Genomic DNA, 56252 nt, shown 5'->3' with positions numbered 1-56252 from the left:
TACGGCGGACGACGTCGAGATGTCGGAGGGCCACCAGGCCGACGTCCGCCCGCCCGGTACGGGCACGGGCGCCGCCGTCGTGTCGGTCACCAACACCTCCGCGTCCGCCTGCAAGGTGTACGGCTACCCGACGGTCGCGGCGGCGGGCAACGGCTCGCCCGGGAAGAACAAGCCGCTGGCCACCACGCACGCCGGCCCGGCCGCGGCGAACGTGCTCCTGGCCCCCGGCGCCCGCGCCTGGACGAAGCTCACGTTCGTGCAGGTCCAGGGCGAGGCCGACGGCTACTGCGAGTCCGGCGCGACGCCCGCCGTGTACCCGACGCTGGTCATCGGCGTCCTGGGTGCCGGGAAGCACCAGATCGCCATGGACGACGGGGTGTTCGCGTTCTGCGACGACAAGGTGACCGTCACCGCCTGGTCCTCCGTGAAGCCGTCCTGACTCCCTCCTGAGGGCCGACCGGGGGTATTCCGCCCCCGGCTCGGGCGGCGCCGCGCGACATCACGGAACGCGACCTAAGCTCACTCATCGTCACCGGCCCGGAGGTGTGGCGGGCCGCATCGAGTGATCGGAAGGACGTCCAGATGCTCAAGAAGCTGCTGATCGGTTCCGTGGGCGCGGTGCTCGCCGCCGGGGCGCAGGCCCCCGTCGCCGGGGCCGCCCCGGCGGCCGATCCGGTGCCCGCCGCCCGGGTCACGGTCGACCTGGTCCAGGTCAACGGCTCGGGCTGCCGCCCCGGTTCGGCCACGGCCGCGGTCGCGGCCGACAACAGCGCCTTCACGGTCACGTACAGCGAGTACCTGGCGCAGGTCGGCAAGGGCGCCAAGCCGACCGAGTTCCGCAAGAACTGCCAGCTCGGGCTGCGGGTGAACGTGCCGCAGGGCTTCACGTACGCGATCGCCCGCGCGGACTACCGGGGCTTCGCGAGCCTGGAGGCGGGGGCCGTGGGGAAGCAGCTGGCGAGCTACTACTTCCAGGGCATGTCCGGCACGGCCGTCCGCACCCACACCTTCAAGGGGCCGCAGGAGGGCAACTGGCAGGCCAGCGACACCACGGAGATCCAGGCCCTGGAGTTCGCGCCCTGTGGGGCGCAGCGGAACTTCAACATCAACACCGAACTCCGCGTGGACGGCGGGACGTCCGACACCGCGAACACCACCAGCTTCATGGCGATGGACTCCACGGACGGCAGCCTGGAGACCGTCTACCACTTCGCGTGGAAGCAGTGCCCGACGCGGCGGTGACGCTCCGCGGGTCCCGGGTCAGGGCAGCCGGAATGCGGTGACGTCGAGGTCGAAGACGAGGACCTCGCCCCCGGCCACGGCCACCAGGGAGCCGTCGGGACCGAAGGCCAGGCAGGCGACCGGGCCGGGAGCCGGAACCGCCTCGCGGACGGCTCCCGACGGCAGGTCCCGGAGCTCGATCAGGTTCGGCTCGGCCGTCGTCGCGACGGCGGCGAGCCCGCCCGACTGCGGCCCGAGCACGCCACGGCCAGCGCCCGGCCCGGCAGTGCGAACCGGTCCCCGCGCCGTAGCCCGTCGCTCAGGCCGAGCACCACCATGCTCTGGTCGTCGAAACCCACGAGGATCGAGGGGTCGCGGTCCGGCCAGGCCTGGGCCATGCCCACGACCCGCTGCCCGGAGGGCAGGGGGTGCACGGCGTGTCGGCGGCCCGTGCACAGATCCCACAGGGTCAGCGGTACGGGCACGGGTGGCCGGGCGGGCGGAGCGGAGTGGTGGTCAGCGCTCGGAGAGTTCGGACGGGGCTTCCTGGACGATCCAGCCGTTGCCGTCCGGGTCGGCGAAGGTGAGGAAGGAGTTCCAGGTCTCGCCCTTGCCGTCCGCCCAGCCGTCGGTGCCGACGTGGCGTACGGGGGACACGTCGACGCCGCGCGCGGCCAGCTGCTCGCGGGCGGCCTCGATGTCGGTGACGCACAGCTGGAGGCCGTGCAGGGTGCCGGGAGCCATGGCGCGGGTGCCGGGGGCCGGCGGGATGCCCTGCTCCAGTACGACGGAGCAGCGGGAGCCGGGCGGGGTCAGCTGGACGACCCGGGCACCGGGCGTCACCTCGGCGTCGAGGTCGACGGCGAAGCCGAGCCGGTCGGCGTAGAACTCCTTGGCCCGGTCCACGTCGGTGACGGGGACCGGGACCACCTCGAGCGGCCAGTTCACGAAAGCTGCTCCGATCGGTGTCCGGGGACGGCTGCTGCCGGGTGCGGGGCCCTGTACCGGCGGGGACCGCCCCGGCCCATTAGAGCGGATCCCGTGCACGGAGAGCGGCGTGTCCGGCGCGGAACGACCCGTAAAAACCGCGTCCGTTTGCACCACTTGACCGTCCGGGGCCGCGCGCGGAGTGACCACCGGATGGTCCGGAAGGGGGGGCGGAAGTGTTCGCGGTGATCTACCGGTGGCGGCTCGTGCCGGGCGAGGAGCAGCAGTGCACGGGCGGCCGGCACCGGGTGGCCGAGGCCGTCCACGCCCGGTGCGGGAGCTACGGCTCCCGCCTGTACACCGCCCACGACGGCACCTGGGTGGCCTACGCCCGCCGGCCGGCCGCCGGCACCGGGAGAAGTGCGGCACGCCCGACCCCGAGGGGCTGGCGATGATGCGCGACGCGGTGGCGGAGGGCTTCCCGGAGACCCGGCCGGCGATCGTCGACGACCTCCTGGCGGAGCCGGGCACCGCCTGGCCTCCGCCCGCGTCCCCGGCCGCACCTCCGCTCGGCGCGGCACAACACCGCAGGGAACGGACCGGGTTGACGGCCCGTTCCCCGTGCGGGTGATCATTTCCGCTCCGGGATCAAGGGGCCCGCCGGGGCTGCCGAGGATGACGGCATGCGTACCTCCACCACCCCGCTGCGCCGGGCCCTCGTCCCGGTCCTGGCAGCCCTCGCCCTGTCCGCCACCCTCGCAGCGTCCTCGGCCGCCGCCGTGGAGCGGTGCGGCTCGGTCATCACGGCGCCGCTCGCCGCGCCCGTGTCGGCCGACGACCCCTGTCCCAGCACCGACCCGGTCGTCTGCCGCATCCGCGTCCTGCCGTGGGGCGAGAAGGTCGAGGCCCAGCGGACCCGGATGCGGTACCACGGCCTCCTGGAGGACATGCACCGCACCGCCGCCGCGATGCGGGAGGCCGGGGCCACCGACGAGGAGGTCGCCAGGGAGCTGGTGGACATGCGCAACCAGGCCAAGGAGATCACCCGTGCGGGCATGAGCCCGGAGGAGGTGCGGATCCTGGAGGAGCGCAACACGGCCAAGTACGGCAACCCGCTCGGCCCGACGGCGGACCAGCTCTTCGCCAAGTACGGCAGCTGGCAGCAGGTCGCCGACGCCTCGATGCGGACCAGCTACGCCGTCGACCGCGAGCTCAGCCTGGAGTACCACCCCTGCCCGGTGTGACGGCCCACCCCCGGTCCGGTGTGACGGCCCGGGCGGCGGTGCGGGGCGTACGCGTCACCCTCGCCGTCACCCGCGCCCGTCCTCCCGGGGCCGGGCCGGCGCCAGGCTGCGGTAGTGGGTGGTCAGCCGGCCGGTGTCGTCGAGGACGTGGAAGGCGAGGGCCGGCGGGAGGTCGAGGTGCACGTGGTGGCCCGGGTGCTCCTGGTGCTCCCAGGGGAGCCTGAGCGCGGAGACCACGCCGGGGGCCACCAGCAGGGGGCGGCCGGCGAAGGTGGTGGCCGCCGCGGTGTGGGCGTGGCCGCAGAGGAAGGCCGTCAGGTTCGGGTGCCGGCGGGCCAGTTCGGCGAGCCGCTCCTCGCCGTACTGGCGGATGCCGTCGACGTAGGGGGTGTGCAGCGGAACCGGCGGGTGGTGGAAACCCACCAGCACCGGCCGCTCCGCGGGCGCTGCCGCGAGGACGTCTTCGAGCCACTCCAGCGTCGCGTCCTCCAGGTACCCCTCGTCCTTGCCCGGCACCGAGGAGTCGCAGAGCGCGAGGGTGAACCCCGCGGTGTGCAGCACCTGGTTGACCGGGTCCGCGGTGCCGGGCGCGTCGAGCAGGCCCTGCCGGAAGGCGGCCCGGTCGTCGTGGTTGCCCGGGCAGACGAGCAACGGGTGCCGGCAGGCGAGGAGTTCCCTGGCCTTCGCGTACTCCTCGGGCAGCGCGTGGTCGGCGATGTCCCCGGTGACCACGACGGCGTCGAGGTCGTGGGGCAGGCCGTTCAGATGGTCCAGCACCGCCCGGGTCCGCGCGGCACTGCGCTCGTCGGAGATGTGGATGTCGCTCAGGTGGGCGATGACGGCGGCCACGGCCGGTCCCCTGCTTCCTGTCGTGCCGCGCCCGTTGGCGGCGCGGGTCTTCCGGTCACCGAAACTAGGCGGGCCGCGGACCGCACGTAAGATCCGGTTCCATGCCGGAAGAGGGGTCCAGTTCCGCCGCCGACCTGCACGGGGAGCGGTCCGGCCCGCTGCGCGCGGTGGATGCGGGCGCCGACCTGCACCTCGACCTCGGCGGGCCGGGGCCCGGGCGGCGCGCCGGCCTGGAGTCCGCCCTGCGCCAGGCGGTCCGTACGGGACGCCTGGCCGCCGGCGCCCGGCTGCCGTCCACCCGGGCGCTCGCGGCCGGGCTCGGTCTCTCGCGCGGCACGGTGACCGCGGCTGCCTACGCGCAGCTCACCGAGGAGGGCTACCTCTCGACACGGCCCGGTTCCGGCACCACCGTGACGGACCTGCCGGCTGCGGGTGCCCCGCCGTCGGCCCTCGCCGCCTCCGCGGTACTCCCCCGGCACGACCTGCGGCCGGGCCTCCCCGACGTACGGGCCTTCCCCGCGCGCGCCTGGCTGGCCTCGACCCGGAGGGTGCTGGCCACCGCCGGACCCGACGTACTGGGCGCCGGCGACCCCCGGGGGCGGCCGGAGCTCCGGGCCGCGCTCGCCGGCCATCTGGGCCGGACCCGCGGGGTGCTGGCCGCGCCCGACCAGGTCGTGATCACCTCGGGCTTCTACCAGTCCGTGCGGCTGCTCGGCGAGGTGCTCGCGGCGCGCGGCGCCACCACCGTGGCCATGGAGGACCCCGGACACGACCTCTACCGCGAGGCGGTGCGGCGGTCGGGGCTCGCCACCGTGCCGCTCGCCGTGGACGGGCACGGGGCCCGGGTGGGGGACCTCGGGCCGGGGACGGGCGCGGCCGTCGTCACCCCCGCCCACCAGTACCCGACGGGTGTTCCGCTGCACCCGGAGCGCCGCGGGCGGCTGTGCTCCTGGGCGCGGGCCACGGGCGGGCTGGTGGTGGAGGACGACTACGACGGCGAGTTCCGCTACGACCGCCGGCCGGTCGGCGCGCTCCAGGGCCTCGCGCCGGACCGGGTCGTGTACTGCGGTACGGCGTCCAAGTCGCTGGGCCCCGCCCTGCGGCTGGCCTGGATGGTGCTGCCCCCCGACCTGGTGGGCCCGGTGGTGGCGGCCAAGCGGGAGGCCGACCTGTACACCGAGACGCTGGGGCAGCTCGTGCTGGCCGATCTGATCGCCTCCCACGGGTACGACCGCCACGTGCGTGCCGCCCGGCTGCGGTACCGGCGGCGCCGGGAGCTGCTGACGGGCCGGCTGGCGGAACTCCCGGCCGTCACGCCGCACGGGGTGCCGGCCGGCCTGCACACGCTGGTCACCTGGCACGGCCGGGGTCCCGGCGAGCCGGAGGTGCTGGGCGCGTGCGCGGAGCGGGGCATCGCGCTGCGGGGTTCTGCCGAGCTGTACCACCGGGCGGGCGGCGCGCCGCCGGGCCTGCTCGTCGGCTTCGCCGCGGCCTCCGGCCACGGCTTCCCGGTCGCGCTGGACGCGCTGGCCGGCGTACTGGCGGACGTGCTGGGCTGAGCGGGTCGGGTGCCTGACCGTGCCGGGTGCGGGGACGCGTCGGGTCCGGGGCCGCGTGGGGTGCGGGGAGGCGTCGGGTCCGGGGGCGCGCGACGGCGGTCGCCGCGTGCCGGGCGCGGGCGGGGTACGCGGCGTGCCGGGCGCGGGCGGGGTACGCGGCGCGGCGAGCGCGGGCTGGGTACGCGGCGCGGCGCAGGCGCCCGGCCCAGGTGCCCCGCGCGGGCGGAGTACGCGGCGCGCCCGGGCTCGGTGACGTGCCGGGCGCGGCCGGGCGCCCGGGTTACACAGGGAGCGACGACCGGAAGCGCAGGGGGGCCGCAACGCCGAGGTGATGTGCATGGTGGACGCCGCAGGTCCTGGTGGGGCCGGAGCAGACGGCGCGGGTCCGGGTGGCTCCGCGGGAGACGGCCCGGGTGCGGATGCGACACGGGGAGGCGACGCCGGCCCGGGTGAGGCCCTGGGAACCGACTCGGGTCCGGGCGGGTTCCCAGGAGCCCACTCGGGTCCGGACGGGTCCGGCGGAACCCACTCGGATCCGGCCGGGTCCGGAAAGGCCTGCTCCGGTCCCGCCGGGTCCCAGGGAACCGACCCGCGCCCGGACGAGCCCGGCGGAGCCCCCTCGGGTCCGACCGGGTCCGGGGAAGTCCCCTCCGGTCCTGCCGGGTCCCGCGGAGGCGGCCCGGGCGCCGGCGGCGGGGACGGCGGAGGTGCCGGCCGGACCGGGCCGGACCGGCGCGGGCCCGCGCGCCGGCGGGTGCTGGGCATCGCGGCCGCCGCGCTCGCGGCCCCGCCGGGCTGGCTCGGCACGGCCACGGCCATGGCCACCGCCGCGCCCGCGGCAACGCGCCGGCAGGCGCCGCCCGTCTGCCCGCTCGACGTGTGCGCCGAGAACGCCCGGCCCGGCGCCACGGACTGGCGGATCACCAGGGCCGGGCCGGCCTCGGCCGTCGAGGGGTTCGCGGACCGGGTCAGCGTCCGCGCCGGCGAGACCCTGGGCCTCCACGTGTCGACCACGTCGGCCGCGTACACCGTCTCCGCTTACCGCATGGGCTGGTACGGAGGGACGCGCGCCCGGCTCGTGTGGCGCTCGGGGCCGATCCCGGGCGAGCGGCAGTCCGGGCCGGTGCGCGACCCGGCCACCCGGATGGTGCGGACGGCCTGGCGGCGGACGGTGGAGCTGGACACCTCCGGCTGGCCCGAGGGCTGCTACCTGCTGCGCCTGGCCACCACGGACGGCAAGGGGCGGCGCTTCGTGCCGGTCACCGTGCGGGGCGCGTCGGCCGCCGGGCGGATGGTGGTGGTCAACTCGGTGGCCACCTGGCAGGCGTACAACCCGTGGGGCGGTGCCGACCTCTACAAGGGGCCCGACCTCAGGAACCGCACGCGGTCCCTCGCGGTCAGCTTCGACCGCCCGTACCGCAGCGGCTCGGGGTCGGGCCAGTTCCTGCGGTACGAGGCCCCGCTGATCGCCCTCGCCGAACGGCTGGGCCTGCCGCTGGCGTACGCCACGGGGGTGGACGTGGCCCGCGAACCGGGGCTGCTGGACGGGGCCCTGGCCGTGCTGTCCCTCGGGCACGACGAGTACTGGAGCCCCGAACAGCGGCTGCACGTGACGCGGGCCCGGGACGCGGGGACGAACCTGGCGGTCTTCGGCGCGAACTGCTGCTACCGGCGGGTGCGCTACGACTGCTCACCGGTCGGCCCCGACCGGGTGGTCGTCTGCTACAAGGGCGACTACGCCGCCGACCCCGGCTTCCGGCGCGGCGAGCCGCCGACCAACGACTTCCGGAGCAGGCCGCTGCCCGAGCCGGAGAGTTCGCTGCTGGGCGTGCTCTACGACGGCTTCCCCGTGGACGCGCCGTACGTGGTGTCGGAGGCCGGGCACTGGCTGCTCGCGGGAACGGGAGCGCGGCCCGGCGACTCGTTCGCGCACCTGGTGGGCGTCGAGTTCGACCGGGTGCCCACGAGCCCGGCCACCCTGCGGCCCGTGGAGGTGCTGGCGCACTCGCCGGTGGTCTGCAAGGGCCGCCCCTGGTACGCGGACACCGCCTACGCCACCCTGCCGGGCGGTGCCGGGGTGTTCGCGACGGGCACGATGCGGTGGGTGGAGGCGCTGGACGCGCAGGGGCCGGGCGGCGGGAAGTCGAACCACGGGCTCGGGAGCGACGCCGGCCGGTTCACCCGCACCGTCACCGAGAACGTGCTGCGGGCCTTCGCGGCGGGCCCGGCGGGCCGTGTCCGGCCCGCCCGCGACAACCTGACGGCGCATTACGCGGACGCGAAGCCGCACCGGGACCAGGCACCGCCGCCGCGCGCGGAGGCGTCCTGCCCACCGGCACCGGCCGCCGCCTCCCCGTCCCCTGCCGCCCATTACGGGGAGGTGCGTACGGCAGCCGGGGGCCCGTCCGGCGTGTAACCGGGCACGCCCCTCGCGAGTCGTTACGGTCTGGTTTGCACCAGATTCGGACGATCCCGGGAGTGTGCGTTGCGCCGACTCACGATTGCCCTGACCCTGCTCGCCACCCTCGCCTCCGGCACCCTTCTGGGCACCGGGCCGGCCGTCTCCGCGGAGGGCGCTCCCTCCCCCGCGTCCGACCGGGGCACGAACATCCTGGTGGTCGGGATCGACAGCCGCGCGGGCCTGTCCGCTGCCGAGAAGCGCCGGCTGCACGTGGGCGGCGAGGGCTGCAACTGCACCGACGTGATGCTGCTCGTCCACCTGGCCGCGGACGGGAACCGGGCCAGCGTGGTCTCGATCCCCCGGGACTCGTACGTCGAGTACGCGGGCGGGCCGGGAGCGGGCCGCTGGGGCAAGATCAACGGCGCGTACAAGCTCGGCGGCGGCGCCATGGCGGTCAGCACCGTGGAGAAGGTCACGGGCCTGCACGTCGACCACTACCTGGAGACCGGCTTCACCGGCTTCGAGCGGGCGGTCGACGACCTGGGCGGTGCGACCGTCTGCACCGACCGGCCGCTCCAGGACGAGAACTCCGGGCTCGACATCACCGCGGGCGTGCACCACACCAGCGGCAACACCACCCTGCGCTACGTCCGCGCCCGCCACATCCTCCGGTCCGGAGACCTCGGCCGGATGCGCCGTCAGCAGCGCACGGTCGGCGACCTGCTCGGCCGGCTGACGGCCAAGGGCGCGCTCTCGAATCCCGGGAACGTGGCGAAGACCGCCCGCACCCTGCTGAAGTCCGTGCGCACGGACGCCGGAACGGACCTGCTCGACCTGGTCCGCATCGGCTGGGCCCTGGGCCGGCTGCGGGCGGACCAGACGGAGTTCGCCACCGTGCCGATCACGGACTTCGACCACCGGGTGCCCGGGGTCGGCTCCACCCTGGTGTGGCACGCGTCCCGGTCCGCCGCGCTGTGGGCCGCGCTGGCCGCGGACCGGCCGGTCACCGGCGACACCCGCATCCAGCCCGCGCCCGAGACCCCGGCCCTGACGAACCCGGCCGGCATCAAGGTCCGGGTGGACGACGCGAAGGTGGCCGCCGCGCTGCGCGGGAACGGATTCGTCGTCACGGACACCTCCGCCGCGGCCCCCGCGGTACGCCCCGACGGACCGCCGGTGATCCGCTTCGCCCCGGGCGAGGAGGACGACGCCACCACCCTGGCGGCGGCACTCCCCGGCGCCGCCCTCCAGCCGACACCGGACCACGGCCCGGTCTTCGACGTCGCGATCGGCCGCCACCAGCCCCAGGTCAAACACGTGACGTACGACCGCAACGTGGCCGAGGGCGCGCCGGTCAGGGGCAACACCCTCCGCTGCCCGCCGGCCTCCTGAGGCTCCGGCCCCGCCCAGGCAGGGCCGGTACTCAACCCGACGGCACGGCTCAGGCGTCCAGGATCAGGTCCGTGGTCGGGACCGACTGGCAGGTGAGGGTGGTGGAAGCGGGCAGGTCGGGTGGGGTGGCGGTCAGGTGGGTCACCTCGCCTTCCAGGACCGTGCAGGCGCAGCTTTCGCACTGGCCGACCCGGCAGCCACTGGGCAGGCGGGCGCCTTCGCGTTCGGCGAGTTCCAGGAGGGTGCCGGCGGACTCGGTCCAGGTCAGGATCCTTCTGCTGCGGGCCAGGCGGACGGTGTGCCGGGCACCGTCCGGTACCGCGGTCACGCGCGGTGCGGCCCGGAACCGCTCGGCGAAGATCTCGAAGGGCGGGACGCCCCGGGCCGTCAGGCCCTCCGTCAGTGCGTCCAGCATCGGGGCGGGTCCGCACAGGTGGAAGCGGGCCCGGCGGGCGAGCAGTTCGTCCGGCACGTCGGCGGCGGTGATGCGGCCCCGGCGGTCGTAGTCCCGGCCGGGCAGGTCTCCGGGGGCCGGGTCCGAGTAGTGGATGACGGTCCGCAGGACCGGCAGGCGGCGGGCGAGTGCGGCGATGCGCTCGCGGAACGGGTGGTCGGCGCCGTGCCGGACCCCATGGTGCAGGACCACCTCGGGGACGGTGCCGCCGGTCGCCGCCAGGGTCTCCAGGTAGCCCAGGAACGGGGTGACGCCGATGCCGCCGGCCAGCAGCACCACGGGGGTGTCGGTGTCGGGCGGGATGCGGAACACCCCTGCGGGCGAGGTCACTTCGAGCCGGTCGCCCGGCCGGAGGTGGTCGTGGATCCAGCACGAGAGCCGGCCGTCCGGCTGCCGGCGCACGGCCAGCGCGTACGCGGTGCGGGCCGGATCGGTGGCCGGGGAGGTCAGCGAGTAGCTGCGGGCCTCGGCCGGGTCCGCGCCCTCGCGGCGGACGGTGAGGTGCTGGCCGGGCAGGTGGTCGGGGAGGGGGCCGCCGTCCGCGGGGGCCAGGCGGAGGGTGCGTACGCCGTCGCCTTCCGTCCCCGTCCCGGCGACGGTGAAGGTGCGGGTGCCGTGCCAGGTGCCGTCGGCCGGTTCCGGGGCGACCTGGCAGGGCACCGCGCGCAGCGGCGCGGAGCCGCTGAGCGGGTCGGTGGTGGTGTGGTCGACCAGCCGGTTGTAGTTGCTGCCGTCCGGGGTGAGGGGGTCGGCCCCGGGCAGGGCGAGGTCGGGGGCGTCCTGCCACCAGCCGTACTCGCCGAGCACGACGCCGGGGTGCAGGGAGTCGTCGAAGCGGGCTCGCAGCCGCACCGAGGCGAGCGGGGTGGACACCCGTACCCACTGGCCCTCGGTGATGCCCCGGGCCGCGGCCGTGGCCGGGGCGAGGTCCAGGCACGGGTCGGCCGCGCGGCGGCGGAGCGCGGAGATCCCGCGGTGCTGACTGTGCACGTAGTAGCCGTGCTTGGCGCAGGTCAGGACCAGCGGAAAGGTTTCGTCCACGGGTGCCGGGTCCCGGTGTTCGGGGACCGGCGGGTAGCCGTGGTCCAGCAGGCGCTGGCAGTACAGCTCCACGCGCCGGGTGGGGGTGGCGAAGCCGGTGACCGTGCCGTCGGGGGCGCGGGCGGCGTACCGGCGCTCGGCACGCTCCCTCGGGATGCGGATCCCGCCGGGGGCGGCGCGGAGTCCGTCGGTGGTCAGGCCCAGCGGCTCCAGCTGCCAGTTCCAGGCGGCTTCCACGTCGCCGTCGAAGAACGCGCCGCCCAGGCCCGTGCGCCAGGCGAGTTCGAAGACGACTTCGGTGTCCGACCGGGTGCCGGGCAGCGGTTCGACGATCCGGGGGCGGAGCTGGACCTGCTCCTGGGCGCGGTGGCCGGTCTCGAAGCCGAAGCGCAGGGCCTCGTGCTCGTACGCGCTGTTCACGGGGAGGACGATGTCGGCGGTGGCGCTGGTGGGGTTGTGGAACAGGTCGAGGTGGACCTGGAACTCCAGGGAGCGCAGGGCTCGGGCGGTGCGGTCCGAACCCGGCTGCGCCACCACGAGGTTGGAGCCGAAGCCGACCAGCGCCCGTACCCGGTACGGGTGGTGCTCCTCGATGGCCCGGCACAGGTCGCCGGCGTTGACGTACCCGGACGCGGGCGGGCCGAGGGGGTGCCGGTCGAGGCCGAGGGCCTTGTCGCGGACGCCGGGCGGGAAGTCGGCGGGGGTCGAGGCGGGGCGGTACGGCGGCGGGGGCGCGGGGCGGTTCCCGCCGGGGGCGTCGAAGGAGCCGGTGAGGGCGTACAGAGTGGCCAGGGCGCGTTCGGTCTGGGTGGCGTTGGCGCTCTGGCCGACACCGGTCCAGCCGTAGTACGTGACCGCGCGGGCGGCGCCGATCCGCTCGGCCAGGGCGCGGACCTCGCTTTCCGGGATCCAGGTGGTGGCGGCGACGCGGTCCGCGGGCCAGGCGGCGCAGGCCTCGGCGTACCGCTCGAAGGCGGGGGCGCAGTCGGCGGTGGTGCCGTCCGCGAGGCGGACGCGGCGGGTGCCGCGGAGGGCGAGGCGCTCGGGGTGCGGGGTGGCGCGGGCGGTGTCACAGGGGACGGCGGTGCCGGCCGCCTCGTCCCAGACGGCGAAACCGGCGCCGCTTTCCGGGGCTTCGTCGGGGAGTTCGCCCGGGAACCCGTCCGGGGTTCCGCCCGGGAGTTCGGCGGCGGTCAGGAACCGGCCGTCGTCGAGGCGGACGAGGAGGGGGCCGTTCGTCCAGGCGCGGACGAACTCCTCGTCGTACGTGCCGTTCTCGATCAGCAGGTGGGCCAGGCCGAGGGCGAGCGCGGCATCGGTGCCGGGACGCACGCGCAGCCAGTGGTCGGCGCGCAGGGCGCTGGTGGAGCGGCGCGGGTCGACCACGGCGAGGCCGGCGCCCCGGGCCTGGGCGGCCGAGAGCGCGGCGGACTGGGCGAGCCAGGTCTTGGCCGGGTTGAAGCCCCAGAGCAGGACCAGGTCGGCGTTGTCGTAGTCGGGTGGCGGGAGGGGCCCGCCGAAGGTGAAGGCGTGTGCGGAGTCCTTGTGCCAGTTGCAGATCTCCGCGCTGTAGACGGTGTTCGGGCTGCCGAAGCGGCGTACGAAGCGCTCGATCCACTCGGTGGCGTCCGAGACCATGGTGCCGCTGGGCGTGGCGACGCCGAAGGCGACGGCCTCCGGGCCGTCCTCGGCGGCGATCCGGGTGAGGCGGGCCGCGATCTCGTCCAGGGCCTCGTCCCAGCCGATCGGCTGCCAGCCGGGGTCGGGGTCGGTCTTGGGGCGGGTACGGCGCAGGGGCGTGGTGAGGCGCCGGCTGCCGTGGGCGATCTCGGCGGCCGCGCGGCCCTTGGGGCACATGGCGGCCCCGGTGGGGTGGTCGGGGTCGGGGCGGACCGAGGTGATCCGGCCGCCCTCGACGGTGAAGACGGCCCCGCACCGCGACTTGCAGAGGGTGCAGAACCCCCGCTTCTCCTCGACCACCGCCCGGCCTCCGATCCGCTCCGGGCCCGGCCGGTCGTGCCGGGACCCCGTGCCTCCCATTGCACCGCCGCGGACGGGCCGCGGGACGAGGCAGAGGTCCTGCGGAGCCGGGCCGGAAGGCCCGGGTGGGGGCGGGCCACCGTCCAGGCCGGCGTCCCCCCGGGCACACCTGCGGGAGAGCGGGGCGCAGGGGCCGGGGACGAGGTCCCCGCCCTCGCGGGGCGGGGCGGGGGAGGACTGAGGGGCGCTGGTGGCCCGTTCTGCGGCCTGCGGACCCGCCCGGCGCTCCGGGCGGCTCCGGCGGCCTGTGCGGGCGCCTCCCGAGCCTGAGGGGCCCTGAGGCTCAGGGGGCGTGTGCTGCCGTGCGGGGCGCCTTCGGGCCCACGGGGTGTCCGGGGGTGCCGGGTGCCACCAGAGCGGCCCTGACGGCCTGCGCCGAGCGGACTCCCGGAGCCCCGCCGCCCGCGGAGCGTTTGCCGCCTGCGGGGGTTTCCCGGAGCCCCTGCAGCGTCTGCCGCCCGGCCCCCCTTGTCCTGCCGCCTCGCGCAGCCCCCTCGCCTCGCGCAGCCCCCTCGCCCGGCTTCCGGCCGCTTCCTTGCAGGTCCGCCGCGCCCGCGAGGAGGGGCCGAAAGATGCTTAAACATTCAATCGTGGCGTTTTGGGCAGGGGCGGACGTACATTCATGTGATCCCGCAAGCCCCTCTGGAGGCGGCGATGCCCGCTCCCCCTCTGCCACACCCCCGCACACCGGTGTGCTGGACCGACCACCTGACACCGGACCCCGCGCACCGGACGACCTGGTCCGCCTGCACCCGCCGGCCGGAACTGGTCGCGTGCGGCACCGCGTGGGACGCGGTCGTCGCGCCGCTGGCCCGCGGACTGGCCGGCCTCGATCACCTGCGCCTGCCCCTGTCGGGCGGCTTCCCGGTGCTCGCGGACTACGTACGGCTCGAGCTGATCGTCCAGGTGCCCGCCGGCACCGGGCACCGCTGTGCCGCCCCGGGCAGCCGCGTGCTGCACAAGGGGACGTGGCTCCTGGTCCCGGTCGGGACGCACAGCGCCGCCTCGGCGACCTGGCTGAGCCGCCCCGACCCGGCCAGCCCGCGCTACGTCGACGCCGACCGCCTGCACCAAGCGCTGCTGGCGGTCGACGCCGTCCCGCAGGACTGAGGATCAGCTCTCGGGGCACTCCCTCCACGCCAGGTGGTAGATGGTGCTGATGTTGCCGTCGGTCGAGTCCATGGTCATGTAACTCGTCGCGCCGGGAGCGGAGTTGCCCCTGGCGACCCGCAGCTCGGTGTTGATGTTGAAGTTGCGCTGCACGCCGCAGGGCGCCCAGACCAGCTGGGCCCAGTCGGTCTCGTCCGTGGCCTGCCAGTTGTCGTCGAACGGGCCGCCGAAGTCGTGCGACCGCGACGCCGTCTGCGGGGAGCCCTGGAAGTAGTACGAGGCCTTCTCGGTGCCGGTCGCGCCCGGCGCGAGGGCGGCGTACCCGCGGTAGTCGGCGCTGGCGATCGCGTAAGTGAAGCCGTGCGGCACGTGCACGACCAGGCTCAGCTGACAGTTGCGGCGCGCCGCGGTCGGCGGCGCACCGCCGCCGACCTGGGCGATGTACTGGCTGTACGTCACGGTGAACGCGGTGTTGTCCTCGGACACCGCCAGGGCGGTGGTGTCCTTGGGGCAGCCGGATCCGTTGACCGTCGCGACGTCGATCACGATCCGGTCCGGCGGCGGGTCCACGATGGTGGAGGGGCTGGGCTGCGCGGGCAGGGCGGCGGTGAGCAGGGCGCCGATCGCGCCGCTCACCAGGAATCCACCGGCCATGTCTTTTCTCCCATCCGTTGCTGCGGTTCCGGGCGGCACGCGGGCAGCTGCGGGCGTGCCGCGGGGGTGGGGGGTGCGACCGGCCGCGGAGACGGCCGGACGTCGCGGTCCTGTGCGCGGGACCGGAAGCGGAACTCGAAGCGGAACTGGAAACGGAACTGGAACGGGCATGGCTGTGTGCGCCATGGGGGACACCGGCCCGTGAGGGCCGGTGCCGGAATCGTAGGGAGGCCGGGCACGGCGGAACAGGGCGCGGTCCGGCCAAAGCGCGGGCGGTCAAAGGCCGTTCGGCGGCCGGAAGACGGCCTGGGGGGCCGGCAGGTCCTCGCCGGGCAGGGGCTCCTCGCCGTACACGACGGAGAAGCGGGGCGCGGTCCGCGCGTACTCCGCGAGCAGTTCGCGGAGCGTGGCGGCCGCGTGCGGGTCGCGGCGCTCCAGCTCCGGTCAGTGGCGGAAGCGGAGTTCGGCGGGCATGGTGACCAGGCCGGTCACCGCGTCCCGGAAGGCGTCCCAGTTCATCCCGTAGAAGTCCGGGAAGCCGAGTTCGCGCTTGAGCGCCGCGTGCAGGGCGCGGGCGTCCCCCACGGCGGCGAGGTCGACCACGACGGTGCGGTCCGGGTCGGGTTCCGGGTCCTCGGGGGCGCCCCAGAAGGACGGGAGCCACCAGCACAGCACCGTCCGGTCCTCGGGCCAGGGCCGCGGGTCGGGGGTGCCGTACTCCTCGAACGCGTCCTTGGCCGGGTCGACGGGCCGCCAGGCGGGGTCCGGCGGCTCCTCCGCGGTGGCCGGCCGGGCGTACGTGCGGCCGCGCTGGTCGCACGCTCCGTAGGTGCGGTAGTTCTGCTGCGCCTCGGCCAGCGACACGCGGCCGGCTCCCCCGTACAGGAACGGCCAGCGGAACCGGACCCCGTCGTCCTCCCAGTTGCAGACGGGGCAGATGCCGTACGTGCCGGGCCAGCCGTCCTCGGCGTCGAAGACGAGGTGACCGCAGCAGGGGCAGGGGCGACGCGTGTCCATCGGCCCAGTCTCGCCGACCGCCGGGCCGTCGGCGGGGCTACCCCTCGTGCTGCGGCAGATGGGTCTTGGCGTCGTCGTAGGTGCCCGTCCCGGGGGCCGCGGCGGGGGCGTAGAAGAGGTTCAGGACACCGGTGGCGAACGTCTCGGCGGAGACGAGCTCCAGCGGGACCGCCGGGCCGTCGTCCCCGAACAGCCGCATGCCCGAGCGTACGGCGATCGGGTGCACCAGCAGGTGCAGCCGGTCCAGCAGCCCGGCGGCCAGCAGCTGGCGGACGACCGAGACCGAGCCGCTGATCCACACGGGGCCGCCCGGCTCCGCCTTCAGGGCCGCGACCGCCCCGGCGAGGTCGCCGTCGAGCTGTTCCGAGTTCCGCCAGTCGAAGGTCAGCCGGCTGCGCGAGACGACGATCTTGCGGGCGTCGCCGAGGACCTTGGCGAAGGGCGCGTCCTCACCGCCGGCCGCCTCCCGCCCCGGCCACGCGCCGGCGAAGCTGTCGTACGTACGGCGGCCCAGGAGCAGCGTGTCGGCCCGGCCGAGGGTGGCGTCGACGGCCCGGCCCATCTCGTCGTTGAAGTACGGGAAGTGCCACTGGTCCGGCGCCTCGACCACGCCGTCGAGCGAGATGAACAGCTGCGCGGTGACGGTCCTCATGCGGGCGCTCCCCTGGGCGTCGGGTGACTGGCTCCTTCCAGTAGACGACGGGAAGGGGACCGGCACGACTTCCCACGCGGGCCCCGGAGCGGGCGCGTCCGCGCGGTCCGGCGGGCCGGCCGGCCGCCCCTCGCTAGGTGTTGGCCTCCGCGGACGAGATGTCGGCGAGTGCCGAGGACGGGTCCTTGTCGAGGGCGAGGTCGCCGATGGAGACGATGCCGACGAGCTTCCCGTCGTCCTCCGTCACCGGCAGGCGCCGCAGGGCGTGTTCGCGCATCAGGGCGACCGCGCGGTCGATGCCGTCGTCCGGCCCCACCGTGACGGGCTGCGCGCTGCAGACGTTCTGTACGGACGTCTGCGCGGGGTCCCTGTCCTCCGCCATGGCGCGGACGACGAGGTCGCGGTCGGTCAGGATGCCGCGGAGCATGCCGTCGTCGACGACGAGGACGTCTCCGATGTCGGCATCGCGCATCTTCCGGGCGGCCTCGCTGAGCGAGACCTGGGGTGCCACGGTCACCGGGCGCTCGGTCATCACCTCGTGGATGAGCTGGGACATGCTGTCGCCTCCGGTGCTGGAGATCGGGTGGTCTGCCGCGCGGCTACCCGGACCCGCACGGCCCACACCCGTCCGACGGGGCCCGCACCCGCCCGCCCGACGCGGCCGGTACGCAGTGGTTTCCGGACATCCTCCGACGGGTGGCCGGCCCGCACGGCGGCCCGCCCGCACCGGGCGGGGCGCGGCCCGGGAGCGTTTTCGGTCAACCGGGAGCCCCTGGCACCGAAGAGGTATAGACCACTGCTAGAGTGGTAGCACTCCCCACACGTCCGATCACCCCCGGTCACCGGAAGGTCCGCCGTGTCCACCACGCATCTCTCCGGCCCTCGGGCCGACTCCACGCCCGCGTACCAGCGCATCGCAGCGGCCCTGCGCGCCGAGCTCGCCGGCTCCATCGCGCCCGGCGCCCGGCTGCCGGCCGAGCGGGCGCTGTCCGTGCGCTTCGGTGCCAACCGCCAGACCGTGCGCGCCGCGCTGCAGCTGCTGCGCGCGGAGGGCCTGGTCAGCACCGACCGCCGCGGAACGTACAACGCCGCGGCCGCCGCCCCGCCCGTACGCCGCCCCAGCGCGCCGGACTTCCCCGGCGGCCTCGCGCCCAGGCCGGGCACCACCACCCGGTCCCTGCTGCGCATCACCGGACTCCCGGCCGCACCGGCCGCCGCGATGGGCCTGGCCGCCGGCCGGCAGGTGCTCGTCCACCAGCACCAGCTGGTCGACGGGGACGGCGTCCTGCTCCAGCAGGCCCGCACCTGGTTCTCGCCCACCGCCGTGGAGGCGGTCCCCGAGCTGCGGCGGCACCTGCGCGAGGCGCCCACCGACCACGCCGAGCTGCGCCACCTGCACGCGTGGTTCGAGCGCGAGGGGCTGGCCGCCCGGGTGACCGACACGATCAGCATCCCGGCGCCCCACCGCTCGGGCCACCAGCCCGCCCCGGCGGTCCGGCGGACGGTGCACGACCAGGACGGCCGCCCGCTGGCGATCACGGACCTCAGCTATCCCGCGAGCCGCCAGCTCGTCTGGCACCACACCCGGGCGACCACCACCAGTGCCCCCTCCATCCACCTGGCCTGACACCCGCCCCCGCGCCGCATCGCGCCGCCCACGGCTCAGCCCGGCGACGGCGTCTCCGCCAGCGCCCGCCGCAGGGTGGCCGTGCGGCGCAGCATGACCGCCGGTACGAGCCAGCATCCCCCGAACCACAGCAGCAGGGCCGCGTCGGCGAGGAGGGCGGCCCCGGGACTGAGGACCAGCCGGAGCACCAGCAGCAGCGCGAACGCGACCATGGCCAGGAACAGCACGAGGCCCGCCACGGTGAGCCGCGCCGCCCACACCACCGCCTCCGGCTTCACGCCGAGGCCGGTGACCAGCCGGTGCACGCAGACCGGGGCGGTCAGCGCTCCGGTGGCCGCGGCGCCGAAGAGGACGCAGGCCACGTACAGGCTGTGGTCGGTGGCCGCCAGGCGGGCGAAGGCGGGGGTGAACGCGGCGGCGAGGAGGAAGGCCAGCAGCAGCTGGACGCCGGTGAGCGCCACCCGTACCTCGTGGAGCAGCTCGCACCAGAGCCGGTCGGCGCGTTCGTCGGGGCTCTCGCGCCGGTCGCCGGGGCCCGGCGACCGCACGCCGCGGCGGAGCGGGGGAACGTCTCCCCGGCCGGTCCCCGGGGCAGCCGTCCAGCGGATGCGCATGGCGGTCACCTCCGGGTCCGGCGGCTCGTGCTTCGAGCCCGTGCACCCGCTGCTACCCGGAGCGGGTGCGACTACCCCCTGCGCGACTGGCTCCCTTGCGGCCGTCCCGGGGGGCCGCACCGGGCTCCCGGCCGGATCCCGGCCCCCGCCGGAATAATCGGTTGCCCGGGCGGCGGGCGGTCCCGGACGATCGACGGCTGTGAGCAAGACCCTTTTGTCCTCGGTGGTGCCCGATCTGAGCCCCTGGCGTTCCAGCCGCGACTTCCGGCTGCTCTTCTACCAGGGCACGGTGAACTTCTTCGGCTCGTTCATGGCGATGATCGCGCTGCCGCTCCAGATCAAGCACCTGACCGACTCGCCCCTGGCGGTCGGCGCGATGGGCGCCGTCGAGCTGGTCCCGCTCGTGGTGTGCGGTCTGTACGGCGGGGCGCTCGCCGACGCCGTCGACCGGCGCCGGCTGATCCTCCTCACCGAGGCGGGTCTCGGCCTGCTGGCCGTGGTGCTGCTGGTCAACGCGCTGCTGCCGGACCCGCTGCTGTGGCCGCTGTACATGGTGGCGGCCGGCGTGTCCGCACTGGCCGGGCTCCAGCGGCCCGCCCTGGACTCCCTGATGGCGCGGATCGTGCCGCACGACCAGATGACCGCCGCCGCTGCGCTCAACGCGGTGCGGTACCAGATCGGCGCCATCGCGGGACCGGCACTGGCCGGCCTCGTCGTCGCGTACGCCGGCTACGCCCCCGCGTACGCCGTCACGGTGGCCGGCTTCGTCCTGTCGGTGCTGCTCTGCGCGCGGCTGGCCCCGGCGCCGCCCGCCCGGGACGCGGAGCGCCCCTCGCTGCGCGGCATCGCGGAGGGGGCGCGGTACGCGTGGAGCCGACCTGTGCTGCTCGGGACGTACGCCGTCGACCTGGCCGCGATGTTCTTCGCCTTCCCGAACACGATCTTCCCCTTCCTGGCCGACGAGCTGGACGCCACGTGGGCGCTGGGCCTGATGTACGCGGCGGGCGCCGTCGGTTCGCTGCTCCTGGGCCTGACCAGCGGCTGGACCTCCCGGATCCGGCGGCACGGGCTGCTGGTGGTGTGCGGTGCGGCGGCCTGGGGCCTGGCGGTCGCCGCCGCGGGCCGGGTCTCCGGCATCTGGCTGGTGCTGGTGTGCCTGGCGGTCGCGGGCGCCGGCGACATGCTCAGCGGGCTGGGCCGGGCCACGATCTGGAACCAGACCATCCCGGACGGGCTGCGCGGCCGGCTGGCCGGCATCGAGGTGCTCTCGTACAGCGTCGGCCCACAACTGGGGCAGGTGCGGGCGGGCACGATGGCGGGCTGGACCGGCACGCGCGCCGCGTTCTGGACCGGCGGGCTGGCCTGCGTGGCGTCGGTGGCCGCGCTGGCCGCGCTGCTGCCGAAGCTGATCACGTACGACGCACGGACGGACGCCGACGCGCTGCGGCGCCGCGCGGCGAAGGAGCCGGCCGGCACCTCCTCCGGGCCCGCCTGACCGTCCACCGGGAAGCGGCCGTCCGCGCGGCGGCCCCCTCCCGGTGGGTGGCAGTCCTGGGCCGTTCGCGTGAGCACCGCGCCCTGCGCACGGCAGGGGGCGCACGGCGCGACGATGATCGGCACGTGTCGACCGGAACCGGACCCTCCCCCCATGCGCCCGGCGGCGCCGATCCCGTGCCGTGCCTGCCGGAACCCGCCGCGGAACCCGACCCCACCCCGGCGGAACCCCCTCCCGCCCCCGGATCACCCGTGCTCACCATCGGCGTGGAGGAGGAGTACGTACTCCTGGACTCGGCCGGGATGCCCGTGCCCCGGGCCGACCCGGTGATGGCCGAGGCCGGCCTGGAGCCGAGCGTGGAGGGCGCGGAACTCCAGCACGAGCTGCTCCAGTGCCAGATCGAGGTCGCCACGCCCGTGTGCACCCAGCTCGCCGAGGCCGCCGGGCACCTGCTGAGGCTGCGCCGGGCGCTGGGGCAGGCGGCCGAGGACCACGACTGCCGGCTGGCATCCTGCGGCACGCCGCCGCGCAACCCGCGCTCCCCCGACGTCACGGACGCGCCCCGCTACCGCGACCTGTCCGTCCGCGCGCCGCAGCTCGTGGCGGAGCAGCTGGTCTGCGGCACGCACGTGCACGTGGCGGTGCCAAGCCGGGACGTCGGCGTCGCGGTGCTCAACCGGATCAGGCCGTGGCTGCCGGTGCTGGTGGCGATGGCCGCGAACTCACCGCTGTGGAACGGCCGGGAGACCGGCTTCGCGAGCTGGCGCACGGTGGTCTTCGGGCGCTGGCCGGTCAGCGGTCCGCCGCCGCTGTTCGCCGACGCGGCCGACTACGACCGGCGCGCCCGCGACCTGCTGGCGGCGGGGGTGGCGCGCGACACCGGGCAGCTGTACTGGCAGGCCCGGCTCTCGGACCGGTACCCCACCATCGAGGTGCGCTGCGCCGACGCGCAGCTGTGCGTCCACGACACGGTGATGCTGGCCGGCCTGGTACGCGGGCTGGTCGGCCGGGCCATCGCGGACCACGACGCGGGGCGGCCGGTGCCGCACTGGCCGCCGGAGCTGATCCAGGCGGCCAACTGGCACGCCGCCCGGTACGGGCTGACCCACACGCTGCTCTCCCCGCACGGTTCGTCGCGTCCGGCGCGGGCGGTGGTCCGGGAGCTCCTGGACCACACCGCCCCGGCGCTGGAGCGCTCCGGCGACCTGAGGGAGGTGGGCTGCCTGGTCGAACGCCTGCTGGAGCGTGGCACCGCGGCCGAGCGCCAGCTCCGCGCCCACCGCGAGGGCGGCCTCGCCGGGCTGCTGGAACTCCTCACCGCGGACGCCGACCCCGCGCCCTGACCCCGCGTACGCCGCGTCACCCTCCTGGAGGTCCGGGGTGGAGCCGGATCCGGGCGGCCAGCGGGAGGTGGTCGCTCGGGGTGGCGTCGAGGGGGCGCAGGCCGGTCACCGTGGCGCGGCGGGTGAGGACCTGGTCGATGCGCGCCACGGGGAAGGCCGCCGGCCAGCTGAAGGCGAAGGCGGGTGCGGGCGGGTCCAGCCGGGAGGTGACGGGGGCCAGGCCGCGGTCGTCCAGGGTGCCGTTGAGGTCGCCGAGCAGGACGACCCGGTCGAGGGGCTCGGCGGCGAGGGCCGCGCCGAGCAGGGCGGCGCTCTCGTCGCGCCGGGCGGAGCCGAAGCCGCCGGACGGGCTCAGGCGGAGGGAGGGGAGGTGGGCGACGTAGACGGCGACGTCCCCGTGCGGGGTCCTGGCGGTGGCGCGCAGGCAGCGGTCCCAGCCCTCGCCGATGCCCCGGGGCCGGATGGGGACCGGGCGCACGTCCGTGAGGGGGAAGCGGGACCAGAGCCCGACGGTGCCGGTGGCCGCGTGGTGGGGCAGGGCGGGGCCGAGGGCGGCGGCGAAGCCGGGCGAGGTCGCCGGGGTCAGTTCCTGGAGGGCCACGAGCGAGGGTTCCGCGTCGAGGATGCGCCGGGCCGTGGCCGCGGGGTCGGGGTTCTCGTCGCTCGCGTTGTGCTGGACGGCGGTGAGGTCGTACGGGGCGTCCGCGCGCGGGACCAGCTGGGCGCCGTACAGCGCCGCCCAGGCGGCCGCCGGCACGAGCGCGGCGCAGAGCGCGTCGGGGGCCCGGCGCCACAGGGCGAGGGCGGCCAGGACCGGCACGCCGAGGCCGAGCCAGGGCAGGAAGGTGTCGAGCAGGCTGCCGGCGCGCGGGCCGGTGTTGGGCACGAAGCCGGGCAGCGTGAGGAGGAGGGTCAGCAGCAGGGCCGGGGCGAGGCACAGGAGGGGCCCGGCGGGGCGGGGGGCCGGCGCGAGCGGTGCGGGGACCGGTTCCGCGGTGGTCGGTCCGGCAACCGGTTCCGTGCCGATCGGTTCCGCAACCGGCTCCGCGGGGGCGGGCGCCGCACCGCCGGGGTCCGCACCGGGATCCGGGGTGGCGCCGGCGTCGCCCCGGCCGGGGCCCGGCGTCCTGCCGGCACGTGGATCCGCGTCGGAGGGCCGGGCGGCGTTCCGCGCGACCAGCGCGTGGACCAGGGCGAAGGTGACGCTGATCAGCAGCGCCCAGGAGGCCCACTTCGAGAGCGGGACCGGTTCCCAGGCGCCCAGTTGTGACGGGTAGCTCCAGGCCCCGAAGTACGTGGCGATGTTCTCCGCCACCCACAGGAAGAAGCCGATCAGGGTGAAGGCCAGCGCGAGGGGCATGCGGCACCGGCGCTCCCCCACCCGGTAGTGCACGGCGGTCCCGGCCGTCGCGGCGAGCAGCAGCAGGGCCAGCACCCAGCGCAGGTCCGGCAGCCAGTGGTGGGTGAGGAAGTTGGCGTACAGCGCGGCGGCCACCAGGGCCGTCGCACGCACCCGGTAGCCCGTGACCCGCAGGCCGAACAGCCGCCAGGCCCGGCACACGTAGCTGCCGACGGCCGCGTACATGAAGCCCCCGTAAAGCGGCACCCCGGCGACCTTGGTCAGGGCCGGCTCGGGGTAGCTCCACGAACCCACCCGCACCTTCACCAGTTCGAAGGCCAGCCCGAGGAGGTGGCAGACGGCGATGACCGCCGCCTCCCGGCGCGTCTCCCACCGCAGGACCAGGAAGGCGGCGGTGAGCAGGATCCCGTATCCGAGCAGCAGGTCGTAGCGCGCCACGGGAAGGTCCGGGAGCACGGTGGACAGGGCCATGCCGCAGAACAGCGCGGCGGCGAAGAGGCAGGCGCGGACCTGCGTCCAGCCGAACAGCGCCAGCCGCCCGAGGAACCGCGCCGTGCTCGCCGTGATCGGGTGCATGCCCTACGGGACGGGGCCGGACACGTGTGTGGTTGCCGGCCTGGGCGGGTAGGTACACGGAAAGTTTTCCGACAGACCGTCGGCAAACAGTTGACTTAGGTTTACCTAAGTCAGAGGATCGGAGGGTCGGCGCGCCGCCCTGAACGGGCAGCGGCCGCGTCGCTTCCGCATGCCCGTTCTTCTCCCTGGAGGACCTCTTGGACCCCGCCGGCACCCCCGCCGCCCCCGCCGACCCGTCCGCCGCCCCGGCCCCGGCCGGGCCGGCGCCGTTCTCCGAGCTCATCCGGACCGCCTCGCACGCCCAGCACACCGAGGCCGAGAACTCCGGGTTCATGAGCGACATGCTCGGCGGGCGCCTCGGGGTGGACGCGTACGCGCGGTACACCGAGCAGCTGTGGTTCGTCTACCGCGCTCTGGAGGACTCCGCGCGGGAGCTGGCGGCGGACCCGGTGGCCGGCCCGTTCATCCGCCCCGAGCTGTTCCGGGTCACGGAGCTGGAGCGGGACCTGGCCCATCTGCGCGGTGCGGACTGGCGGTCCACCGCCAGCGCCCTGCCGGCGACCCGGGCGTACGCGGCCCGCGTCGAGGAGTGTGCGCGGGACTGGCCCGCGGGGTACGTCGCGCACCACTACACCCGGTACCTCGGCGACCTGTCGGGCGGTCAGATCATCCGCGGCACGGCCGAGAAGACCTGGGGCTTCGCCCGCAAGGGCGACGGCGTGCGGTTCTACGTCTTCGAGCAGGTCGGGAACCCGGCGGCCTTCAAGCGCGAGTACCGCGCGCTGCTGGACGCGATAGCGGTGGACGACCTGGAGAAGCGGCGGATCGTGGACGAGTGCAACAGCGCCTTCACCTTCAACACGGCCGTCTTCCGGGAGCTGGGTGAGGAGTTCAGGCCCGCGGCCTGAGCCCCGGCCCGTACGCTCGCAGCGAAGGCCCCCGTCCGGAGTCCCGTCCGGACGGGGGCCTTCGGCCTGGGTGGGCCGCCCGGCGGTTACGCCCCGACGGCCGCCGTACGGCGCTTCCGGCCGGCCAGCACCAGGGCCGCGCCGGCGCCGACGACCAGGGCGGAGGCGCCGGCCAGGGTGGTGGCGGGCGCGGAGGCCCCGGTGGTGGCGAGGTTGCCGCCGGTCCCGCCGGTGGTCCCGGCGCCGCCGGTGCCACCGGTCCCGGTGCCGCCGCCCGTGGTACCGGCCGGGCCGCCGCCGGAGGTGCCGCCGGTCGTGCCCGCGGCCGTTCCCGTGCCGGCCGGGACCGCGCCCGGGGTGAGGGCGACGGAGAGACCGACCGGGTCCAGGGCGGTGCCGGCCGGGTAGAAGTCGCCGAACGCCTTGGCGCCGGCCGCCGTGACGGTGGCCTTCACGCCGGTCAGGGTGAGGGTGCCGTTCCTGGCCTTGAGGTCGGCGGTCGGGGCCTTGAGGTCCGCCAGCGGCACGTCGTCCGTCCGCTTGCCGAGGCTGTCGACGTCGGCGGTCAGCACCCCCTTGCCCCGGTCCAGCTTCACCTTGAGGTCGCCGAGGGTGAGGTCGAGGCCGTACGTGCCGCCCTGCCGGTGGCCCTTGAAGGTGACGGCGCCGCGGAACGCCGCGGTGAGGGTGTCGGCGGTGGTGTCGTACCGGCCGCCGCCCTTGACGAAGGTGAACCCCCCGTTGCCCGCGGCCTGGGTGGCGCCGCCGGAGACGGTGATGGTGCCGGCCGCCGCGGGCCCGGTCACGTACGCGCGGAAGGACTGCTTCACGCCCCAGTCGAGCCTGCCGCCGGCGATCTTGCCCTTGGCGGGCACCCCGGTGGGCGAGGACGGGGGCGTGGGCGCCGGGGTGCCGGGCGCCGCGGAGCCCGTGGGGCGCGGCGCCCTGGTGGTGGCGGGCGCCGAGGGGGTGGGCTTGGCGGTCGGGGTGGGCTTCGTGGTGGGGGTGGGCCTGGTGGTGGGGGTGGGCTTGGCCGTGGGCGTCGGGGAGGGCCGCGGGGCGGTCTCCTTCGGGGCGACGGTGAGCGGCGAGCCGGGCGCGCCCTCGTACCCCGGGCTGCCGAGCGCGTCGGCAGCCTCCTTGGTGAGGGTCGTGGGCATGTCCCTCATGGCGCGGTTGACGGTGACGACGGCGAGGGGGACGTCGTCCTGGGCGGCGCCGTTCTTGGTGACGTCCGCGGTGAGGCGGCCGTTCGTGCCGTCGAAGGCGAAGCGGACGTCGGAGAGCACGATGTCGAAGCGGTGAAGGGTGGAGGCGGCGCGCACGCTGCCCTTGAGGGCCACGGCCAGGGCATGGGTGGCGGGGTCGTAGCTGCCGGTGCCGCCGGTGAAGGTGAACGCGCCGTTCCGTGCCGCCTGGCGGGCGCCGCCGGCGGTGGTGAAGGAACCGGCGGCGAGGCCCGTGACGTAGCTGCGCCAGGAGTCCTTGACGCCCCAGGTCAGTTCGTAGTCCTCGAGCGGCACCCCGGACGCGGCGGCGGCCGGCGTCGCCGCGCCGGTGGCGCCGAGCACGACGGCGGCGGCGAGGGCGGCGGCGAGGCCGCCCGCCGCGGCGGACGCGCGCCGGGGCCTGCGGGCGGGGACGGGGACACGGGCAACGGTGGTACGGGACATGTGTGGTCGGCTTCCTCGTGGTGTCGGGGTGGAAAGGGATGGGGAGGGCGGGCCGGGCCGGAGACCGGGCCGGCCGCCGGGGAGGGTCAGTTCGGGTCGGCCTGGGCCGATGCCCGGGCCGGTGCCGGGGCCGGGTCGGGTGCGGGAGCCGCCTCGGGTGCCGGAGCCGCCTCGGGCGCCGGAGCCACCTCGGGCGCCGGAGCCACCTCGGGCGCCGGAGCCGCCTCGGGTGCCGGAGCCGGGTCGGGCGCCGGGGCCGGAACCGCTGCCGGGCCCGCGCCGGGTGCCGGTGCCTCGTCGGCCGGCCCGCCCGCCTCGGGTGCCGGGCCCGCGTCCGGGGCCCCGGCGGGCGTGGTACGCGTCGGGCGGCGCCTGCGGAGGAGCGCGTACCCCAGGCCGGTGCCCAGCAGCAGGACGGCCGCCGCGACGCCGAGCGGCAGGGCGGACCCCGCGGCGCCCGACGCGGAACCGGCGGCGGTGGCGGCCGTGGTGCGTTCCGGCCGGGGAGGGGCGGACCTGGCGTCCGTACCGCTCCCCAGGTCGGGGAGGGCGGGGAGCCGGGCTCCGTCGGTGAGGGCCACGGCCACGGTGACCGGGTCCATGGCGGTGCCGGCCGGGTAGAGGGAGCCGAACGCGGCCGCCCCTTCGGCGGTGAGCCGTGCCGGCGCCTCCTCGACCGAGACCAGTCCTCCCCCGGTCTTCGGCGCCCGGGCCTCGAAGGTGACCAGCGGCACGCCGGTGCGGGTGCCGGCCGACCCGGTGACGTCGGCGCCGAGGGTGCCCGTACCGCGCTCGATCCGGACGGCGGGCCGCGCCAGCGTGAGGTCCAGGCCGTGCCGGCCGGCGAACCGGACGGCGCCGGTGAACTCCGCCCGCAGGGTGCCGGTCCGGGCGTCGTACGTGCCCCTGCCGAGCGGGAAGCGGAAGAGGGCCCCGCCGTCGCGCGCCCCGGCGGCCGTCGTCCAGCCGCCGGCCGCGATCGGACCGGTGACGTACTCGCGGAAGGTGCGGCGCACGCCCCAGTCCACGATGCCGTCCCGCACGGACCCGTCCACCGGGGCCGGTTGACCGCGGGGGGCGCCCGGGGCGGCGGGGGCGGGCCCTGCGGTGCGCCGGGCGGGCCCGGCCGCCGCGGCGGGCACGACGTCGGCCGAGAGGCTGACCGGATCGAGCGGGGTGCCGGCCGTGTAGTAGCCGGCGAAGGCGGCGGCGCCCTCGGAAGTGAGCGTGGCCGAAAGGTTCTTGAGGGTGACCGCGCTGCCCCCGCCCCTCATCTCGACACCGCCGAGGGAGAGGGTCGCGAAGGGCACCTGCCGGGAGGCGGTGACCCGGCCGCTGCCGCGCGCCGTGGCCGTGACGTCGAGGAAGAGCGTGCCGCGTCCGTCCGCGATGCGCACCGACGGCCTGGCGAGGGTCATGTCCAGTTCGTACGCACCGTCCGCCCGGCGGTGTCCGGTGAAGCGGATGCCGCCGCCGAACGAGGCGTCGAAGGCGCCGGTCATCGCGTCGTACGAGCCGGTCGCCGAGTGGAAGCGGAACCCGCCCGCGCCGACCGTGGCGGCCCCGTCGGCAAGCGCGTAACCCCCTTGGGCCACGGGCCCGGTGACGTAGGACCGGAAGGAGGACTTCACGCCCCAGTCGAGCCGGCCGCCCTGCACGGCGCGGGCCTCCGCCCAGGCCGGCGGGGCCGGGAGCAGGACTCCCAGGAGGGCCATGAGGGCCGCGAGCAGGACGGCTCGGAGGTACGGCGGGGGACGCAGGGGCACAGGGGACTCCGTCGGGCGTGCCGCCCCAGGGGCGGACAGGGACGTCCGCCGCGGCCGGACGGCACGACGGCAGGCGAGAGCGCAGGCAGGGTCCACGCAGGGCGCGGGAGGTGCCGTGACCTGCCCGTGGACCGGTAAGTAAGGTAAGGCTAACCTAATGCACGCGTGCTCAGAAGGGCCCTTCCGGCCTTCCCGGGCCCGCCCCTGACCGCTCTTCAAGACAGGACGGTGCGATTCGTGCGCACACGACGACCGGGCGCGCTCACAGCCCTGTTGACCCTGGCCCTGGTCCTCGCCGGATGCGGGGGACCCGCGCCCGCGGGCGCCGGGACGGCCGTGCCGGCCCCGGCCGCCGACCGCGTGGAGCCCCTGCCCGGCACCCCCGCCCCGCGGCTGCCCGTGACCGTGCCCTCCGCTGAGGGGGCCCCGGTGACGGTGCGGAGGGCCGACCGGATCGTGCCCCTCTCCGGTGGCCTCAGCGAGATCGTCTTCACGCTGGGACTGGGCGGGCGGGTGGTGGCCCGGGACATCACGGCCACCTTCCAACAGGCCGCGGACCTGCCGGTGGTGACGCGGAACCACGAGGTCTCGGCCGAGAGCGTGCTCTCCCTCCGGCCGGACGTGGTGCTCGCCGAGCGCACCACCGGGCCCGCGGAGGCCGTGGCGCAGATCCGTGCCGCGGGCGTGCCGGTCGTCGTGCTGCCCCCGGCCCTCTCGCTCGCCGACGTGGGCACCCGGATCCGGGCCGTCGCCGGCGCCCTGGGCGTGCCCGACGCCGGGGAGCGCCTCACCCGGCGCACCGAGGACCGGATCTCCGCCGCGCGCCGGGACGTTCCGGCCGGCTCGGGCACGGCCCACCACCCGAAGGTGGCGTTCCTGTACGTCCGGGGTTCCGCCTCGGTCTACCTGATCGGCGGCCGCGGATCCGGGGCGACCTCGCTGATCGAGGCCGCGGGCGGGACCGATGCCGGCGCCGCGAGCGGACTGGCGAAGGACTTCACCGCCCTGACCAGCGAAGCGATGGCCAAGGCCCAGCCGGACGCCCTCCTCGTGATGTCCAAGGGGCTGCAGTCGGTCGGCGGGGTGGAGGGGCTGGTGAAACTGCCCGGCGTGGCCCAGACCCCGGCCGGCCTGGACCGGCGGATCGTCACGGTCGAGGACGGGGTGCTGCTGACGTACGGGCCGCGCACCGACCGCGTACTGGCCTCCCTGATCCGGCAGTTGTACGGGCCGCGCGACGGCGGGGCGGCCCGGTGACCGCCCTCGGGACGACGCCGGAGGCGGGCGTGACCGGTGCTCCTGAGCCGGCCGCGCCCACCGGCTGGCGGCGGCGGGGGGCCACCGGGCTGCTGCTCTGCGGGATGGCGGCGGCGCTGGCCGCCCTCGTACTGACCTCCTGCACCCTCGGCGCCTACCCCGTGCCGGCCGGCGGCGTCCTCGCCTCCGTCCAGCACCGGATGGGGCTCGGCGGCGCCGGGCTGGACCGGGTCGCCGAGTCGGTGCTGTGGAACGTGCGACTCCCGCGGGTGGTACTGGCCCTGCTCGTCGGCGCCTCGCTGGGCTGCGCCGGCGCCCTGATGCAGGGGGTGTTCGGCAATCCGCTCGCCGAGCCCGGCGTCATCGGCGTCTCCTCCGGCGCCGCCGTGGGCGCCGTCTGCTGCATCTCCCTCGGGGTGACCTTCCTCGGCACCTGGACCGTCCCCGTCGCGGCCTTCGCCGGCGGCCTCGTCACCGTCCTGCTCGTCTACGCCCTGTCCCGGTCCGGCGGGCGCAGCGAGGTGGTCACCCTGATCCTCACGGGGATCGCCGTGAACGCCTTCGCGGGAGCCCTGATCGGCCTGTTCGTGTTCTTCGCCGACACCGCCGCCGTCAACCAGATCGCGTTCTGGCAGCTCGGCTCACTCTCCGGGGCCACCTGGCCGAAGGTCCTCGCCGTCCTCCCCTGCGCCGTGCTGGGGCTGGCCGCCGCGCCCTTCGCCGCCCGCCGGCTGGACCTGCTCGCGCTCGGGGAGCGGTCCGCCCGCCACCTGGGCGTGGACGTGGAACGGCTGCGGGTCGCCCTCGTCCTGGTGATCGCGCTGCTGACGGCCGCCGCGGTGTCCGTCTCGGGGATCATCGGCTTCGTCGGCCTGGTCGTCCCGCACCTGCTGCGCATGGCCGCGGGCCCCGGCCACCGCTTCCTCATCGGCGGCAGCGCCCTGGGCGGGGCGGTCGTGCTGCTGGCCGGGGACCTGGCCGCCCGCACCCTCGCCGCGCCCGCCGAACTGCCGCTCGGCGTCCTCACCGCGTTCCTCGGCAGCCCGCTGTTCTTCTGGCTGCTCCGCCGTACCCGCCGCACCCAGGGAGGCTGGGCATGAGGTTCCCGTTCACCGCCGCGCACCGCCGGACGCCGCCGGAGCCGTACGCCCCGGGGCGGACCGTTGCCGAGGCGCGGGGCCTGACCGTGCGCCGGGGCACCCGCCCGGTGCTCGCCGGGGTGGACCTGACCGTGTGCGCCGGGGAGGTGCTGGCGCTGGTCGGACCCAACGGCGCGGGGAAGTCCACCCTGCTGGGCGCGCTCGCCGCCGATCTGGTGCCGGAGGCGGGCGAGGTGCGGATCTGCGGCCGGCCCGCCCGCGCCTGGACTCCCGCCGAGCTGGCGCTGCGCCGTGCGGTGCTGCCCCAGGCGGCCGCGCTGGCCTTCCCGTTCCGGGTCGGGGAGGTGGTACGGATGGGCCGCGCGCCCTGGTCCGGCACCCCGCGCGCGGACGAGGACGACGCGGTGGTGGCCCGGGCGCTGGCTGTCACGGACACGGCCGGCTTCGCCGGGCGGCCCTTCCCGGCGCTGTCCGGCGGCGAGCGGGCGCGGGTGGCGCTGGCGCGCGTACTGGCCCAGGAGGCCCCGCTGTTGCTGCTGGACGAGCCGACCGCGGCTCTGGACCTGCGGCACCAGGAGCTCGTGCTGCGGCTCTGCCGGGAGCGGGCGGCCGCCGGGGACGCCGTGGTGGTCGTCCTGCACGACCTGGGCCTCGCCGCCGCGTACGCCGACCGGGCCGCCGTGCTGCACGACGGCCGGGTGGCCGCCGACGGGCCGCCGGCGGGGGTGTTCGGGGCGGAACTCCTGAGCCGGGTCTACCGGCAGCCGGTGGAGGTGCTGCCGCACCCGCGCACGGGCACGCCGCTGGTACTGCCGGAACGCGCGCCGTGACATGTGCGGGGCGCCCTTCCGGCCCCCGCGCGATACGTGCCGCCCGGCTCTGCCCCGCGCCCCGGCCCTCGAAAGGAGTCCGGCCGCCATGACCAGGGCCGGGCTCTCGACCCCGGCAACCAGGACACGACGACGCGCCTCCGCCGGAGGACGAGGCCCCCGCGGCCGAACCTCCGGCGCTCGAGCACCCAGGCGCCGGCCCGCCACCCACCCAGTAGGGCCGTTGTCACGGGCGGCGGTTACCTTGCAGCTCAGCACAGGACCAAGGCAGGTTGCGGGAACAGGAGCGGCAATGGCCGTCGAGGTGGGGTATGCGCAGGCGTGGGACCTGGAGGCCTGTGCGCCATGGCGGCCGATATCGGGCGTGGAGGCCCGGGAGCGGGATGCCGCCGGGCTCCCGTACGTGGTGGTGTACCGGGAGCCGGGCCGGGAGGCTCCGCTGGAAGTCCGGCTCGTCTCCTGGCAGGACCACCACGTCGGGCTGTGGGTCTACGACGCCCAGGGCCGCCGCACCTACAACCTGGACATGCGGCTGCTGGACGACCCGTCGCGGCTGCTGCGCCGGTACTCCGTCGGCTGGTACTACACAGGCCCGGAGATGGCGGAGTTCGACACGGCGTGCCCACGCATCACCGTGGACCTCTTCCCGGACGGGAGGGGCCGACGGACGGAGGAGCGGCAGGGGCAGGGCGGGGGCTCCTACGTCACCTCGTCCGGACTCCGGGACGACGAGCGCTGGATGGACCGCCCCGCCTTCGGGGAGTGGCCTCTGCTGTCGGCCCGGCTGCACGGGCTCGTTGAGCCGCCGGCCTTCGAGGCGGCCGAGGTAGCCGAGGCAGCCGAGCCAGGTGACGGACACGCCCCCGCCACCTGCTGGCGTCCGCCCCGCCCCGCGCAGCCCGGGCCGATCAACGAGTTGTTCCGGCCCGGGGTGCGCGTGACCGACGGGTACCACCCCGAGATGACCGTCGTGGAGCCGCGCCGGGTCGGCACCCTGCGCGTACCCAGCGGGCTGCTGGCCGTCTCCGGCCCGGACATCGACCACGGCGACAGGCCGCGCATCACGGTCCCTGTCCCGCCTGGGGAGTACGTACTCGACGAGGCGCGGGTCCGCTTCGGCTACCACTGCGAGTGGCGGGACCCCGAGGTCACGACCACGGCAGCCACGGCCGTCCGCCTGCTCGTCAGCGCGACCCCTGCCGCGACCTGGGAGATGGCCCTCGGTCCGGACGACGATCCCCGGCTGTTCATCGAAGAGCAGATTGCCGGCTTCGACACCGACGGGGCCACCGGCTGCTTCGCCGACGCCGGGGCCTGGGAGCCGCTGATCGCGCTCTTCGAGCGGGGGCTGATCCAGGGGGAGTCGGAGCTGGACGGGTACGAGGACATCGACGACGGTTCCATGTTCATGCAGCGCACCTGGGACGAGGCTTCCGGCGGCGAGCTCATGTCCTTCGCCACGGCCGGGGACGGCACCTACCCGGTGTGGGTCGGCCGTTCCGAGGCCGGTGAGGTGGTCGGCGTCGTGGTGCTGGTGGAGGGCATGCCCGAACTGCTCCCAGCTGCTTCTCGGACCGAGTCCACGACCGTTGCCAGCGAAGGCTGAAGGACCTTCCGTCCGCTGAGCAGGGCTCTGTGATCCGGCTGACGGTCCGGCGCCCGATCCGAGGGTCGGCGGCTCGGAAACCGTCGGCCGACGCGCCGGGCGAAGGAAGGCGGCACCCGCCCTGGCTCAGAAGCTCCTGGCCCAGGCCCGGTCACGCCGGGCGACCGCCCGGCACTGGGCTGGGGGGCCTCAACTCCGTCCAGCCGGCCTGAAGGACCTCCTGACGCGATGCCCGAAACGGGGCAAGGCCGCCGGACACGTCCGGACTTCGGCGAGATCCTCACCCACCGCGTCGGCTCCACCCCCTCCACCCGGATCGACGCAGTCGACGCCCAGGTTCTGTCCGGCGGATCTTGCGACTGGCGGATTGTCGTCTCGTTGTGTCCAGCGTGGGGTGGGGTGATCTGACGAATGCCGAGTGGGTCCGGCTGGAGCCGCACCTGCGGGACAGCGTGGCGGCCGGAGGAACGACCACCGCAGAGTGATCAACGGGATCCTGTTCCGGGTCCGGACGGGCATACCGTGGCGGGACCTTCCCGAGCGTTTCGGCAGCTGGAAGACCGTTTATGAACGGCACCGGCGTTGGTCGACGGACGGGACGTGGGACCGGATCCTGTGTGCCGTCCAGGCCGAGAACCGGCGCTACCTGCGAAGACGCCGGATCAAACACACCATCCCCGAACCGAAGGACCAGCGAGCCAACCGCAAACGCCGCGGCAGTGGGGGCGGCCGGCCCACCGGCTTCGACAGCGAGATCTACGAACGCCGCAACGAAGTCGAGCGGACGATCACCCGGCTCAAGAACTCCCGGGCCGTCGCCACCCGCTACGACAAGAGGGCCTACGTCTTCCACGGCACCGTCACCACCGCGGTTGTCCGGCTATGGCTCCGGCGCTGAGCCGACCTGCAGCCTCAGTCTCCGAGAAACCACAGGTACAGGCCCTGTCCGTCAAGAACCACCTGACCCAGCTCGACCAACTCGCACGCGAACTCATCAGTCAGCACGCCTGCAGGCAGCCGAGGTACCTCCTCCAACAGGGTCGACACCTGCCAGTGGTTGAAAACGGTGTCTGCGTACGGCATCAGGTGTCCCAGCATGGGAAACACCGACTGATCAAGACCAGCCAGCTCAGGACCCCAGACCACACCGTGCTTCGCGCGGGCCTCGATCGTGCCGTTCTCGCCTCGGACCTGAAGGTTAATCACGGTCAGACCCTACGTCCCCATGATCCGCCGGACACTGCCTAGGGAGCCGTATCGCGCAGGTCAGGCCGGTTCCTCGGCAGTCCGAAGCCTGCCAGCTCCTTTTCCTCGTAGGACAGGAATCCCAGGCTCCGGTAGAACGCGTGGTTGCGCTTGCCCTCAGGTGACGACTCGTGGTCCGTGGAGAGGAGGAAGAACCGGCAGTGGGAGTAGCGCCGCATCAAGTGCTCGACCAGCGCCCGGCCAACCCCCTGCCTGTGGTTGGCCGGATTGACCACGACGTCCTGGACGTAACAGATGTGCTCGTCGTCGGAGACTGTCCGGGCCAGTCCGAGGAGCGTTCCCGATCCCTCTCGTGCCGTGATGACGAGGTGGGAGTTGACGAGACCGCGACAGAGCTTGTCCACGTCGCCGGTGTAACCATCCCAGCCGACCGAGTCGTAGAGCTCGAGCATCTCCGCAGGGTCGAAAACGCTCTCTTCCGCTATGAACATGCCGATCCCCTGTGCGCTGGTGCCACTTCTCACTGCCAACTCGACACCACACACTTCGGGCACGTCAAGATCGACTGCTGCCGGACCCCCCATGTCGCCGTCCTGAACGTGACGGCTACGACACCTCACCGCGAGCGGGAATCGGATCGCCACGAGTGGAGTTGGTGAGGGAAGTTTGCCTTTTCAGGAGGGGTCATGCGAGCGATTCAGGTTTCCGAAGTGGGCGGTCCCGAGGTGCTGCGACTGGTCGACGTCGATCAACCGGCACCGGGCCCGGGCCAGGCGGTCGTGGAGGTCGCCGCGTCCGGCGTCAACTTCCTCGACGTATACCACCGCCAGGGCCGGTACGCCCTCCCGCTGCCCTTCACCCCGGGCACCGAGGGCACGGGCACGGTCCTCGAGGTCGGCCCCGGCGTCACCCACGTCGCTGTGGGAGACCGGGTCGGCTGGGTGGAGATCCCCGGCACCTATGCCGAGCGGGCCGTCGTGGACTCCTCCCGGCTCGTGCCCCTGCCCGACGGCGTCGACTTCGAGGCCGCCGCCGCCGTGCTGCTGCAGGGCATGACGGCGCACTACCTCGTCAAGGACGCCTACCCGGTCCAGCCAGGAGACACGGTGCTCGTCCACGCGGCTGCCGGCGGCATGGGGCTTCTGCTGACCCAGCTCATCACCCATCTCGGCGGCAGGGTGATCGGCACGACCTCGACACCGGAGAAGGCCCGGCTGGCGCGGCGCGCCGGGGCCGCCGAGGTGATCCTCTACTCAACAGTGGACGATCTCGCGGCAGAGGTGAAGCGGCTCAATGGCGGCCAGGGCCTGCCTGTCGTCTTCGACGGCGTTGGCAGGGACACCTTCGATGCGAGCCTCGCCAGCCTGCGAACCCGCGGCCACCTGGTGCTGTTCGGCGCCGCGAGCGGTGCGGTACCGCCGTTCGACCCCATCCGGCTCGCCGAGGGCGGTTCGCTGACCCTGATCCGGCCAAGCCTCGGGCACTTCATCGCCGACCGGTCCGAGCTGCTCCGGCGCGCCGCCGACGTGCTTGAACTGGTGCGCACCAAGGCGCTTGAGACGACCGTGACGGCCCGCTACCAGCTCGCCGAGGTCGCCCAAGCCCACCGCGATCTGGAGGCTCGGCGTACCACCGGCAAGCTGCTCGTCGTCCCGTAGCGAGAACTGCCGTCCCCGTGGCGGCGGGGCTGGCCGCCGGCTGCGGCGGCAGGGGCCGGGGGGCGGGGGCAGACGGGCGGCCGGTCGGTCAGGCGGTGTCGGTGAACGTGTGGAGGTGTTCGCGGAGGAAGCCGTGCAGTGTCCTGGCGGGGCGGCCGAGGACGGTCTCGATGGTGTCGTTGGGAGATTCCGGTCGGGCGATGGCCAGTTGCTGTATCTCCACCACGTGGCCGGCGAGCCAGGGCGGCATGTGCGCGGTGGACAGGAGGTGGCTGCGGAACTCGCTCGGCGGCAGGTCGATGGAGCGAACGGGGCGGCCGGTCAGCTCGCCGAGCAGACGGGCGAGCTCGGCGTGGCTGAAGGCCTGCGGGCCGGTCAGGGTGTAGGTGGCGCCGGCAAGGCCGGGGCGCAGGAGGGTCTCGGCGGCAACGTCGGCGATGTCTCGGACGTCGACGTAGTTGCAGGGTGCCTCGCGCATGCTCCCGATGAGTACGCCCCCGGCGATCGCCGGGGCGTTCAGGAGCAGCTTTTGCATGAATGCGTACGGCCGGAGCACCGTGGCCGTCATTCCGGATTCCGCCAGGTGTTCCTCGACCCGCCAGTGACTGCGCGAGATGGCCACCGGTGAGGCGGGCTCGGCTGCCGGGGCGGAGAGTTTGACCACGTGCCGTACCCCGCAGTGGGCTGCGGCGTCTATCACGTTGGTCTCCAGCTCGGCTTGACGCGGGCTGTTGGCCATGGCGAGGAACAGTTGCGTGGATCCCTCGAACGCGTCGCGGAGCGCGGGAGGGTCCGCGGCGTCCGCACCGACGATTTCGACTGGCGCGTTCGCGCCGATGGCGGCGCGGAGGTTGTCGGGCGTACGGCTGACGGCGCGGCAGGGGACTTCGAGTTGGACGAGCCGCCGGAGCAGGGCACTGCCGGTGGCGCCGGTGGCGCCGATGAGCGTGATCACAGTGTGCCTTCGTGGGTGAGGGGTCTGGAACTCGGGCAGACAGGGCTGGGTCAGGCCTGTTGCCGGGATGTCGTGCCGTGCCACCGCCAGGTGACGATGGCGGCGGCCAGGCCGGCCGACAGCGGCAGGTCGATCCGCAGCCGCTCCAGCCATCCGGCGTCGGGCACCGGTGTGTGCGACGGCAGCCAGCCGGATCCGAACCATCCGGCCAGGCCGGCGATTGCGGCCGCTGCCACGGCAAGTCCGAGGGTGAGTACGGGTCGCGGCGCCGAAGCCGTCCAGCGTCGGGGACGGCCACGGCGGTGCAGCCAGGCGCCGACGATGCAGGCCACCACGGCCGATGTGACCCCGATGGAGGTGAAGGCGGCCCTGGTCAGTTCGGGCCGGCCGCCGAGGAATCCGCCGAGCCCGGCGGTGAGCGCGGGGGCCAGGTAGGCGGTCCCGACCTCCTTCCACAGGGTGAACGGGCGCGTGACGGAACCGTGCTGGGCGCTTCTGGGAGGGGGGCTCATGCGACTCCTGAAAACTTGATTAGTCGGCTAATTATTTGATTAGGTGGCTAACTATTAGGCCATGGGAAAGATGCGCGCGCGGTCGAGGCAGCCACCCCTGCGCGGAAGTGAAGCCGCGGCTATTCGGCAGTCAACGCGCCGATCCGCCGAGTGATCCGCTCCAGGAGGTCGAGGAACAGCCCGCGCTCGTCGGCGGCCAGCCCACCGACCAGCGCCTCAAGCCGTGCGAAGTGGTCCGCGGCCATGTCGCGCAGCCTCTGGCTGCCGCGCGCCGTGAGCACGACCACCGCACCCCGCCCGTCCTCCGTTGAAGCGCGGCGAGCCACCAGCCCCTCTCGCTCCAGGCCGACGACCAGGCCGGTCACCGTGGCGCGCGAGACGCCAAGACTCTTCGCGAGCTGCGACGGCGACTTCTCCCCGTCACTGTCCTCGAGATCCACCAGGAGGCGGTAGCGCCCGGTCGACAGCCCGGAACGCGCGAAGTGCGCTTCGGACGCCCGGTCCAGGCGCGCCCCGGCAGCCATCAGGCGCACCGCGACGAGCACCGCCTGCGGGTCGGCCTCAAGCCCGTACCGGGCGATCTGCTTCCGCGCCTGTTCGAGCGTGGGTGCAGCGCCGGGGTTCGCATCCTCGTCACTCATGGGAACTAATATGGCGGCTAACTACTTTCCGGTCAAGCCGTCCGGCGCCCCTTCGGGGCCGTCGTGGAGGCGTGCGGCGAGCGGATCGGCGGTCAGGCGGAGCGGGTGGGCGAGGGAGGCCTCGTACCGGGCGCGGTCGAACACGTACGGGCCGAGGGGCAGTTCTCCCCACTCCTCCTGACGGTACGGCTGGAGGAACCCCGACCAGGTCACCGTGTCGGCGGCCACCTCGATGTGCGCGCACAGCGGCCAGCACTCCCAGACCCCGCACGGGCAGCCCAGCAGCACCGACCGTCCGCCGCCGATCTCCCGGAACTCCTCGGAGGGCCTTCCCGTGAAGTGCTCGAACGGACGGGGCACGTCCTCCTGGGCCAGCCCGCGGTGCTGGCCGAGGACGAACCGGGCACGCTCCTCGGGGTTCCTTTCGGGCTCGCCCTCCAGCAGCTCGGGCTCCCAGAACGGGCCCGTGGCGCGGGCCACCAGCTCCCGCAGGTCCACCCCGTCCACGCGGATCCCCCACACCTCCAGGGTTCCGTGCGGGTGGGTGAAGAACTCGACCTCTGCCATCGGCGCCTCCCGTTGCCGTCCTGCTGCACCCGGTGTGCTCCGCCGCGCAGTCCAGGATCCTCAGCGTGCCGCCCCGCTCCGGGCAACCGGGTTCCGGCGGCACCTGGCCCGCCGGCCCGGGCTCGGCGCGACCGGCCCGCCGTGCGCGGCGTACCCTCGGCGAATGGCGAAGTACTTCGACGTGCACCCTGAGAACCCTCAGCCGCGCACCATCAGCAGTGTCACGGACCTGGTCCGCTCCGGGTCGCTCATCGCATACCCGACGGACTCGTGTTTCGCCCTGGGCTGCCAGCTCGGCAACCGGGAGGCCCTCGCGCGGATGCGGACGATCCGGCGGCTCGACGACCGCCACCACTTCACCCTCGTCTGCCAGAACTTCGCCCAGCTGGGGCAGTTCGTACACATCGACAACGCGGTGTTCCGGGCCATCAAGGGCGCCACGCCCGGCGCGTACACGTTCATCCTCCCGGCCAGCTCGGAGGTGCCGCGCCAGCTCCTGCACCCGAAGAAGAAGACGGTCGGGGTCCGGATCCCGGACCACGTGGTGACCCAGGCGCTGCTGGCCGAGCTCGGCGAGCCGCTGCTGTCCACCACGCTGCTGCTGCCGGACGAGGACGAGCCCATGACGCAGGGCTGGGAGATCAAGGAGCGCCTGGACCACGTGGTCGACGCGGTGGTCGACTCGGGCGACTGCGGCACGCAGGCGACCACCGTCATCGACTTCTCCGGCGGCGGTGCGGAGATCGTGCGGCGCGGCGCGGGCGACACCGAGCGCTTCGAGTAGCGGCGCGTCCGTTCCGGCGCTCCGCGGGCCCGGGCTCGGGGGCAGGGTCGGGCCCGGGGGCAGGGTCGGGCCCGGACTCGGGATCACCGGCGGGCCCCCGGCTCAGGAGCGCTGGCCCGCCCGGGCCGCCGGGCCGCCGGTCGTGGGCGGCACGGTCGGGTCGAGCGGGGCCGAGGCGGTGGTGGTCGGGGCCGGCGACGGCCGGCCGTCGCCGCGTTCGACGAGGGTGAGCCGGGCCGCGGCCGTCTTGAAGAGCGGCTGCTTCGACACCGGGTCCCAGTCGGTGGCGGTGGTCTCGTTCGCGGCCCGGCCCGGGGCGTCCCCGCCGCCGGTACCGCCCGGCGTGTCCCAGTAGCCGTAGTGGAACGGCACGAAGACCACCCCGTCCCGGATGGCGGTGACCCGCAGCCGCCCGCGGAGGGCGCCCCGCCGGGTGGCCACCTCGACCAGGTCGCCCTCGGCCAGTCCGCGTACCGCCGCCTCCCCCGCGGACAGTTCGACCCACACCTCCGGCGCGGCGGCGCTGAGCTGCGGGGCGCGGCCCGTCTTGGTGCGGGTGTGGAAGTGGTAGAGGGTCCTCCCGGTGGTCAGCCGCAGCGGGTACGCGGCATCCGGCTCCTCGCGCGGCGGTTCGTACGCGGCGGACCTGATCACCGCCCTGCCCTCCGGGTTGAGGGCCCGGTAGTCGTCGGCGTCGTGCGGGTCGCCGGTGGCGAGGTCCTTGCCGTAGCTCTCGCAGGCGTCGGGGTGCGCCCATGTGAAACCGTCGGTGTACAGGCGCTCGGTGCCGTCGGGGTGTTCCGCGTCGCAGGGCCACTGGATGCCGGAGGCGGCCCCGCGCAGCCGGTGGTGGCTCAGCCCGGTGTAGTCGCAGGGCCGTCCGGCGCTGCAGCGCTTCCACGCCTCGAAGGCGGACTCGGCGTCGTGCCAGCTCACCAGTGGTGCGCCGGCGCGGTCGCGGAAGTCCATGCGCCGGGCGTAGTCCAGGAAGACGTCGAGGTCGGGGCGGGCGAGGCCGGGCGGGTCGACGGCGCGCTCGCACAGGTGCACCGTGCGGTCCGCGTTGGTGATGACCCCGGTCTTCTCGCCCCACGTCGCGGCCGGCAGGACCACGTCGGCCAGCCGGGCGGTCTCGGTGAGGAACAGGTCCTGCACCACGGTGACGAGGCCCTCGCGGCCCAGGATGCCCCGGATGCGCGCGAGTTCGGGCAGGGACACGGCCGGGTTGGTGCCGCTGATCCAGAGCAGCCCGATGCCGCCCTCGCCGGCCAGCCGGAAGATCTCCATGGCGTGGGTCGGCGGCCCGTCGTGCGGGATCCGCTCCGGGTCGACGTTCCAGATCCCGGCCAGTTCCCGGACGTGGTCCGGGTTCTGCCAGTTCCGGAAGCCCGGCAGGTCGCCGTCCGCCCCGCACTCGCGGGTGTTCTGGGCGCTGGGCTGGCCGTTCATCTGGAGCACCCCGCATCCGGGCCGGCCCAGCATGCCGCGCAGCAGGTGGAGGTTGTTGACCTGGACCGCGGCCGCGGTGGCCTGGTGGGACTGGTACACGCCCTGGAGGACGGTGGACACCAGCCGCCTCGCCCCGCCCAGGAGTTCGGCCGCGCGTACGATGTCCCGCGCCGGTACGTCGCAGATGTCGGCGGCCCACTCGGGCGTGCAGGGGGCGACCCGGTCGGCGAGTTCCTCGAAGCCGACGGTGTGTGTGCGGAGGTAGGCCCGGTCCACCCGGCCGGTGCGGACAGTCTCGTGCAACAGGGCGTTCAGCAGGGCCAGGTTGGTGCCGGGGCGGGGCGCCAGGTGCACGTCGGCACGAGCCGCCGCGGCGGTGGGGCGGGGGTCGACGCAGACCAGCCGGGGCGGGTCGGGGCCGGCCAGGCGGTCCAGGATCCTCATCCACAGCACCGGCTGGGTCTCGGAGACGTTGTGCCCGAACAGCGCGAGGGTGTCGGCGTGGTCGACGTCGGTGAACGAGCCGGGCTGGCCGTCGCTGCCGAAGGACTCCTTCAGCGACTCGGCGGCGGTGGCCGTGCAGAGCCGGGTGTTGCCGTCGAGGTGGGGGGTGCCGAGACCGCCACGGGCGATGACCGCGAGCGTGTAGTACTCCTCCAGGAAGAGCTGCCCGCTGGTGTAGAAGCCGATGGCCTCCGGACCGGGTCCGGGCAGCAGATCGCGCGTCCGCGTGACGATCCGGTCCATCGCGGTGTCCCAGGAGCAGGGCACGAGCCGCCCCTGTTCGCGCACCAGCGGGCGGGTGAGCCGGTCGGGGGCGTGGCACGCCTGCCAGCCGAAGAGGTCCTTGGGGCCGAGCCTGCCGTGGTTGACCCGGTCGGCGGCGCGGCCGCGGACGCCGACGATCCGGCCGTCGCGGACGGCGACGTCCATGGCGTCGCCGTTCGAGTGCAGGACGGACGCGGCCTTCGTCCAGCGGTCCACGTCGTCGGGGCCCAGCCCCTCGGCCAGGTGGGTGTCGGTCCTGGCCGGCCAGGTGCCGCCCGCCGGGTACGGGGTGCGGTCGCCCCAGGGGCGCGCGACGCGGTCGGGGTTCGGCTCCACGGGTCACCTCCGGATCGGCGCCGTCCGTGGTGCGCGTGTGCCCTGGCGGGACGGGCCGAAACGGCTGCCGCGGGCGTCCCGGCGCCGGGGGCCTGTCACCCGTACGGACGCGTCCACCTGCGCGCACGGGGGGCCATCGGGGTTTGCTGGTCGGTACCAGCAAGTCCCGCGATCAGGGAGGCGACATGTACGTGATGTGCGCGGGCACTGCCCTCACCGACACACACCCCGTCTGGCACGTGGTGGCCAAGAACGACACCCGCACCCTGTGCGGCCAGCCGGTGCCCGCACCGGGCCAGGAGCACACCACCGAACGCCACTGCCCCGAGTGCATGGCGAACTTCCGCGAGACGATGCAGGTCCGCACCGCCTGACCCGGCCCCGTCACCTGCCGGCGACCGCGCGCTCCGGACCGGAGCGCGCCAGGACCCCGGCCGCAGGTGACTGTCGGTCCTGGCCGGGGTCCTGGGTGTGGGGGCGACGCGTCAGCGGTCGTCGCGCATGTCGCGGCGGTCGTCGCGCATGTCGCGGCGGTCGTCCGCCTCGTCGCGCATCATGTCCTCGTCGCGGTCCCGGGAGACCTCGCCGGGCCTGCGCTGGCGCTGGCCCTGGCCGTTGTCCCGGTCCTGCTGACGGTCACGCCCGGAGCGCTCCTGCTCCTCGCGGCCTATGCCGGGCTGCTGGCGTTTGTTCTGCATTCCACCCATGACGGGGTCACTCTCCTCGTGAGCTTGAGCGAGCGGGACACCGTCGTCCCGCCCGCTCCACGACGCTGACACGTACCGTCACGGTCCGCATCTTTTCGGCACGGAGGGTGAGGCCGGCCGGGTCACCGCGAGTGGTCGCGGGCGCCGCCCGGCCCCGGGGTGGCGTGCGGGTGGGGCGTCAGCGCTGGAAGGAGACGTCGTAGTAGGTGTCGGTCAGGGAGCCGGAGACGGTGTAGCAGCGGACCTGGACGCCGTCGGTGGGGTTCCAGCGCTCCACCTTGCAGTACTTGGAGTCCCCGCCGTAGGCCGTGACCTGGACGTTGCCGTTGGAGAGCTGCTGGTTGGGCGGGTAGAAGCGGTAGATGCCCTGGCTGACGCGCCGGATGCGGTTCACGACGCCGGAGGAGTTGTACGAGTACGCGGCCGAGGGGTTGTACGCCGCCGACCCCGGCAGGTTGGCCCAGGCGTACGCGGCCGGGGTGGCCCGCTGGATGCCGGTGGCGCGCGCGTAGGTCAGCGTGAAGCGCTGGTCCCTGAGGTTGCCCAGGCGGTCGTGGCAGCGGACGTTGACCAGCTGGTCGGCGCCGGAGACGAACCAGTTGCCCACCTTGCAGCGGGCCGAGGTGTCGCCGTACGCCGTCACCTGGACGTGTCCCGCCGCCGCGCCGATCGAGCGCAGCCGGACGGTGTACCGGCCGGTGCCCGAGCGGGTGATGGCGTTGAGGGCCCCGGAGGAGTTGAACTGGTACGCGGTCGAGGGCGTGTACGCCGCGCTGGTCGGGTTGTTGGCCCACACGTAGCCGAAGCGGGAGCCGCCGAGGCCGGAGGTGTTGACGAAGCTCGCCGTGAACGGCGTGTTCACGCGGAGGCCGGTGCGGGTGAAGCAGCTGACCCTGACGTCGAGCCGGTTGCCGACGGGGTTCCAGTCGCGGACGGCGCAGGTGTTGCTGGTGGCGCCGTACGCGGTCACGTGGACCGTGCCGCCGGTCCGGCCGAGGTTGGCCAGCCGGACGGTGTAGAGGCCGGTGCCGGTGCGGACCACGCTGTTGGCGGCGCCGGTGGAGTTCCGGCTGTAGGCGGCGGAGGGGGCGTACGGGGTGTTCAGCGCGTGGGAGGGCGAGTTCGCCCAGACGTAGGCGCGCCCCAGGCTGCCCACCGCGTGGGCGGGCGTGGCCGTCACGGCTGCCGTGCCTCCGGCGAGGGCCAGGGTTGCGGTCAGGGCCAGTGCGCGGGCGCGCCAACCGGCATGCGGTCTCGTTGCGTTCACGTGGATCTCTCCCCCTCGGGTCACCGCGGCCCGGCCGACGGCGCGGACCGGCGACGGGGAAGTTAGTCGGCCGCCGGGCGGTCGGCTACGGGGTGTTCCGCACGGGGGGAGGTGCGCGGGGGCGCGGCGGCGCGCTCGGGGCAAGCGGAGCGCCCCCTTGGTCCCGACCTGGTGCCGAGCACCAGGCTGCGCTGCCTGCGCTGCCGGGAGCCGGGCGGCCGGTCTACTGGAGGTCGGAGAACTCGATGGTGTCGGCCGGGGCCGGGGTCTTGGCCGGCACCGGCTCGTTGAAGTCGCCGAAGCTCGCGACGTCCCGCTTGCCGGGCTCCCGCACCTCGGCCTTCAGCAGGTACGGGGTGTCCTCGGTGGACACGTAGTAGGTCCCGGTCTGGTTGTCATGCCGGCTGGTGACCGTGATCGCGGGCGCGCCGTCGACGGTGGTGCGCTGACCCTTGGTCAGCTGCTCGTTCACCGGCCGTCCGGCGAAGGTGTTCTTGAAGTTGGAGAGGTCGCAGAAGTCGGTGAAGTCCCGGAGCAGCGCGTTCTGGACGGTGCCGTGGATGTAGCGCCCGTTGATCAGGGCGATGGCGGCGTCGCCCGCCGGGCCAGGGACCTGGGACTTGAGGAGGGTGTCGTCGAGCTTCATCCAGACGTCCTGGCCGCGCTTGATCAGGTCCGCGTGGCCGCCGTTCCCCGGCAGCCCGACGGTCCCGGCGCAGTTGCCGTCCACGTCGAGGTGCAGGTCGAGCGTGGTGGTGCCGGTCGCGTCGGTGATGCGCGCGTCGAGGGTCATCGACTGTGCGTCCGCCATGGCCTCGCGGGCCTTCTCGGCGATCGTCGTCGCGCTCTCGTCGGCGATGCCGTTGTCGTCCGCGGCCGCCGGAGCGGCCGCGAGCCCGCCGAGGAGCCCGCCGAGGGCACAGGCTCCGAGACCGGCTGCCACACCCCGGAACAGGGACATCGCGCCACCTCCTGGAGGGACCGGCTCACTCGAAAAGCGTAGTTCCGCGCGGTCGGGCCCGCATGTCGCCACCGACCGGAACCAGCAATTCCGCACCTCGGACCAGGAGTTATCTACGCGCGTCGTCTACGCGCGTCATCTACGCGGGGTGTCTACGCGTGATGTCTACGCGCGGTGCATTGCTGTGACCTGGGGGATTCCATGGCCGGAAATCTCCGTGTACCTTCACCACGCAAGCTCGTCATGTTCATGTCGCGTGAGCTTCACGTGAACGGCATGACGCGGTGTGAACCTCCCCCTCGACGACGAAAACCCGCCGGGTCCCGCCCGGGCGGGACCTCTGCGTGCCGAAAGGTTTCCCCCACGTGAAGACCACCCCTCGCCGCTCGCGCTGGGCTGCCGCCGGAGCGGCCCTCGCCTCGCTGGTCCTCCTCGCGCTCCCGGCGCACCAGGCCACCGCCGCCGACTACTACGCCGCCGCCCAGGGCAAGACCGGCGCCGAGCTCAAGTCGGCGCTGCACGGCATCATCAAGAACCAGTCCAAGATCTCGTACAGCGCGGTCTGGGAGGCCCTGAAGGTCACCGACCAGGACCCCGCGAACAGCGCCAACGTGATCCTGCTGTACTCGGGCCGCTCCCAGTCGAAGTCGACCAACGGCGGCAACGCCAACGACTGGAACCGCGAGCACGTCTGGGCCCAGAGCCACGGCGACTTCGGCACCGTCGCCGGCCCGGGCACCGACCTGCACCACATCCGCCCCGAGGACGTCACGGTCAACAGCATCCGTGGCAACAAGGACTTCGACCTCGGCGGCAGCCTGGTCGCCGAGACCACGGACAGCTACACCGACTCCAACTCGTTCGAGCCGCGCGACGAGGTCAAGGGCGACGTCGCCCGCATGATCCTGTACATGGCCGTCCGCTACGAGGGCGGCGACGGCTTCGCGAACCTCGAGGTCAACGACTCCATCAACGGCTCGGTGCCGTGGCACGGCCGCATCAGCGTGCTGAAGCAGTGGAACGACATCGACCCGCCGGACGCGTTCGAGCAGCGCCGCAACCAGATCATCTTCGACACCTACCAGCACAACCGGAACCCGTTCATCGACCACCCTGAGTGGGTCGAGGCGATCTGGTAGGCCCCCCGCCCGGGACCGAGCGGCGAGGGCCCGCGGACGGAGTGCGTCCGCGGGCCCTCGCCGGCTCACGGGTTGTGGAACACGACCTCGGGGTGCGCCGCCGACGGGCCGTCGAGCAGCGGCTGCGGGGCGCCCTTCAGGTGCAGGTCGAAGAAGGCCGCCACGTACGCCCGGGTGGTGCCGAGCGCCCGGTCCGCCGGGAGCGGGGCGCGCGGCACGCCGTAGTGGTCGAGGAACACCGGCGCGTCCGAGAAGGTGAAGTGGTCGGAGCCGGCGACCGTGAGCCAGCGCTTCCAGCCGCCGAAGCGGTCCCAGGCGGTGTCCCAGGTGTGGTCCGTGCCGCCGGGCCGGTGCATCTCGTCGTCCGTGCCCAGCAGCATGAACGGCCGCCCGCCCAGACCTCCCGCCGGCAGCTCGCCGTAGAACGCCCCGTCCATGTTCACGCCCGCGCGGATCCGTCCGTCGGCCGCCATCGCCGTGGCGGCGCTCGCGCCCCCGATGGAGTGCCCGGCCATGCCGACGCGCTTCCGGTCGACGGTGGTCCGGGCGTACCTCCACGCCGGGTGCCGTCCCGTCAGGCGGTCCAGCACGTACGACACGTCCCGGGCACGGCCCGCGGTGATCTCGCTCTCCGGCACCCGTCCCTCGCCGACCGGGACGCACACCTCGCAGCCGAGCAGCCGGCCGTCGGGGGTCCGGATGCCGAGGGACTCGTACGCGTGGTCCACGGAGGCGACGACGTAGCCGCGGCTCGCCAGGTCCTCGGCGAGGGCGGTGAGGGTGTAGCGGGAGACCGTGAAACCCGGCGAGAGGACGACCAGCGGGTACCGGCCGGGCGTCGGTACGGGCGTACGTGCGCATCGCGGCCAGTTCCGCCGCGGGCACCGCGTCGGCGAGCCCGTACCCCTCCAGCATGGCCCGGACCTCGTCGGTGCTCGCGTACGGGGCGGCCGCACCCGTGCCGGAGCGCGCGGCCGGGTAGTTGACGGTGACCATCAGCTCCCGGGCGCCGGCCGCCGGCACCCAGGGGTCGGGGCGGGAGCGGTCGACGAGGTGGAGTACGGAGCGTCCCACGGCCCACCGGCCGGTCGGGCGCGGCAGTTCCGGCCCCGCCCCGGCCCGCCGCGCGGGGTCCGCGTGCCCGGCGGCCCCGGAGAGCGGCGCGGGCGCGCCGAGGGGGCCGGGGGCGGCCGGGGAGGCGGGGCGCAGGGCCCCGGAGGCTGCGGGCGGCGCCGAGGCGGCGGCCGGGCCGGCGAGGGCCGGCGGCAGAGACAGCGACAGGGTGAGTGCGGCGGCGGCAGCCGCCCTGCTGAGGTGAGCCATGCCCAGAAGCGTGCCCGCGGGCGCGCCCGGCGCGCGTCAGCCCGGGGTCTGGTGCCCCGTCGACCCGGAGGACTGCCATGAATCAACTCCCGGGTGGACGCGCAAGGCTGACGGGTGATCAGTGGGAACGCGGGGCGTGGCCGGCGCTCAGCGGCGTTCGACCAGCCCCCGGACGTACGCGGCCTGGCCCACGTGCTGGAGGTCGTCGGCCAGGATGCTGACGAGCCGGACCCCGAGGGTGACGGGCGGGTCCCAGTGCCGGTCGACCACCCGCTCCAGTTCGGCGGCGGTGAGCGTCCGGAGCCAGGCCAGCGACTGCTCGTGCACCGCGTCGTAGTAGCCGCCGAGCAGTTCGCCCGGGGCCCGGACCCGCCCGACCTCCTCCGGGCTGTGGCCGTAGCCCGTCGAATCGGCGGGCAGCGGCAGGCCGAAGCGCTCGTCCCAGCCCTGGGAGTGCCACACCTGCTCCAGGCCGGCGGGGGCGGCGACCTGGATGTCCTGGACCCGCGCCAGGTGCCACACGAGCCAGGCGATGGAGTTGGCCTCCGGGTCGACGCGCGCCTGGAGCTGCTCGTCCGAGAGGCCGTCGAGGACCTGGTGCACCTCCTCGCGGATCCGTCCGAAGCCGTCCGCCAGTACGTCCGTCGCCTTCATGGCCCGGTCCTCGCCCTTTCGCCCGTGTTCCGTGTTCCGTGTCCGTGTCCGTGTCCGTCGGCTGCGGGCTCCACGATGCCGGTCCCGGGTTCCCGCTCCGGGGAGGCCGGGGGCGACACGCCACGTCCGGACGGGCCGCGGCTACGAATCACAGGTGGTTCCGATTTCCGGGCCGGAGGGACGAGGAGGTGCCAGAAACATGGCTCAGGGCATCAGCATGCGGACCCGGCAGGTGGCGGTGGGGATCGCCGCGGCGGGGCTGCTGGCGGGCGGCGGAACGCTGGGCGGCGCCGCAGCGGCGGCCGCCGCGCCCGCGCAGACCCCCGTGGCGGTCACGTCGCACGACCCGGGCGACTCCCCCAGGTGCGTCTGGAAGCACGGGCACAAGGAGAAGGAGTGGGTCAAGGGCCACTGGGTGAAGAAGTGGCACAAGGGCTGGTGGTCCCACCACAAGCAGTGGAAGAAGGGCCACCACGACCACCACGGGCAGTGGCACCCGGGGCACTGGGAGTGGTTCAAGGTGCACCACAAGGGCCACTGGGTCTGGGTCCACGTGCCCGGCCACTGGGACACGCACTGGGTGAAGGGCCACTGGTCCTGCCACAAGTGGTGACGCACGGGAGCCGGCCGGCGCCGGGCGGCCCGGCCGGCCACCGTGATGCGGCCCCGGCCGATCGGTGCTCGCATGGAGGAGAGGGGGAGGTGCCGTGAGCCGCCGGCCGTGAAGCGAGGTCCCGTGGACGTGTCCGCCGGTGGTCCGCAGCCCCCGCCCGGGGACCGGGCGGCCGGGCCGGGCCTGGACGCCCTGCTGTGCCGGGTGGCCGGGGGCGACCGGGAGGCGTTCGAGCGGGTCTACGACGCGGTGAGCCGCCCGGTGACGGGGCTGGTCACCACCGTGGTGCGGGACGCCGCGCAGGCGGAGGAAGTCGTCCAGGAAGTGCTCGTCGACGTGTGGCGCACCGCCGGGCGCTTCCGGCCCGAGCGGGGCAGCGCCATGAACTGGGTGATGACGCTGGCGCACCGGCGTGCGGTGGACCGGGTACGGGCCGCCCGCGCGGCGGGCGAGCGGGAGCGCCGTACGGCGGTGCGGGAGTGGCAGCGGCCCTTCGACCAGGTGGCCGAGGAGGTCGAGCGGCACCTGGAACACGAGCAGGTGTGGCGGTGCCTGGCCGAGCTGTCCCGTGCCCAGCGGGAGTGCGTGGTCCTGGCGTACTACGGCGGCCTGACGTACCGCGAGGTGGCGGCCGCCCTGGCCGAACCGGTGGGCACCGTCAAGGCCCGCCTCCGGCGCGGCCTGCGGCTGCTCGGCACGTGCCTGGGGAGACGGTGATGGCCGGGTCCGGGGCTTACCGCCCTGCCGCCGGGCCGCCCCGCGGGGGAGATGGCGGGTCGCCGCACGCGCGGGACGACGGGTCGCCGCACGCGCGGGACGACGGGGGCGGCCACCAGTCGCCGCACACGGCCGACCGTGCGGTGAGCGGCGGGCCGCGGCGGGAGGCCGGCGGCGCGGACAGCCGCGAGCCGCGGACGGGCGACCCTGCCGAGAGCGGCAGGCCGCAGCAGGGCGCACGCGACGCGAACGACCGCGAGCCGCACACGGCCGACCCTGCCGAGAACGCCCGGCCGCCGCACGCGAGACGCGACGCGGAGAGCGGCCGGCCGCCGCACGACGAAGGCCTCGCAGACAGCCGCGAGCCGCACACAGGCCACCGGGCGGAGAGGGGTGCTCCGCCGCCCGCGGGTGGCGGCGCGGCGAGCGGTGCTCCGCCGCACGGGGCAGGCGGCGCTGAGAGCGGTGCTCCGCACGATGCCGTGGCAGCGTACGTGCTCGACGCCCTGCCGGAGGACGAGCGGCGCTCCTTCGAGGCGCATGCCGCGGGGTGCGCGCAGTGCACCGCGGAACTCGCGGAGCTGCGGCCGACCGCCGGCGCCCTCGGGCACGCGGTGGTGGCCGATCCCCCGCCGGGCCTGCGGGAGCGCGTGCTGGCCGCGGTGGACGCGGAGCCGGCACGGGCGCCGGGGGCCGTGCCAGAGGCCGGCACGGGGCCCACGCCCGGGGCCGGCGCGGGCGCGGTGGCCGGAGCCGGGGCCGGTGCGGCGCCCGGGGCAGAGGTGGCCGGGGTGTCGGGCGTGCCCGGGGTCGGCGGGGTGTTCGGGGGGCGGCCGGTGCGGCGGCGGGTCGCGGTGGCGCTCGCGGCCGTGGCGGCCGCCGCACTCGCGGCCGGCGGCGTCGCCGCCGTATGGCAGCACGGGCAGACCCAGGACGCCCGGGCCGCCCTGCGGCGGGCCGACGCGCAGGCCGCGGCGGTGGCGGACGTACTGGCCGCCCCGGACGTACAGCTGGGCACCCGGCCGGTGGCCGGACAGGGCCGCGGCACCGTCGCCGTGGCCCGGAGCGAGAACGCGGCGGCCTTCTTCGCGAGCGACCTGCCGACCCTGCCGGCCGGCAAGGCGTACGCCCTGTGGTTCAGCGACGACGGAGCCTACCGGCCCGCGGGACTGCTCGGCGGCTCCGGCGACCAGCAGCTCCGGCTGCGGGGGCCGGTGGCGCGGGCCACGGCGGTGTGCATCACGGTCGAGGCGGACAGCGGAGCGGCCCGCCCCACGCCGCCGGTGGTCGGCTGGGTCGGCGTCCCGGTCGAGCCCCCGGATTCACAGCCGCCACCGGCCGACGACGCGGACGACGCCCGCGACGAGGAACCGTACGACGGGTTCTGACAGGATGGCGCGGTGTTCGACTTCGGCATCGCGGGCTACCGGCCCGCCTGGCTGCACGGCGGCGACGAGGTCGTGCGAGAGCACGGGCACCGCCTGCGGGCCCTCGTCGGCCGGACCCTGACGAACGTCTGGCTGGTCTGGGACCGCCGGGACGACGAGTGGTTCGCCGACTGCCCGGTCCTGTTCGACTTCGAGGGCGGCGAGCGCGTCGAGGTCAACCACCGAAAGTTCGACGACCTCTCCCTGACGTGGAACACGGTCGACCCCGGTGCCCCCGTGGCGTGGCCCGGCTTCGACCTGGAGTGGCGCGCCGAGCCGCTCCCCGGTCTGCGGGCCCTGCGCGGTCTGGACCTCACCGCGGTCGAGCTCCTCGAGTGGACGGGCGAGGACCTGGCACAGGGCAGCGTCGGCGTCGGTTTCACCTTCGGGACCGGCCGGGTGACGCTCTTCAACGCCCTCGACGAGAACGGGCTGGGCTTCGGCCCGCCGGACGCGCGTCAGCGGTCCCGCCGGATCGGCTGAGGCGGTCGGGCCGGTCGCGGGGGTTGCGCCGGTTGATCTTGCTCGGCGAGGCTGTGCGTACGCTCCGACCGTTGGGGGAACGGGATGCTGACCGGAATGGTGATCGACGCGCTGGACGTCGCCCGCATGGACCGCTTCTGGCAGGAGGCGACCCGGGGAGGGACCGGCGGCCTGCGGCTGCGGTGCGTGCCGACGGCGACGCCGAAGACGGGCAAGAACCGGCTCCACCTCGACCTGGCCGGGGGCTCGGACTGGCAGGCGGAGGTGTCGCGCCTGCTCGCGCTCGGCGCGACGCGGGTCGACATCGGCCAGGGGGACGTCCCGTGGGACGTGCTGGCCGACCCGGAGGGCAACGAGTTCTGCGTCCTGCGCCCCGGGCACCCCGGCGTGCTCGCCGACTCCGGGCTCGTGGCCATCTGCCTCGACGTCGCCGAGGAGGACCGCCCCGCGCAGCCCGCCTTCTGGGAGGCGCAGGCCGGCTGGCACGCGGTCGAGTCCCACGACTGGGGAGTCCGGCTCCGGCCGTCGCCCACCGCCCCCGTCTCGCTGGTGATGGGACCGCCCGCGGCACCGAAGACGGGCCGCAACCGGCTCCGGCCGGAGGTCACCCGCCCCGACGCCACACCCGGCGAGTACCTCGACGCCGCCGGCAACGAGTTCCACGTCACGCACTGACCCCGGCCGGAGCAACACCCCGCCGGCCGGGGAGAATGCTGCCGTGTATCCCGACTGGTACGGCTCCCCTGCCCGCCGCTTCATGATCGCCGCCTTGAGCCGGCTGGCCGCCGACGCGACGGCGCAGCAGCGGTGGCTGGAGTTCCCGTTGCCCATCTGCACGGACGAGCTGCTGTTCGACTTCGACGACGCCTTGCCGATCTACGCGCGCGAGGAGGCGGACGAGATCGACGCGATCGCGGTGATGGACGAACTCCGTACGATCGAGGGCCACTTCGAGGAGATGTGCGGTGAGCGGCCGACGGACCCGTGGACCTACGAGGCCCTGGAGACCGACCCGGCCTGGGCGGCGGTGCGGGAGCTGGCGCGGGAGGTGCTCTTCGTGCTCACCGGGGACCGGACGCTCCCGCTGGGGCGTGGTCCCCGCATGGGCTGAGTCCACGCCGCCTGCGGCTTCCCGTGCCGGTCAACTGCCCTTCCCCGTAGCACAGTCGGGTACGGAGGTGCCACGTTGCGGACGGTCTCCGGCGGAGTGATCATGCCCCCCATGACCTCAGAAACGATCACAGCAGCGGCTTCGGGCACCTGGACGTTGGGGGACCTGAAGGTCAACCGGATCGGCTTCGGCACGATGCGCCTGCCCCAGCAGGGCGAGGCCTTCGCGCCGGGCGCACTCCCCCGGGACCGCGAGGAGGCGGTGGCCGTGCTGCGCCGCGCGGTCGAGCTCGGGGTGAACCACCTCGACACCGCGGCGTTCTACTTCTCCTCGCTGCGCTCCGCCAACGAGCTCATCAACCGGGCGCTCGGCGGCCCGTACCCGGAGGACCTGGTCATCACGACCAAGGTCGGCCCGGCCCGCGACGCCGCCGGCAACTGGGCCGACCACGCCGGTCCCGGCGAACTCCGCGGCCAGGTCGAGGAGAACCTGCGCCAGCTGGGCCGGGACCACCTCGACGTGGTGAACCTGCGCGTCCTCGGCACCGCGTCGATCGCCGAGCGCTTCGGCGCCCTGGCGGAACTCCGCGAGGCCGGGCTCATCCGGCACCTCGGGATATCCAACGTCACGCCCGCGCACCTCGCCGAGGCGCGGGCGATCGCACCGGTGGTGTGCGTGCAGAACCGGTACGGGATCGGGCTGCGGCCCGGGGAGGAGGACGCTTTCCTGCGCAGCTGCGGGGAGCAGGGCGTGGCGTACGTGCCGTTCTACGCCATCGCCGGCACCGGCCGCGAGGCGGGAGCCGGCAGCGGCGAGACCCCCGAGGTGCTGGCCGTCGCCGAGGGCCGCGGTGTCAGCCCGGCGCAGGTGCGGATCGCCTGGACCCTGCACCGCGGGGACCACGTGCTGGCCATCCCCGGCACCGGCGACCCGGCCCACCTGGAGGCGAACGTGGCCGCCGGTGCGCTCCGGCTGACGGAGGAGGAGCTGGCGCTGCTGGAGCGGGCCCACCGGCGCGGCCCGGAGCCGGCTGCCGCCTGAGCCGAACTCCCGGGCCCCGTCCGCCGTTCCGGTCCGGCACCGGAGCGGCGGGCCCGGCCCCCCTGCCGTCCCTCCCGTCGGCGTAAAACGCGTTGAGCGCACGCCGCTGCGGCCGCTAGCGTCACGGCACGCGGTGCGTAGCTCAGCAGAAGAGCGCCGGGCTTCCTTCCCGGAGGGCGCAGGGGCAGAACCTGCCGCACCGGCTTATGGACGATCACGCTGACCAGCAGCTCCTCAGCCCCGGCCGGTCCTACGCGACGGGCCGGCTGGCCGCCGCCTCCGCCACCGCGCTGACCCACGAGGACGCGGCCACCCGGCTGCGCGCCGAGGAACGGGTGGCGCGCTGGCGCGCCGTACTGGGCGGCATGTCCGACGGACGGATCACGGTCGGCTCGCGGACTCCGGTGGCGGGCCTGCCCGCCTGGGTGACGCCCGAGGTGGTGCACGGCGGCTTCGCCACCGGCGCCGCCCGCGCGGGCGGACCGCTGGAGCCGTACGAGGAGCAGGCGGCGCGGCGGGCCGGTGTGCCCGCGACCCGCGCCGCGCTGTTCGACCACTGCCTGACCGGGCCCGGACTCGCGTGGCTGTGGGAGCTGCTGGACAGCGGCCGGTACGAGGTGAGGCTGCCGGAGGAGGCGGCGTTGCCGACCGTGGCGTGGCTGGTGCGCGCCGGCGACCTGGCGGCCGCCCGGGCGCTCGTGGCCGAACTCGCGCCCTTCGCCGACCGGCTGCGCTTCCTGCCCCGTCCCGCGGCGGAGCCGTTCCCCGACTCCCCCGCCGTCCATCGGCGCACGGCCGGCGAGGCCGGCGAGGCCCTGGCACGGCGCCGGCCGCACCCGCGCGTCGAGGCGCAGCGGGAGGCGCTGACCGTCTGGGCGCCCTTCGGCGACGCGGTGCTGGCGCACTGGCTGGAGACGGCCGGGGCGGCCCGGGTGCCGGAGGCGGTGTCCGACGGTGCGCCGGATCCCGGCTGGCCCGCGCGGGGTGCCGCCCTGCTGCGCCGGTACCGGGAGCTGGCCGCCGCGTACCCGCTCTGCGGCAAGCACCGGAACCCCAAGGAGAACCTGGGCATCCTGCTGGGCGCGCTGGAGGAGTGCGTCGCCGGGCGGCCGCTGGACCGGCGCCGGCTGGGGCTGCTGCGGCACGCGGTGGGGTCGATGGTGCGGCGGCGCGGGCTGCCCGGTTCCGCCTCGCACACCGCGCTGCGCGGGGTGCAGGCGGCGCAGGCCGCGCTGCCCTCGCACCAGGCGTTCGCACAGCTGGTGCTGCGGCGCATGGCGGACCTCCCTCAGGGGGCGGGGGTGGCCGACCCGGCGCCGCTGGTCGCGCCGGTCGGCGACGAGGAGGCCGTCGGAACCGGCCTGCCGGCGGGAGCGCGGGTGCCGGACGCGGTACGGCGGCCCGTGGAGGCGGCGCTGAGCGCGCCGGTCGCCACGCTGGTCGAGCGGGGTGTGGTGCCGTCGGCCGAGGTGCTGGCGCAGCTGGTGCCGCAGCTGGTGGCGGCGACCACGGCCCGGGCGTACCAGGACCCGGCGCTGCGGACGCTGATGGCGGCCAACCACCGGGCGTTCGGCAACCGCCGGTCCCTCCTGCTGCTGGACCTCCAGCACCAGGTGCGGGCCGAGGAACTGCCCTGGGTACGTGCGGTCGCCGGCCGGCGCGACGACGCCGCCGCGAGCGACGGCGCCCGGGAGCTGCTGCGGGAGCTGGGCGGACTGGCCGTGCGGGCCTTCCCGGCGACCGTGCTGCCCAATCCGCTGGTCCGGGAGCTGTCGGTGCTGGCCCGGCAGGCCGAGCTGGGCGCGCCGCTGGTGGAGGAGCTGGCGGCGGACATCTTCACCGGCGGGTTCACCCCGAAGTTCCTGACCGCGGCGCGGATCGCCGGCGAGCTGCTGGCGGGCAGCGTGTACGAGCGGTACTACGGCATCGACTACGCGGCGGTGCGCGACCTGGCGGTCATCGAGGCCGCCGAGGCCGCCGGCGCCTCGAAGCGGAACCCGCGGCCGCGCAGCTCGGCCGGCTTCGGGGAGCTGTGCCACGAGCGGGCGCGCGTCACGGGCGGGCGGTGGTCGGTGGCGGCCAACGGCAAGGTGATCGAGCAGGCGCAGATCCTGACCACGCACAACCTGGCGGTGCTGGTCGCCCGGGCCGGCATCGACCCGGGGCCCGGGGCGGGCTGGGACGACCTGGCCCGGCGGTGCTTCACGACGGTGTGCCGGCTGACGGCGCGGGTCCAGGGCCACCGGTGGCCGCTGGCCACGATCAAGGACGCGGCGTACGCGTGGCGGCAGATGGTGTTCCACCTGTCGCTGTGCGGGCCGGAGGAGCGGGAGGCCGTGCTGTGGTGGCTGACCGAGGAGGTCGTGCGGCATCCGTGGCACGTGTCGGCCCGGCTGGCGCCGGCCCTTGCGGGCCTGCGCCTGGTCTGCGCGGGCGGCACCTTCGGCTCCCGCGGCACGGCACTCCAGGGCCGGGGCCGCCGCCTCCTCGGCTGGACCACGGAGGAGCACTGGCTCCGCCCCGCCCCGGAGCCGCCCACGGCCCCGTCCCCGGGCCCCCGCTGACCACCGCGCCGCCCGCGGGCCGTCCCGGGGCGGGGCCCCCGCCCCGCCCACACGCGGAACCGCCGGCTCTCGCCCACGCCGTTACCCGTACCCGGGCCCACGGCCACGGGCCACACGGGGACCTTCCCCATGAGGGGCGAGCCCCACGGGCCTCCGCGCGCGGTCCTGCCTCGGCCGGCAGCCCGTCGGGCCACGCGCCGCCGACGTCTCCGGGTAGGACCGTCGGTGCCGGAGGCGCACAGGGCCTGCCCCCTTGCGAGGCTCGCGGTGTCCGCCTGCGCACGGCCGGCCCGCGCCGCGTGAGGGTCCCGGCGTGCGTGTGGGGGCCGTCGGCGGTGGTGTCGAAGGGACCGTCTCCGCGCGGACCGTTCTGACCCGCCTCCATGGGGAGCAGCACGCGGGCGCGTGGCGTACCCGAGGTGGCTCGTGCGCGTGGGAGGGAGGCCACACACGCGTGGGCCGGGCGCTTGGGGCCGGCAGGGGCGGGGCGTGCGCGTGGGACGGGGCCTCGCGTGGGCCGCGTCCGTCTCCCGGGGGCCGCGCTACTCCGGGAGCTCTCGGGCCTGGACGCCCGCCGGTGGGCTCTGGTGGCCGCCCGAGGCCAGCACGCGGACCTCGCCGCGGTCGCTGATCTCCGCCCGGACGATGCCCGT

General features: G+C 75.0%; 52 protein-coding genes, 1 tRNA gene and 2 pseudogenes (2 of these 55 running past the window's edge). 30 read left to right on the top strand and 25 right to left on the bottom strand.

Features of this window, described 5'->3' with window-relative positions:
* Positions 1 to 439, top strand: the 3' portion of a protein-coding gene (locus ACIQUQ_RS04455; RefSeq protein ID WP_403971203.1) for a DUF4232 domain-containing protein. 332 nt of this gene lie to the left of the window's left edge; 439 of the gene's 771 nt are visible here — the last part of the coding sequence; its start codon lies off the left edge, out of view; the stop codon is at positions 437 to 439.
* 143 nt (positions 440 to 582) lie between these two features.
* Entirely contained in the window at positions 583 to 1242 is a 660-nt protein-coding gene (locus tag ACIQUQ_RS04450; RefSeq protein ID WP_403971201.1) for a DUF4360 domain-containing protein, read from the top strand.
* An 18-nt stretch (positions 1243 to 1260) separates the two neighbouring features.
* On the opposite strand, the gene ACIQUQ_RS04445 is transcribed toward ACIQUQ_RS04450, so the two are convergent.
* The gene (locus ACIQUQ_RS04445) at positions 1261 to 1482 is read right to left on the bottom strand and encodes a hypothetical protein (protein WP_403971199.1); all 222 of its coding nucleotides are present in this window, start codon (positions 1480 to 1482) and stop codon (positions 1261 to 1263) included.
* Positions 1483 to 1737: 255 nt separating this feature from the next.
* Positions 1738 to 2169 (bottom strand): VOC family protein, encoded by a 432-nt coding sequence (locus ACIQUQ_RS04440; RefSeq protein ID WP_403971197.1) that lies wholly within the window; start codon positions 2167 to 2169, stop codon positions 1738 to 1740.
* A 215-nt stretch (positions 2170 to 2384) separates the two neighbouring features.
* On the opposite strand from ACIQUQ_RS04440, the gene ACIQUQ_RS04435 reads away from it, so the two are divergent.
* Complete coding sequence (locus tag ACIQUQ_RS04435) at positions 2385 to 2603, top strand: hypothetical protein (RefSeq protein ID WP_403971195.1); 219 nt, start codon at positions 2385 to 2387, stop codon at positions 2601 to 2603.
* A 228-nt stretch (positions 2604 to 2831) separates the two neighbouring features.
* Positions 2832 to 3392, top strand: coding sequence for a hypothetical protein (locus ACIQUQ_RS04430; RefSeq protein WP_403971193.1), 561 nt, complete (start codon positions 2832 to 2834; stop codon positions 3390 to 3392).
* 66 nt (positions 3393 to 3458) lie between these two features.
* Here the strand turns inward: ACIQUQ_RS04430 and ACIQUQ_RS04425 are convergent, their stop codons facing one another.
* Entirely contained in the window at positions 3459 to 4241 is a 783-nt protein-coding gene (locus tag ACIQUQ_RS04425; RefSeq protein WP_403971191.1) for a metallophosphoesterase, read from the bottom strand.
* A gap of 101 nt (positions 4242 to 4342) precedes the next feature.
* On the opposite strand from ACIQUQ_RS04425, the gene ACIQUQ_RS04420 reads away from it, so the two are divergent.
* The 3 genes from ACIQUQ_RS04420 to ACIQUQ_RS04410 all read left to right on the top strand — a co-directional run bounded on the left by ACIQUQ_RS04420 (position 4343) and on the right by ACIQUQ_RS04410 (position 9593).
* Positions 4343 to 5800 (top strand): PLP-dependent aminotransferase family protein, encoded by a 1458-nt coding sequence (locus ACIQUQ_RS04420; RefSeq protein WP_403971189.1) that lies wholly within the window; start codon positions 4343 to 4345, stop codon positions 5798 to 5800.
* Between the two features lie 754 nt (positions 5801 to 6554).
* On the top strand, positions 6555 to 8216 hold the full coding sequence (locus ACIQUQ_RS04415) for a N,N-dimethylformamidase beta subunit family domain-containing protein (RefSeq protein ID WP_403971187.1): 1662 nt from the start codon (positions 6555 to 6557) through the stop codon (positions 8214 to 8216).
* Positions 8217 to 8285: 69 nt separating this feature from the next.
* Positions 8286 to 9593 carry an LCP family protein gene (locus ACIQUQ_RS04410; RefSeq protein ID WP_403971185.1) on the top strand — a complete coding sequence of 436 codons (1308 nt, stop codon included), beginning with the start codon at positions 8286 to 8288 and terminating at the stop codon, positions 9591 to 9593.
* A gap of 49 nt (positions 9594 to 9642) precedes the next feature.
* Here ACIQUQ_RS04410 and ACIQUQ_RS04405 read toward each other — a convergent pair whose 3' ends face one another.
* The gene (locus ACIQUQ_RS04405; RefSeq protein ID WP_403971183.1) at positions 9643 to 13128 is read right to left on the bottom strand and encodes a molybdopterin-dependent oxidoreductase; all 3486 of its coding nucleotides are present in this window, start codon (positions 13126 to 13128) and stop codon (positions 9643 to 9645) included.
* 654 nt (positions 13129 to 13782) lie between these two features.
* On the opposite strand from ACIQUQ_RS04405, the gene ACIQUQ_RS04400 reads away from it, so the two are divergent.
* Complete coding sequence (locus tag ACIQUQ_RS04400; RefSeq protein WP_403971181.1) at positions 13783 to 14238, top strand: hypothetical protein; 456 nt, start codon at positions 13783 to 13785, stop codon at positions 14236 to 14238.
* Between the two features lie 3 nt (positions 14239 to 14241).
* On the opposite strand, the gene ACIQUQ_RS04395 is transcribed toward ACIQUQ_RS04400, so the two are convergent.
* From ACIQUQ_RS04395 to ACIQUQ_RS04380, 4 genes are all read right to left on the bottom strand, one after another.
* Positions 14242 to 14892, bottom strand: a complete 651-nt coding sequence (locus ACIQUQ_RS04395; protein ID WP_403971179.1) for a DUF4360 domain-containing protein — start codon at positions 14890 to 14892, stop codon at positions 14242 to 14244.
* 444 nt (positions 14893 to 15336) lie between these two features.
* On the bottom strand, positions 15337 to 15909 hold the full coding sequence (locus ACIQUQ_RS04390; protein WP_403971177.1) for a CPCC family cysteine-rich protein: 573 nt from the start codon (positions 15907 to 15909) through the stop codon (positions 15337 to 15339).
* Positions 15910 to 15946: 37 nt separating this feature from the next.
* Positions 15947 to 16561, bottom strand: coding sequence for a dihydrofolate reductase family protein (locus ACIQUQ_RS04385; RefSeq protein ID WP_403971175.1), 615 nt, complete (start codon positions 16559 to 16561; stop codon positions 15947 to 15949).
* A gap of 133 nt (positions 16562 to 16694) precedes the next feature.
* Positions 16695 to 17117, bottom strand: coding sequence for a CBS domain-containing protein (locus ACIQUQ_RS04380; RefSeq protein WP_403971173.1), 423 nt, complete (start codon positions 17115 to 17117; stop codon positions 16695 to 16697).
* 300 nt (positions 17118 to 17417) lie between these two features.
* Here ACIQUQ_RS04380 and ACIQUQ_RS04375 point away from each other — a divergent pair, with 300 nt between their 5' ends.
* On the top strand, positions 17418 to 18188 hold the full coding sequence (locus ACIQUQ_RS04375; RefSeq protein ID WP_403971171.1) for a GntR family transcriptional regulator: 771 nt from the start codon (positions 17418 to 17420) through the stop codon (positions 18186 to 18188).
* A gap of 35 nt (positions 18189 to 18223) precedes the next feature.
* Here the strand turns inward: ACIQUQ_RS04375 and ACIQUQ_RS04370 are convergent, their stop codons facing one another.
* Entirely contained in the window at positions 18224 to 18802 is a 579-nt protein-coding gene (locus ACIQUQ_RS04370; RefSeq protein ID WP_403971169.1) for a DUF6328 family protein, read from the bottom strand.
* Between the two features lie 199 nt (positions 18803 to 19001).
* On the opposite strand from ACIQUQ_RS04370, the gene ACIQUQ_RS04365 reads away from it, so the two are divergent.
* Together ACIQUQ_RS04365 and ACIQUQ_RS04360 are read left to right on the top strand one after the other, a co-directional pair.
* On the top strand, positions 19002 to 20297 hold the full coding sequence (locus ACIQUQ_RS04365) for an MFS transporter (protein WP_403971167.1): 1296 nt from the start codon (positions 19002 to 19004) through the stop codon (positions 20295 to 20297).
* A gap of 251 nt (positions 20298 to 20548) precedes the next feature.
* Positions 20549 to 21640, top strand: a complete 1092-nt coding sequence (locus tag ACIQUQ_RS04360) for a glutamate--cysteine ligase (protein WP_403971165.1) — start codon at positions 20549 to 20551, stop codon at positions 21638 to 21640.
* Positions 21641 to 21656: 16 nt separating this feature from the next.
* Here ACIQUQ_RS04360 and ACIQUQ_RS04355 read toward each other — a convergent pair whose 3' ends face one another.
* Positions 21657 to 23576: a DUF817 family protein gene (locus tag ACIQUQ_RS04355; protein WP_403971163.1), complete on the bottom strand. Its 1920-nt coding sequence runs from the start codon at positions 23574 to 23576 to the stop codon at positions 21657 to 21659.
* Positions 23577 to 23773: 197 nt separating this feature from the next.
* Between ACIQUQ_RS04355 and ACIQUQ_RS04350 the strand changes: the two genes are divergently transcribed.
* Positions 23774 to 24484, top strand: coding sequence for a heme oxygenase (biliverdin-producing) (locus tag ACIQUQ_RS04350; protein WP_403971161.1), 711 nt, complete (start codon positions 23774 to 23776; stop codon positions 24482 to 24484).
* Positions 24485 to 24570: 86 nt separating this feature from the next.
* On the opposite strand, the gene ACIQUQ_RS04345 is transcribed toward ACIQUQ_RS04350, so the two are convergent.
* Positions 24571 to 26157 (bottom strand): HtaA domain-containing protein, encoded by a 1587-nt coding sequence (locus tag ACIQUQ_RS04345; protein WP_403971159.1) that lies wholly within the window; start codon positions 26155 to 26157, stop codon positions 24571 to 24573.
* A gap of 86 nt (positions 26158 to 26243) precedes the next feature.
* On the bottom strand, positions 26244 to 27923 hold the full coding sequence (locus ACIQUQ_RS04340; protein ID WP_403971157.1) for an HtaA domain-containing protein: 1680 nt from the start codon (positions 27921 to 27923) through the stop codon (positions 26244 to 26246).
* A 237-nt stretch (positions 27924 to 28160) separates the two neighbouring features.
* On the opposite strand from ACIQUQ_RS04340, the gene ACIQUQ_RS04335 reads away from it, so the two are divergent.
* From ACIQUQ_RS04335 to ACIQUQ_RS04315, 5 genes and pseudogenes are all read left to right on the top strand, one after another.
* Positions 28161 to 29180 carry a hemin ABC transporter substrate-binding protein gene (locus ACIQUQ_RS04335; protein ID WP_403971155.1) on the top strand — a complete coding sequence of 340 codons (1020 nt, stop codon included), beginning with the start codon at positions 28161 to 28163 and terminating at the stop codon, positions 29178 to 29180.
* 29 nt (positions 29181 to 29209) lie between these two features.
* Positions 29210 to 30280, top strand: coding sequence for a FecCD family ABC transporter permease (locus ACIQUQ_RS04330; protein WP_403971153.1), 1071 nt, complete (start codon positions 29210 to 29212; stop codon positions 30278 to 30280).
* A complete protein-coding gene (locus ACIQUQ_RS04325; RefSeq protein WP_403971151.1) occupies positions 30277 to 31110 on the top strand; it encodes a heme ABC transporter ATP-binding protein in 834 nt (277 codons plus the stop codon). The genes ACIQUQ_RS04330 and ACIQUQ_RS04325 overlap by 4 nt, the downstream gene beginning before the upstream one ends.
* 292 nt (positions 31111 to 31402) lie before the next feature.
* Positions 31403 to 32716 (top strand): DUF4241 domain-containing protein, encoded by a 1314-nt coding sequence (locus ACIQUQ_RS04320; protein ID WP_403971149.1) that lies wholly within the window; start codon positions 31403 to 31405, stop codon positions 32714 to 32716.
* A 389-nt stretch (positions 32717 to 33105) separates the two neighbouring features.
* Positions 33106 to 33614, top strand: a pseudogene (locus tag ACIQUQ_RS04315) (transposase).
* A 14-nt stretch (positions 33615 to 33628) separates the two neighbouring features.
* On the opposite strand, the gene ACIQUQ_RS04310 reads toward ACIQUQ_RS04315, so the two are convergent.
* Together ACIQUQ_RS04310 and ACIQUQ_RS04305 are read right to left on the bottom strand one after the other, a co-directional pair.
* Positions 33629 to 33922 carry a hypothetical protein gene (locus tag ACIQUQ_RS04310; RefSeq protein WP_403971147.1) on the bottom strand — a complete coding sequence of 98 codons (294 nt, stop codon included), beginning with the start codon at positions 33920 to 33922 and terminating at the stop codon, positions 33629 to 33631.
* A 38-nt stretch (positions 33923 to 33960) separates the two neighbouring features.
* The gene (locus tag ACIQUQ_RS04305; RefSeq protein WP_403971145.1) at positions 33961 to 34566 is read right to left on the bottom strand and encodes a GNAT family N-acetyltransferase; all 606 of its coding nucleotides are present in this window, start codon (positions 34564 to 34566) and stop codon (positions 33961 to 33963) included.
* Positions 34567 to 34608: 42 nt separating this feature from the next.
* Between ACIQUQ_RS04305 and ACIQUQ_RS04300 the strand changes: the two genes are divergently transcribed.
* A complete protein-coding gene (locus ACIQUQ_RS04300) occupies positions 34609 to 35580 on the top strand; it encodes a quinone oxidoreductase family protein (protein ID WP_403971143.1) in 972 nt (323 codons plus the stop codon).
* A gap of 88 nt (positions 35581 to 35668) precedes the next feature.
* Here the strand turns inward: ACIQUQ_RS04300 and ACIQUQ_RS04295 are convergent, their stop codons facing one another.
* From ACIQUQ_RS04295 to ACIQUQ_RS04280, 4 genes are all read right to left on the bottom strand, one after another.
* Entirely contained in the window at positions 35669 to 36535 is an 867-nt protein-coding gene (locus tag ACIQUQ_RS04295; protein ID WP_403971141.1) for an NmrA family NAD(P)-binding protein, read from the bottom strand.
* Between the two features lie 50 nt (positions 36536 to 36585).
* On the bottom strand, positions 36586 to 37047 hold the full coding sequence (locus ACIQUQ_RS04290) for a hypothetical protein (protein WP_403971139.1): 462 nt from the start codon (positions 37045 to 37047) through the stop codon (positions 36586 to 36588).
* A 119-nt stretch (positions 37048 to 37166) separates the two neighbouring features.
* Entirely contained in the window at positions 37167 to 37688 is a 522-nt protein-coding gene (locus ACIQUQ_RS04285) for a MarR family winged helix-turn-helix transcriptional regulator (protein ID WP_403971137.1), read from the bottom strand.
* 21 nt (positions 37689 to 37709) lie between these two features.
* The gene (locus ACIQUQ_RS04280) at positions 37710 to 38255 is read right to left on the bottom strand and encodes a hypothetical protein (protein ID WP_403971135.1); all 546 of its coding nucleotides are present in this window, start codon (positions 38253 to 38255) and stop codon (positions 37710 to 37712) included.
* A 163-nt stretch (positions 38256 to 38418) separates the two neighbouring features.
* Here ACIQUQ_RS04280 and ACIQUQ_RS04275 point away from each other — a divergent pair, with 163 nt between their 5' ends.
* Positions 38419 to 39039, top strand: a complete 621-nt coding sequence (locus tag ACIQUQ_RS04275; RefSeq protein ID WP_403971133.1) for an L-threonylcarbamoyladenylate synthase — start codon at positions 38419 to 38421, stop codon at positions 39037 to 39039.
* 102 nt (positions 39040 to 39141) lie between these two features.
* Here ACIQUQ_RS04275 and ACIQUQ_RS04270 read toward each other — a convergent pair whose 3' ends face one another.
* Entirely contained in the window at positions 39142 to 41592 is a 2451-nt protein-coding gene (locus ACIQUQ_RS04270) for a molybdopterin oxidoreductase family protein (protein ID WP_403971131.1), read from the bottom strand.
* 185 nt (positions 41593 to 41777) lie between these two features.
* Between ACIQUQ_RS04270 and ACIQUQ_RS04265 the strand changes: the two genes are divergently transcribed.
* Complete coding sequence (locus ACIQUQ_RS04265; protein ID WP_403669791.1) at positions 41778 to 41966, top strand: hypothetical protein; 189 nt, start codon at positions 41778 to 41780, stop codon at positions 41964 to 41966.
* 111 nt (positions 41967 to 42077) lie between these two features.
* On the opposite strand, the gene ACIQUQ_RS04260 is transcribed toward ACIQUQ_RS04265, so the two are convergent.
* The 3 genes from ACIQUQ_RS04260 to ACIQUQ_RS04250 all read right to left on the bottom strand — a co-directional run bounded on the left by ACIQUQ_RS04260 (position 42078) and on the right by ACIQUQ_RS04250 (position 44527).
* On the bottom strand, positions 42078 to 42299 hold the full coding sequence (locus ACIQUQ_RS04260; protein WP_403971129.1) for a hypothetical protein: 222 nt from the start codon (positions 42297 to 42299) through the stop codon (positions 42078 to 42080).
* A 178-nt stretch (positions 42300 to 42477) separates the two neighbouring features.
* Positions 42478 to 43566 carry a hypothetical protein gene (locus ACIQUQ_RS04255; RefSeq protein ID WP_403971127.1) on the bottom strand — a complete coding sequence of 363 codons (1089 nt, stop codon included), beginning with the start codon at positions 43564 to 43566 and terminating at the stop codon, positions 42478 to 42480.
* A 223-nt stretch (positions 43567 to 43789) separates the two neighbouring features.
* Positions 43790 to 44527, bottom strand: coding sequence for a hypothetical protein (locus tag ACIQUQ_RS04250; protein ID WP_403971125.1), 738 nt, complete (start codon positions 44525 to 44527; stop codon positions 43790 to 43792).
* Positions 44528 to 44892: 365 nt separating this feature from the next.
* On the opposite strand from ACIQUQ_RS04250, the gene ACIQUQ_RS04245 reads away from it, so the two are divergent.
* A complete protein-coding gene (locus tag ACIQUQ_RS04245; RefSeq protein ID WP_403971123.1) occupies positions 44893 to 45666 on the top strand; it encodes an endonuclease I family protein in 774 nt (257 codons plus the stop codon).
* A 65-nt stretch (positions 45667 to 45731) separates the two neighbouring features.
* Here the strand turns inward: ACIQUQ_RS04245 and ACIQUQ_RS04240 are convergent.
* Both ACIQUQ_RS04240 and ACIQUQ_RS04235 read right to left on the bottom strand, forming a co-directional pair.
* Positions 45732 to 46989: pseudogene (locus ACIQUQ_RS04240) on the bottom strand (alpha/beta hydrolase family protein).
* Between the two features lie 147 nt (positions 46990 to 47136).
* Positions 47137 to 47643: a DUF664 domain-containing protein gene (locus tag ACIQUQ_RS04235; protein WP_403971121.1), complete on the bottom strand. Its 507-nt coding sequence runs from the start codon at positions 47641 to 47643 to the stop codon at positions 47137 to 47139.
* A 199-nt stretch (positions 47644 to 47842) separates the two neighbouring features.
* Here ACIQUQ_RS04235 and ACIQUQ_RS04230 point away from each other — a divergent pair, with 199 nt between their 5' ends.
* From ACIQUQ_RS04230 to ACIQUQ_RS04190, 9 genes are all read left to right on the top strand, one after another.
* Positions 47843 to 48256 (top strand): hypothetical protein, encoded by a 414-nt coding sequence (locus ACIQUQ_RS04230; protein WP_399942712.1) that lies wholly within the window; start codon positions 47843 to 47845, stop codon positions 48254 to 48256.
* Between the two features lie 108 nt (positions 48257 to 48364).
* On the top strand, positions 48365 to 48973 hold the full coding sequence (gene sigK / locus ACIQUQ_RS04225) for an ECF RNA polymerase sigma factor SigK (protein ID WP_403971118.1): 609 nt from the start codon (positions 48365 to 48367) through the stop codon (positions 48971 to 48973).
* Positions 48974 to 49455: 482 nt separating this feature from the next.
* A complete protein-coding gene (locus ACIQUQ_RS04220) occupies positions 49456 to 50361 on the top strand; it encodes an anti-sigma factor domain-containing protein (protein ID WP_403971116.1) in 906 nt (301 codons plus the stop codon).
* A gap of 12 nt (positions 50362 to 50373) precedes the next feature.
* Entirely contained in the window at positions 50374 to 50883 is a 510-nt protein-coding gene (locus ACIQUQ_RS04215) for a hypothetical protein (RefSeq protein ID WP_403971114.1), read from the top strand.
* 96 nt (positions 50884 to 50979) lie between these two features.
* Positions 50980 to 51558: a VOC family protein gene (locus ACIQUQ_RS04210; protein WP_403971112.1), complete on the top strand. Its 579-nt coding sequence runs from the start codon at positions 50980 to 50982 to the stop codon at positions 51556 to 51558.
* Between the two features lie 43 nt (positions 51559 to 51601).
* Positions 51602 to 51994, top strand: a complete 393-nt coding sequence (locus ACIQUQ_RS04205; protein WP_403971110.1) for a hypothetical protein — start codon at positions 51602 to 51604, stop codon at positions 51992 to 51994.
* Between the two features lie 111 nt (positions 51995 to 52105).
* Positions 52106 to 53035: an aldo/keto reductase gene (locus ACIQUQ_RS04200; protein ID WP_403971108.1), complete on the top strand. Its 930-nt coding sequence runs from the start codon at positions 52106 to 52108 to the stop codon at positions 53033 to 53035.
* 131 nt (positions 53036 to 53166) lie between these two features.
* Positions 53167 to 53238: transfer RNA gene (locus ACIQUQ_RS04195), tRNA-Gly, on the top strand.
* Between the two features lie 3 nt (positions 53239 to 53241).
* Positions 53242 to 55599 carry a hypothetical protein gene (locus ACIQUQ_RS04190; protein ID WP_403971106.1) on the top strand — a complete coding sequence of 786 codons (2358 nt, stop codon included), beginning with the start codon at positions 53242 to 53244 and terminating at the stop codon, positions 55597 to 55599.
* 542 nt (positions 55600 to 56141) lie between these two features.
* Here the strand turns inward: ACIQUQ_RS04190 and ACIQUQ_RS04185 are convergent.
* Positions 56142 to 56252 carry the 3' portion of a DUF6296 family protein gene (locus tag ACIQUQ_RS04185; RefSeq protein WP_399942691.1) on the bottom strand. The gene runs 120 nt beyond the window's last position, so only the last 111 of its 231 coding nucleotides appear in the window; the start codon falls outside the window, past its right edge; the stop codon is at positions 56142 to 56144.

Source organism: Streptomyces sp. NPDC101118, assembly GCF_044759445.1.
GTDB lineage: Bacteria > Actinomycetota > Actinomycetes > Streptomycetales > Streptomycetaceae > Streptomyces.
The sequence above is the reverse complement of the archived record's forward strand: the minus strand, read 5'-3'. Positions and strand labels throughout refer to the sequence as shown.

Coding starts and splice junctions, on each gene's coding strand:
- ACIQUQ_RS04450 (WP_403971201.1), top strand. CDS start 583: ATGCTCAAGAAGCTGCTGATCGGTTCCGTGGGCGCGGTGCTCGCCGCC.
- ACIQUQ_RS04430 (WP_403971193.1), top strand. CDS start 2,832: ATGCGTACCTCCACCACCCCGCTGCGCCGGGCCCTCGTCCCGGTCCTG.
- ACIQUQ_RS04420 (WP_403971189.1), top strand. CDS start 4,343: ATGCCGGAAGAGGGGTCCAGTTCCGCCGCCGACCTGCACGGGGAGCGG.
- ACIQUQ_RS04405 (WP_403971183.1), bottom strand. CDS start 13,128: ATGGGAGGCACGGGGTCCCGGCACGACCGGCCGGGCCCGGAGCGGATC.
- ACIQUQ_RS04400 (WP_403971181.1), top strand. CDS start 13,783: ATGCCCGCTCCCCCTCTGCCACACCCCCGCACACCGGTGTGCTGGACC.
- ACIQUQ_RS04395 (WP_403971179.1), bottom strand. CDS start 14,892: ATGGCCGGTGGATTCCTGGTGAGCGGCGCGATCGGCGCCCTGCTCACC.
- ACIQUQ_RS04390 (WP_403971177.1), bottom strand. CDS start 15,909: ATGGACACGCGTCGCCCCTGCCCCTGCTGCGGTCACCTCGTCTTCGAC.
- ACIQUQ_RS04385 (WP_403971175.1), bottom strand. CDS start 16,561: ATGAGGACCGTCACCGCGCAGCTGTTCATCTCGCTCGACGGCGTGGTC.
- ACIQUQ_RS04380 (WP_403971173.1), bottom strand. CDS start 17,117: ATGTCCCAGCTCATCCACGAGGTGATGACCGAGCGCCCGGTGACCGTG.
- ACIQUQ_RS04370 (WP_403971169.1), bottom strand. CDS start 18,802: ATGCGCATCCGCTGGACGGCTGCCCCGGGGACCGGCCGGGGAGACGTT.
- ACIQUQ_RS04355 (WP_403971163.1), bottom strand. CDS start 23,576: ATGCACCCGATCACGGCGAGCACGGCGCGGTTCCTCGGGCGGCTGGCG.
- ACIQUQ_RS04345 (WP_403971159.1), bottom strand. CDS start 26,157: ATGTCCCGTACCACCGTTGCCCGTGTCCCCGTCCCCGCCCGCAGGCCC.
- ACIQUQ_RS04325 (WP_403971151.1), top strand. CDS start 30,277: ATGAGGTTCCCGTTCACCGCCGCGCACCGCCGGACGCCGCCGGAGCCG.
- ACIQUQ_RS04320 (WP_403971149.1), top strand. CDS start 31,403: ATGGCCGTCGAGGTGGGGTATGCGCAGGCGTGGGACCTGGAGGCCTGT.
- ACIQUQ_RS04300 (WP_403971143.1), top strand. CDS start 34,609: ATGCGAGCGATTCAGGTTTCCGAAGTGGGCGGTCCCGAGGTGCTGCGA.
- ACIQUQ_RS04290 (WP_403971139.1), bottom strand. CDS start 37,047: ATGAGCCCCCCTCCCAGAAGCGCCCAGCACGGTTCCGTCACGCGCCCG.
- ACIQUQ_RS04285 (WP_403971137.1), bottom strand. CDS start 37,688: ATGAGTGACGAGGATGCGAACCCCGGCGCTGCACCCACGCTCGAACAG.
- ACIQUQ_RS04280 (WP_403971135.1), bottom strand. CDS start 38,255: ATGGCAGAGGTCGAGTTCTTCACCCACCCGCACGGAACCCTGGAGGTG.
- ACIQUQ_RS04275 (WP_403971133.1), top strand. CDS start 38,419: ATGGCGAAGTACTTCGACGTGCACCCTGAGAACCCTCAGCCGCGCACC.
- ACIQUQ_RS04265 (WP_403669791.1), top strand. CDS start 41,778: ATGTACGTGATGTGCGCGGGCACTGCCCTCACCGACACACACCCCGTC.
- ACIQUQ_RS04260 (WP_403971129.1), bottom strand. CDS start 42,299: ATGGGTGGAATGCAGAACAAACGCCAGCAGCCCGGCATAGGCCGCGAG.
- ACIQUQ_RS04250 (WP_403971125.1), bottom strand. CDS start 44,527: ATGTCCCTGTTCCGGGGTGTGGCAGCCGGTCTCGGAGCCTGTGCCCTC.
- ACIQUQ_RS04235 (WP_403971121.1), bottom strand. CDS start 47,643: ATGAAGGCGACGGACGTACTGGCGGACGGCTTCGGACGGATCCGCGAG.
- ACIQUQ_RS04230 (WP_399942712.1), top strand. CDS start 47,843: ATGGCTCAGGGCATCAGCATGCGGACCCGGCAGGTGGCGGTGGGGATC.
- ACIQUQ_RS04210 (WP_403971112.1), top strand. CDS start 50,980: ATGGTGATCGACGCGCTGGACGTCGCCCGCATGGACCGCTTCTGGCAG.
- ACIQUQ_RS04200 (WP_403971108.1), top strand. CDS start 52,106: ATGACCTCAGAAACGATCACAGCAGCGGCTTCGGGCACCTGGACGTTG.
- ACIQUQ_RS04190 (WP_403971106.1), top strand. CDS start 53,242: ATGGACGATCACGCTGACCAGCAGCTCCTCAGCCCCGGCCGGTCCTAC.